Origin of the sequence: Arthrobacter russicus (assembly GCF_031454135.1) — a bacterium.
GTDB lineage: Bacteria > Actinomycetota > Actinomycetes > Actinomycetales > Micrococcaceae > Renibacterium > Renibacterium russicum.
Genome location: NZ_JAVDQF010000001.1, coordinates 173,015 through 230,685 on the forward strand (window position 1 = coordinate 173,015; position 57,671 = coordinate 230,685).

The following is a 57,671-nucleotide window of genomic DNA, read 5'->3' on the forward strand; positions in this document are numbered from 1 at the left end:
CGAATACCGGTTCATGAAACGGATCGCGGATCGGAACCGACCCGTTGTGCGCGGTCGAGTCCGGAGATCCGGTCCAGGACCTGGCTGCTGAGCGCCTGCTGCGGCAGTTCGAGGTTGCTCCGGATCCGTTCCGCCGAGGAAGCTTTCGGGATTGCGCTGATCCCGCTGTCCCGCAACCAGCGCAGGATCAATTCGGCTGGATCGGCGCCGAGTTCAGCGGCCAGTGCGAGTAGCGCCGGATCCTGCAGGGCTTTGCCCCGGGCCAGCGGACTCCAGGCCTGGGTCGCGATGCCGTGCCTTTCGTGGAAGGCCCGGGCTTCGCGTTGTTGCAGCAGGGGGTGCAGTTCGATCTGGTTGACCGCCGGGACTATGTCGGCGGCTCCGAGCAGCCGGTCCAGATGTTCCGGGAGGAAATTGCTGACCCCGATCGAACGCACCCGGCCCTGGGCCAGGAGCGCTTCGAAGCCGCGCCAGGTGTCGAGGTATTTGTCTTGGGCCGGGCTTGGCCAGTGGATCAGGTAGAGATCCAGATAGTCCAGGCCCAATCGCGCCAACGAAGCCGTGAAGCCTTTTTGCGAAGCTTCGAAGCCGTGTTCGTCGTTCCACAGCTTCGACGTGATGAAGAGTTCTTCGCGGGTCACCAGGCCATCGGCGATGGCGCGGCGGATTGCGCTGCCGAGCGCGGCTTCGTTGCCGTAAAACCTGGCGGTGTCGAACAACCGGTAGCCCGCGGCGATGGCGGTCCGCACGAGCGCTTCGGTGTCGGTCGCCGGAACTTTGTACAATCCGAAGCCCTGCAACGGAAGCTCGGCGCCGGAATTGAGCCGGACTGCGGCGGGCGGCCGGGGAGTGGACTGATCGGCGCGGTGGTCTGCGGAATGGTCGGGCACGGATTTGGAGGACACAGTCAAACCCTACCGTTTCAGAGCGGGCCGGCCGGTGGTTTGCGCCCCGCGTCGGCTTCGACGAGTCGTCGCGCGGTCGCTTCGTCGAGAATCAGTTCGGTGGCCAGCCCGGCGGCCAGGGCGCCGAGCAGACCGTTGATCTTCGAAGGTCCGGAGACCACGCACACCCTGCGCCGGATCGAACTGAGCAGCGCCAACGGGGGTCCCGAGGTTCGTTCGTTGAGCGGGATTCCGCGGTCCTTGCCGTCCGCACGGAAGAACACGGTGGCGACGTCGCCGACGACGTTGCCCTGGGCCAAGCTGTCGAGTTCGCTGTCGTCGAGGTAGCCGCCGGAGTAGACATGGCTCGGCACGTCGGAATCGATCGACCCTACGCTGAAGATCGCCATGGTCATTTTTTCCTGCAGCTCCAAAATCCGGCGCACGCTGCGTTCGGCCCACATCGCTTGTTTCGTGGAGGCCCGGTCGAAAAATGCCGGGACCGGAAATTGCACCACGCGTGCGCCGTAAGCCTGACCGAAGCGGCGCAGGATCTCCGAGGCGTAGGCGATGCCGCTGGTGCGGGTGTTCCCGGCGCCATTGAGCTGCACGATGGTGCAGTCATGCGTGGGTTTCGGCACCAGATGCCGGCTCACCGCACTGAGCGTGGATCCCCAGGCAACGCCGATCACCGCATTGGAATCGACCAGCGGCCCGATCGTCCGGGCGGCCTGCATGGCGACGCGTTCCAGGACTTCGCCTTCGTTGAGCGTGTCCGGCACCGGGACCACGTGCGCATCAACGCGGTACCGGGCGCGGATTTGGCGTTCCAATTCCGGGGTGCGTTCTTGCGGCGAGCGGATCTGGATCTGCACCAGTCCACTCTGCCGGGCGGAAGCGAGCAGCCGGGAGACCGTTGATCGCGAGGTGTGCAACTCCCGCGCGATCGCATCCATGGTGAGGTCTTGCAAGTAATACATCTGTGCAGCACGGAGGCTCTCCGAGTTGCTGAAAGATTGCGGTCTGGCCAATCCCGGCCTCGATTCTGCACGTTTGTGCATTGAGCTTGACTATATTTTCAGGTCTTTCAAAGAATAGAGGAAAAGGCGCCGAGCTCCGGCATGGAGCCGGCCCGAAAATCGATTCCCGCACCGAAAGGTCACCCAGAATGCCCGGCACCGGCCAGCAGCCCAGTTTCTTCCCAGCAGACCAGGAGCGGGACGCTGTCCGTGCGCTCCGGGAACGCCCGCGGGCCAAGGTACTGGTGATCGGCGGCGGAATCAACGGCGTCGGGACTTTCCGGGACCTGGCGTTGCAGGGCGTGGATGTGGTTCTGGTGGAGCGCGGCGACTATTGCCAGGGGGCATCGGGGGCTTCCTCGCATATGATCCACGGCGGCATCCGCTACCTGGAGAACGGCGAGTTCCGTTTGGTCAAGGAATCCGTCGAAGAGCGCAACGGCCTGCTGAAGATCGCGCCGCACTATGTCAAACCGCTGCAGACCACGATTCCGATCTTCTCCACGGTTTCCGGGGTGCTCAGTGCGCCGCTGCGCTTCCTGACCCACAAGCAACAGGGTAAGCCCAAAGAACGCGGCGCCTTTTTGATCAAACTCGGATTGAGCCTGTACGACTCCTTTTCCCGGGATGGCGGAACCGTGCCGAAGCACCAGTTCGCCGGCCGGAAGCGGGCGCTGCAAACTCTGCCCGCGCTCAACCCGGGGATCAAATATGCCGCGACCTATTTCGATGCTTCAGTGCACAACCCGGAGCGGCTGACCCTGGATGTGCTCCGCGACGGCGAGATCGCCGGACTTTCCGCTGCTGCGGATTCGGCTCGGGCCAGCAACTACCTGGCGGTGACCGCGCTCACCGAGCAGGGCGTCGAACTCACCGACCAGCTCACCGGCGAGAGTTTCAGCTTCACCGCCGACGTCGTGGTCAACACCACCGGCGCCTGGGTGGACCAGACGAACCAGGCGATCGGCTCCGGAACCTCCTTCATGGGCGGCACGAAAGGTTCGCACATCGTGCTGGACCACCCAGAGCTGCTCGCCGCCTGTGCTGGCCGAGAGATCTTCTTCGAACACACCGACGGCCGGATCGTCTTGATCTACCCGATGGGCGACCGAGTGCTGGTGGGCACCACGGACCTGGAAGCCGACATGCGCGAAGACGCGGTCTGCACCGAAGCGGAGATCGACTATTTCTTCGATCTGGTGAAACACGTCTTCCCCAAGATCGTGGTAAGCCGGGATCAGATCGTCTACAGCTTTTCCGGGGTACGGCCGTTGCCCAAGCACGATGAGACCCAACCCGGATTCGTTTCCAGGGACTATCGGATCGAACGGGCGGACCGGCAGATCGCCGGCGTCGCCACTCCGGTGCTCAGCCTGGTCGGCGGGAAGTGGACCACCTTCCGCGCGCTCAGCGAGCACCTGTCCAATGAAGTGCTGCAGATCCTGGGCCTGGGACGCAAGGTCTCCACCGCGAAGCTGCCGATCGGCGGCGGCGTGGACTTCCCGCGCACCGGTTCCGAAATCGAAGCCTGGATCAGTGCGCATACCAGCGCGACGGTCAGCGCCGAGCGCGCCTCGATCCTGCTGACCCGCTACGGCACCCGGGCTGCGGAGGTCATCCGGTTCCTTGATGCGGGGCAGGATTCGGTACTACATTCGACCCATGAGCTGAGCACCAGGGAAGTCGCTTACATCGCGGAAAACGAACAGGTCGGCCACTTGGTCGACGTGCTCATCCGCCGGACGTCACTGGCCTTCCGGGGCCTGGTCAGCGCAGAACTTCTGGCCGAACTGGCCGCCGCACTGAGCGGACCATTGGCATGGGATGAAGCCCGGGTCGAGTTCGAAATCGGGCATGCCGCAAAGATTCTGGACCGGTTCCACCGGGTCCAGGTGCAGAACTTGATCGCCTAAGGGTTGCGGGGGCCCTGGCAGCAAGAGCTGGCCATCACTCGAGGCCGGTAATAACTACACATTGAGGAGTCAATGACGATGAATCTTCTGGAGATCTTTTTCTCTGAATTGTTCGGCACCGCCATCCTGATCCTGCTGGGCACCGGCGTGGTCGCCAATGTGGTGCTCAAAGGCACCAAGGGCAATGCCGGCGGCACCCTGATGGTCAATTTCGGCTGGGGCATCGGCGTCTTCGCCGGCGTCTATGTGGCGTTCAAATCCGGCGCCCACCTGAACCCGGCGGTCACCATTGGCGTGGCGATCAACAATTCGCTCAACGGCAACGGTGAATTCGTGGCCGGCGTAGGCATCAATGCCGGCAGCATCGCCTTGTACATCGTGGCGCAATTACTCGGCGCGATCATCGGCGCAGTGCTCTGCTGGGTCGCCTACAAGCAGCACTTCGATGCCGAACCGATCGCCGCGAACAAGCTCGGAGTCTTCTCCACCGGCCCGGCGATCCGCAACTACGCCTGGAACGTCGTCACCGAGGTCATCGCGACTTTCGTGTTGGTCTTCGTGATCATCCTGTTCGCCAACACCCCATCGCAACTGGGCCCGTTGGCGGTGGCCTTGCTCGTGGTCGGGATCGGCGCTTCGCTCGGCGGCCCGACCGGATATGCGATCAACCCGGCGCGTGACCTGGGTCCGCGCATCGCGCACGCCTTCCTGCCAATCAAAGGCAAAGGCTCCAGCGACTGGGCCTATTCCTGGGTGCCGGTCGTGGGTCCGATCCTCGGCGGTGTTCTGGCTGCCCTGATCGCCCCGATCGTGGCAGTCTGGGTCAAGTAGCAGTCGGCCCATCAGCTCGAGCAATCAGCACAGCAGTAGCAATCACTGGCATCGACGAAGGAGTTTTCCATGCCGCAGTACGTCATCGCAATAGACCAGGGGACCACCAGCAGCCGGGCGATCATTTTCGACCACGACGGCAACATCGTCTCCACCGGCCAGCTCGAACACGAACAGATCTTCCCCAAAGCCGGCTGGGTGGAGCACAATGCCGCCGAGATCTGGAACAACACCCGAGAGGTCATCGGGACCGCGTTGTCCAAAGCCAATCTGACCCGGCACGACATTGCCGCGGTCGGCATCACGAACCAGCGCGAAACCGCGGTGGTGTGGGACAAGACCACGGGCGAACCGGTGTACAACGCGATCGTCTGGCAGGACACCCGCACCCAGGACATCGTGGACCAGCTCGCAGCCGACGGCGGGGTGGAGCGGTTCAAGGACAAAGTCGGTTTGCCGCTGGCCACCTACTTCTCCGGCACCAAGATCAAGTGGATTCTGGACCATGTCGAAGGTGCCCGCGAGCGGGCAGAAGCCGGCGACTTGCTTTTCGGCAACACCGATTCCTGGGTTACCTGGAACCTGACCGGCGGCGTGGACGGCGGGGTGCACATCACCGACGTGACCAATGCATCGCGGACCATGTTCATGGATTTGGCCACCTTGACCTGGGACCAGGAGATCTTGGACGCTTTCGGGGTCCCGGCTTCAATGCTCCCGGAGATCAAATCATCCTCCGAGGTGTACGGCACCGTGCACACCTCGCAATTGCTGCGCGAGGTGCCGGTGGCCGGCATCCTGGGCGATCAGCAGGCGGCAACCTTCGGCCAGGCCGCATTCAACTCCGGCGAGGCCAAGAACACCTACGGTACGGGTTGCTTCTTGATCTTCAACACCGGAGAGGAGATCGTGCATTCGAAGAACGGCCTGCTGACCACCGTGGGCTACAAACTGGGCGATGCGCCCACACACTACGCGCTGGAAGGTTCCATCGCCGTCGCCGGTTCCTTGATCCAGTGGCTGCGGGACAACCTCGGAATGATTGCCTCCGCCCCCGAGGTCGAGACGCTCGCCGCCTCGGTTGACGACAATGGCGGCGTCTACATCGTTCCGGCGTTTTCCGGCCTGTTCGCCCCCTATTGGCGTTCGGACGCCCGTGGCGCGATCGTCGGCATGACCCGTTACGTCAACCGCAACCACATTGCACGTGCGGCGCTGGAGGCCACCGCCTTCCAGACCCGGGAAGTGCTCGACGCGGTCAATGCGGATTCCGGTGTGCCGCTGACCGAGTTGAAGGTCGACGGCGGCATGGTCGCCAACGATGCCCTGATGCAGTTCCAGGCCGACGTCTTGGGCGTCCCGGTGATCCGGCCGAAGGTCACCGAGACGACGGCTTTGGGCGCGGCCTATGCCGCCGGGCTCGCGGTCGGCTTCTGGAACGACCTCGGAGAGCTGTCGGCCAACTGGGCCGAAGACAAGCGTTGGGAGCCGGCCATGCCCGAAGACGAGCGGGACCGGCAACTGAGGCTGTGGAAGAAGGCCGTGACCAAGTCGATGGACTGGGTCGATGAGGACGTGCGCTGAGCGCTGATTTCCGCCGGCTCCACCTCTGCACCGCTTCTCCTGCCCGATGTCCGGGCCGGGGGGAGCGGTGCAGTCGTTTGCGCCGGAATCCGGCACGCTTTGCATTCGCGGTGCAAATTCAGGTAGGTTGACTACATATTCCGATATGCAGATAAATCGACCTAGTGCATAGATATTCATTGCGGAAACACATTGTCTCCTTTTGTTCGCCGGATCTCCAGCGCATTTGTGGTAAACCGCAGTCGGCCAGGTTGATCCGGTCGCCTCGAGTCGGCCGAGGCTACTGTTCAGTAACATATTGTTGTGATTTGCGTCACCTTTGTGCATGCCGTTAGGTACGCTTTATTCGCCTTCCGACGCGAGCGCGGGTTAGCTGGCAGCCCGATTGCGCGGTCAGCTCGAAAGCCGATCCCTCTTGTCCCAGTTGGTCGGATGCCGTACCGTGCGGTCGGCCGCCGGCGGGACTTTCGGTGCGCTGCACTTCTGGTCCGATTTCCGGGACAGCGCCAAATATGAAAGCCGCCTGTGAATCTGGTCATGAGTTGTGGTTTTTTCATCTGGAAGAATTGTTAGTGGGCCAAATGCGGTCTTGAAAGTTGTCAAAGTCAAAGTTTTTCAATTGGGGGGAAACTATGAACAGAATGTCCAAAGGTGCCGTCGCCGTCGGTGCGGGTGTAGTACTGCTCCTCGGCGGTGGCGGAACCTTCGCATATTGGAATGCCAACGTGGCCAGCACCGGTGGCAGCATCGTTGCCGGAGATCTGGATTTGAAGGCGAACGGAACCGGTACCTGGACCGATCGAAATGGCGCTGCCGTGGACATCACCAGCTACAAGGTGGTCCCGGGCGATTTGCTCACCTACACGCAAAAGCTCGATGTCACCTTGGTCGGCAACAAAATCGCCGCCAACTTGACCGTCGACGCACCGGCTTCCAGTGGCACGTTCACCGCAACGAACATCAAGACCGGCGTGATCACGCTCAAGGACGGCAGCGGCAATGCCGTGACCAACCCGCTGCGCGCTTCGGCGAGCGGGTTGACCGCGAGGACGACTTTCGAGTTCCTGTCCTCCACGGTCAATCGGGACGATGTGAACGCCACCTACGATTTCAGCAAGGTCGCGTTCAAGCTGCAGCAAATTCAGCAGACCGGGCTCCAGTAGCCCGATGCGGGAGCGTAGACGGAACCCACGTCACGCTTCCCGGAAAATCAGCAATCCCAGCCCGCGCCGGCGGAAGCTGCTCAAAGCATGGGGCTGGATCGGCGCCGGCTTGGTGCTGGGCCTGCTCGGCAGCCAAGGCACGTATGCCTTCTGGAACACGTCGGTGACCAGTTCGGGCCAGCAGGTGCAAGCCGCTGATTTCCGGGTCTCCGTGGCCAACAGTGCGGGCAGCAATGTCCAGATGCCGGCCGGCGTGAACCTGAGCCAAGGTGTGCCGGCAACCGGGTTGTTCCCCGGTCAGTCGCAGTTCAACGAAGTGCGATTCGGCAACCAGGGCACGGCCCGTGCGGATGCCGCGGCTGTGCGGTTGAGCATTCCGAGCCGGCCCTTCGCGCGAGACAGCGCGAGCTCGGCGAACCGATCGTTCGCGGGCAGTCTGTCGCTCAGGGTCGCTACCGGGGTGCCAGCGGCGACGTCGTGTTCCGCGGCCGCGGGCTACCAGGATGTCCCGATGAGCGCTGCCGGAAACGACGGCGAAGCTCTCACCGGAGGTCCGGCGGCAGTATTGCCGAAAGACGGCAGCACCAAATGGTGCTTTCAAACCATGTTGTCGGCCAATGCGCCCGACGGCGCACAAGGCCGCGCGGCTGTGATCAGTGTGACGATCGGCGCAGACCAGGTACCGGCGTCGTGAGCGCGGCGCTGAAAGCCCTGTCCCTGGGCGGGCGGCTGGTGTCCTACGCGGCGCTGCTGCTGGCTGTGTTCGCAGCGCTGCTGCTGGTCGCGGTCCCGATGCTGACCGGCTCGCAGACCTACACCGTGCTCACCGGATCGATGCAGCCGAATTATCCTCCGGGCACGCTGGTGGTGATCAAGCCGATTGCCGCTGACCAGCTCGCAGTAGGCGATGTGATCACCTATCAGATAGCACCCGGACAGCCCGAGGTGGTGACGCACCGGATCACCGGCTTGGGCGTCGCGCAGAACGGCGAACGCAGTTTCGCAACCCAAGGGGATGCGAACAACGCGCCCGACGATCGCGCGGTGATGCCGGTGCAGATTCGCGGCAAACTGTTTTATTCGGTGCCGCTTTTGGGCTATCCGGCCAATTGGCTGAACCAGGGCTTCGACCAGGTGGGCGGAAAGGGCCCGGTTATCTTGATCGTGGTCGGCCTGCTGTTCGGCTACGGCTTCTGGATGTTCTTCCGGGCCTGGCGGGAGCGCGGTGAAGCAGCTGCGGCGCGCAAAGCGGATTCGGCGGACAGCCCGGCGAACCTGGAAACGACCACTGAGGCAGAGAGGGCGAGAGATGCGGCAATCAGCTAATCGGGCGGCCCGGCTGCTCGGGGCGCTGCTGCCCGCGGTGCTGCTTGCCTTGTTCTTCGTTCAGGGCGGTGCCGGCAAGGCCGCTGCCGACCGAGTTCCGGAACTGTCCTTGAGCACCGATGGACGGAACTTCGGATCCGGGCTGGGTGGGCCGATCCTGATCGGCATTGAGCGATATGTCCCCGGCGATCGAAACCAACGTACCGTCTGGGTCCGTAACCACAGCGGCGATCCGGCATGGCTGTGGTCCGGCTATTGGACCACCTCCGGCGATCCCGTGCTGCTGCCATTCCTAACCGTCTCGGCGAGCTACGGCAGCGGAACGGCCCCGGCGGAGATCGGCCTGCTGCCTGGTGTCGGCCAATGCCGCACCTTGCTCCCCGCGCAGAAAATCGCCGCCGGGGAAACCGTGCCGATGGTGATCGGCGCAGCGTTCGATCCCGCCGCGCCGAATGAGACCCGGCTGAGCTCGGCCGAGTTCGCGGTGAACATCGGGCTGACCCAGGACATCGGACAGCCAGCAGGGCCCGATGGCTGCACCGGGTCCGGCAACCCGGGCACTGGCGCTGAAAGCGCCCGGGACGCGACCGGCCAACTCCCGGAGACCGGAGCCGGCGGAATGTTCCCCTGGCTGTCCCTGGCCGCGGCGACGATGGTGGCGGGATTCGGTTTCGTCGCGGCGACCCGGAAACGACGGATCCGGGAAACTTTCGATGGCGGGACTGAGGAGCGACGATGACGGCTTTCCGGAACAAACTGACCCGGCGAGGCATCGCGGTGCTCGCCCTGAGCCTGGCCGCGCTGCTGGGATCCTCTGCCTTGGCCGGGTATGCGTATTGGGGACTGCGCAGCAGCTCCACGATTTCGGTCAGTGCCGGTTCGGTGGAGACGCCCGCGGTGAGTTGCACGCAGGTCGGCCGGAACGAAGTGCGGATCAGCTGGTCCGGCAATCCGGGCAATGGCGTGACCGGCTACAGCTTGGTGACTTCGTCGTCGAGCGGTGGTTCGAACACCCGGAACTTCGGGCCGGGGACGACCTCGATCAATGATTCCTTCAGCGGGAGCGGCGGCATCATCATCAGCGGCAGCGCGACCTGGACCTATACAGTCACGGCGGCGTACGGGTCCTGGACCTCCCCGGAAAATTCGACCTCCGCCCGGGGCACCGGGGCCACTTTCCTCCGCTCGGCCACGCTTACCTGCAACTGAAAACCGCCCCGGCCGGCGCGCGTGAAGCGGCTGGCCGAGGCGGTTCCGAGTCCGTCGCGGATCAGAAGACCGTGTGCGAAATATTGTCCGGGTTGCCGAAGCGGTGCGCCGTGATCGACACTGCCTGCTCGTGCAGGAACGGCAGCATTTCGATCCGACCGGCTTCGGTCACCGGTCCGGCATAGACCGCGACGTCGGGGCTGCCTCCGGTGGCTTCCAGCAACGCGGCTTCGGCACTTCGGGTGCGGTCGCCGACCAACCGCACGCGGAGGGTGCCGGCACTGCGCAGCCGCCCGGCCCAGTCGGACTCGGTTTCGATTGTCACCGTGCTGCCCAACTGGATGAGCGCATTGCGTACACCGGGCGTCGGGGCTTCGCCGAGCGAAACCGTCACCGGGGCGCCGGCCCGGTTGCCGGCCGATGCCACCCGGATCAAGTCGCTGGGCCGGTCGCCGTCGAAACGCACTTCGACCGGAACTGGCAGATAGCGGAAGACGTTGCGCTCCACGCCGAGGCCGGAGACGTCTTTTGCCACGCCGAACTCGGCGTCCCAATGCCGCTGGTCATCCGCCACGGCCCGGGTGAGCGAAGCCAAATCGGCATCCGCGAGTTCTGCGGCGACCGCCTTCACCGCCTGCTCGACCGCGGGCCGCGCCTGGGCCGCCGGCAGCTGCTCGGGGAGGGCGGCTGGTTCCCAGCCGCCCAAGTGCAGGAGGTAGTTCGGGCCACCCGCTTTGGCACCGGCGCCGACCGAAGAACGCTTCCAACCGCCGAAGGGCTGGCGCTGCACGATCGCCCCGGTGATCCCGCGGTTGACGTACAAATTGCCGGCCTGGACTTTCGACAGCCAGAGCGAAAGCTCTGCGGCGTCCATGGTGTGCAGGCCAGCGGTCAGTCCATAGGCCGAAGCGTTCTGCAGCTCGATGGCCTCATCCAAAGTCTTGGCGGTCATGATGCCGAGCACCGGCCCGAAGAATTCGGTCAGGTGGTAGTAGCTGTTCGGGCGGACTCCGCTGCGCACTCCGGGGGAGAAGAGCCTGCCTTCCTGATCGAGCTGACGCGGTTCGACGAGCCAGGACTCGCCGTCGCCCAAGGTGGTCAGCGCGCTCTTGAGTTTGCCCGAAGCGGGTTCGATGATCGGGCCCATTTCGGTTTCCGGATCATCCGGGAAGCCGACCTTGAGCGAAGCGGCGGCGTCAATCAGCTGGTTGCGGAAACGTGCCGAATCCGCCACCGAACCGACCAGGATCACCAACGAGGCGGCAGAACACTTCTGCCCGGCGTGACCGAAGGCCGACCGCACCACGTCCTTGGCGGCAATGTCCGGGTCTGCGCTCGGGGTGACGATGATGGCGTTCTTGCCGCTCGTCTCGGCCAGCAGCGGCAGATCCTTGCGCCAGGACCGGAACAGCTTCGCGGTCTCATATGCTCCGGTCAAGATCACCCGGTCCACGGCGGCGTGCGCAATCAGGCTCTGCCCGATCGGGCCTTCTTCGAGGTCCGCGAAGATCAGCACCTCTTTCGGGATTCCGGCGTCCCACAGCGATTGCACCACCTGGGCGGCGCAGCGCTTGGCCTGCGGTGCGGGTTTGACGATGACCGAGCTGCCGGCTGCCAGCGGAGCCAGAATCGAGCCGGCGGTGATCGCGATCGGGAAGTTCCACGGGGGAGTCACCACGGTGAGCTTGGACGGCACGAACCGGGCGCCCTGCACCGCGTCGAGGTTTTCCGCGCCCAGTGCGTAGTAGTTGGCGAAGTCGATCGCCTCGCTGATTTCGACGTCGCCTTCGGCCAGGGTTTTGCCGGTCTCGCTGGCCGCGACTTCGATCAGGGCGCCGCGGTTGGCGGCCAGCTCGACGGCGGCTTTGCGCAGCAGCTGCGCCCGTCCGCTGCCGCCCAGTCCGGCCCAGTCCGGCTGGGCGGCCAAAGCGGTGGAAACCAGAGCTTCGACGGCTTCCGGGCTGGTGTGCGCGGAGCCGGCGACCAGTTCCGAGCCGAGTTCCGAGCCGGGCACCCGCTCCAGGATTTCCCGGCCCCAGGCTCGGATGTTCGGCAGTGCGGAATCCGAGTCATCGGCGTTGCGGAAGAGCCCCGGTGCGGATTGCGGCGCCCGGTCGGTGCGCTGCTGCCGGTTGGGCTGCGGAACCACGGCGTCCAGTGCGGCGAGCGAATCCAGGAAGCGTTGCTTTTCGCGCTCGAACAGCGCCGGATTCGAGGTCAATTCGAAGACCGCGGACATGAAGTTCTCCGGGCTGGCGTTCTCTTCGAGCCGGCGGATCAGGTAGCTGATCGCGACGTCGAACTGCTGCGGCTTGACCACCGGGGTGTAGAGCAGCAGCGAACCGACATCGGCCCGGACCGCCTCGGCTTGGTCCTCGGCCATGCCGAGCAGCATTTCGAATTCGATCCGGTCCGAGACGCCGCGGGCTTCGGCGAGCAGATGCGCGAAGGCGATGTCGAAGAGGTTGTGCCCGGCAACACCGAGCCGGACCGCAGCCGCGTTCTCCGGTTGCAGCGCCCAATCCAGGCAGCGCTTATAATTGGTGTCGGCGGCTTGCTTGGACTCCACGGTGGCCAAGGCCCAGTGGTGCAGCGCCGCGTCGACGCGTTCCATGGCGAGGTTCGCGCCCTTGACCAGGCGCACCTTGATGCTCGCACCGCCGTCGGCCTGGCGTTGTTGCGTCCAAGCGGTCAGATCCTGCAGCGCGCCCAAGGCGTCCGGCAAATAGGCCTGCAGCACGATGCCGGCTTCGAAGTTCTTCAGCTCGGGCCGGTCCAGAATCCGCTTGAACACTGCGACCGTGAGGTCCAGGTCGTGGTATTCCTCCATGTCCAAGTTGATGAACTTCGGGCCGCCCGCTGCGGCTGCGGCGCTCGCGTAGAGCGGAACCAATCGGTCGGTGATCTTCTGCACCGACTCTTCGAAAGCCCACATGTTCAACTGCGAAACCACCGAGGAGACCTTGATCGAAACATAATCCACATCGGGGCGTTCCAGCAGTTCCTTGGTGCCGGCCAACCGGGCATCGGCTTCCTTGTCGCCCAGCACGGCTTCGCCGAGCAAGTTGATGTTGAGCCGAGTATGGTCGTGTTTCAGCTTGGCGATCGAAGCGCCGAGCTGTTGCGGGCGGGCGTCCACGATCAGGTGGGCGACCATCTGACGCAGAATCGCGCGGGCGACCGGTACCACGACGGCGGGCAGGGCCGGGGCGAGAACCCCGCCGATCCGGACGCCTGCCTTCATGTACCAAGGCAGGAAGGTCGGTGCCTCTTTGGCCAGCAACGCCAGATTGCGGGCCGCGACGCCCAAGTCTTCGGGACGCACCACGCGGTCGACGAAGCCGATGGTGAAGTCCAGACCGCGTTGGTCTTTGAGCACTTCAGCCAGCAGCGCTGCTGATTGGGAACCCTTTTTGGCCCCTTCGGACGGCGGCGTGGCCAACCATTTCCGAACCAAGGCAACCGATTCATCGGCCAATTGGGTAGGGCGGGGATTTGCGGGGGCAAACGTTTGAGTCATGTCTACGTTGACCTATCGATGACGGGCCACAACCGGGATTTGAGGTAGACGGGTGGCCGATCAGCCGCGGGAGCACTCCTCCTCGGCATGGGCGCGCAGGCACCCAGGTAAAGAATAGCCCCGGCTGTGCGCCTGCGCGAAAGCAATGCGCTAAAGTTGCTTCATGCATACGTTCCTGTTGCTTAGCTAGCCGTCCGGCCAGCGCCGCGATCTCGGCGCCGTCGAACGGCATTCCCCTTGCTCTGGCCTCATCTCAGGCGTAGTCGAGGGGTTTTTCTTTGTCACCAGCAGGAATTGGACGGAAGGCAACACTCATGAGTCAGAACACCAGCCAAACCGAGGCTGATGTCCAGGACGGCAACAGCTACGACATCGCCTCGATCGAAGCGAAATGGCTGCCCCGCTGGGATGAAGCCGAGATCTTCGCGCCGAGCGATGACGGCAGCAAGGAACGGCGTTACGTCTGCGACATGTTCCCTTACCCATCGGGCGATCTGCACATGGGACACGCCGAAGCCTTCGCGCTGGGCGATGTGGTGGCACGCTATTTGAAGCTGAAAGGCTTCGATGTGCTGCACCCGGTCGGCTGGGATTCGTTCGGCCTGCCGGCGGAGAATGCCGCGATCAAACGCAATGCGCATCCTGCCGAGTGGACCTATGCCAACATCGACACCCAAGCGGCGTCCTTCAGACGCTATGCGACCAGCGTGGATTGGTCCCGCCGGCTGCAGACCTCCGATCCGGAGTACTACCGGTGGACCCAGTGGCTGTTCCTGCGCTTCTACGAACGCGGATTGGCCTACCGGAAGAACTCGCCGGTCAATTGGTGCCCCAAAGACCAGACCGTGCTGGCGAACGAACAGGTGATCAACGGCGCTTGCGAACGCTGTGGCACACCGGTCACCAAGAAGAACCTCAACCAGTGGTATTTCAAGATCACCGACTATGCGGACCGGCTGCTCGACGACATGGCCGAGCTGGAAGGCCACTGGCCCGAGCGGGTCCTGGCGATGCAGCGCAACTGGATTGGCCGTTCGCAGGGCGCGCATGTCGACTTCGCGATCGACGGGATGACCGATCCGGAAACCGGAGAGGCCAAGAAGGTCACGGTTTTCACGACCCGGCCGGACACGTTGTTCGGAGCCACGTTCTTCGTGGTCGCGGCCGATGCCGCACTGTCCAGCGAACTGGTCGATCCGGAGCACCGGGCCGCATTGGCGGCGTACCAGGAGCAGGTCAAGAAGCTCTCCGACATCGAGCGGCAAGCCACCGATCGGGAAAAGACCGGGGTCTTTTTGGGCCGCTACGCGGTAAATCCGATCAATGGCCAGTTGCTGCCGGTTTGGGCCGCCGACTACGTCCTGGCCGACTACGGCACCGGCGCGATCATGGCAGTTCCGGCGCACGACCAACGGGACTTGGACTTCGCCCGCGCCTTCGGCCTGCCGGTGACGGTCGTGGTGCAGACCGGTGCCGAGGATCCCGCCGAAACCGGGATCGCCGCCGTCGGCGATGGCTTGCTGGTGAACTCCGGGCCGCTTGACGGATTGCCGAAAGCCGAGGCGATTCCCGCTGCGATCGAGCTGGTGGCGGCAGCCGGTACCGGCGAAGCGACGACGAACTTCCGGTTGCGGGATTGGCTGTTGAGCCGCCAGCGGTTCTGGGGTGCGCCGATTCCGATCATCCATTGCGCCGAATGCGGCGAGGTGCCGGTTCCGGACGATCAACTGCCGGTGAAACTGCCGGAGGATCTGCGTGGCGAGCAATTGGCGCCGAAGGGGACGTCTCCCTTGGCATCGGTCGCGGACTGGGTCAACGTGGCCTGCCCGGCGTGCGGCGGCACCGCCACCCGGGACACCGATACGATGGACACTTTTGTCGATTCGTCCTGGTATTACCTGCGTTATACCTCGCCGGGATACACCGAGGGTCCCTTCGACCCGGCTGCGGCCGACCGCTGGATGGGGGTCGACCAATACGTCGGCGGGGTGGAGCACGCGATTCTGCATCTGCTCTACAGCCGGTTCTTCGTCAAGGTGCTCAACGACATGGGGCTGCTGAAGGCCAACGAGCCGTTCAAAGCCTTGTTGAACCAAGGCCAGGTGCTCAATGGCGGCAAAGCCATGAGCAAGTCGCTGGGCAACGGCGTGGATCTGTCCGAACAGCTCTCGCAGTTCGGCGTGGACGCGGTCCGACTGACCATGATCTTCGCTTCGCCGCCGGAAGACGACGTGGATTGGGCCGATGTTTCGCCGGCCGGTTCGGCGAAGTTCCTGGCCCGGGCCTGGCGGCTGGCGCAGGACGTCGATTCGGCTCCCGGCACCGATCCGGCGGCTGGCGACCCGGCATTGCGCGCGATCACGCACCGAACGGTCGCCGAGGCCGGTGCCCTGATGGACGCGCACAAATTCAACGTGGTCGTGGCGAAACTCATGGAACTGGTCAATGCCTCGCGCAAGGCGATCGACTCGGGTCCCGGGGCGCAGGACCCGGCAGTGCGCGAGGCCGCTGCGGCGGTTGCGGTGCTGCTGAGCTTGTTCGCACCGTACACCGCGGAAGACATGTGGGAGCGGCTGGGCGGAACCGGCTTCGTGGCACAGGCGAGTTGGCCGGCGGTCGAGGAAAGCCTGCTGGTTCAATCCACGGTGACCGCCGTGGTGCAGATCCAGGGCAAAGTGCGGGATCGGCTCGAAGTGCCGGCAGAGGTGACCGAAGACGAACTGCGCCAGCTGGCCCTGGCCTCGGCCAACGTGCAACGGGCGCTCGACGGCCGGGACATCCGCACGGTCATCGTGCGCGCGCCGAAACTGGTGAATATTGTCCCGGCTTAGCCGGAAGCCGGTGAGCCGGGGATCGCGGTGAGCGACGCTTCCTCCGCCTTCGGCTGGCTGCGCAAGCGGCTCGCCGAACTGCGCGGTGCCGGCGCCCGGGACGAGCCACTGCTTCCCCGGGTCGCCGTGGTCACCGATTCGGCGGCCGCGCTGCCGGAGGAGGTGCAACAGGCTTTCGCCGCGGGAGCCCTGACCGTGGTCCCGATGCCGGTGATGGTCGACGGCGAAATCTTCAGCGAAGGCGATGCCGAGCTCGGCGAACGGCTGAGCCTGGCCCTGGCTGCCGGGAAACCGGTGAAGACCTCCAGGCCTTCACCGGGGCAATTCGAGCAGGTGTACCAGTCGTTGGCCGACCAGGGGTTCGACGCCGTGGTCTCCGTGCACATTTCGGCTGAGCTTTCCGGCACCGTCGACGCCGCTCGACTGGCGGCCCGGCGGGTCGCGATCCCGGTCGAAGTCCTGGACTCCCGCACCGTGGCCATGGCCATGGGTTTCGGCGTCCGGGCCGCTTTGGTGGCTGCTGCGGCCGGCGGCGGCAGCGCTGCGGTGGCGGAGACTGCGCGGCAGGCACTGGCCGGCAGCAAGGTGTTTTTCTACGTCCCGTCCTTGGAACAGCTGCGCCGGGGCGGCCGGATCGGGAATGCGGCGTCATGGCTCGGCACGGTGTTGGCGATCAAGCCGTTGCTCAGCGTTGCCGACGGCCGGGTGGTGCCGCTGGAACGAGTCCGCTCCGCCAGCCGGGCGATCGCCCGGGTGGAAGAACTGGCGCGGGAAGAACTCGGCTTGCGGACCAGGCCGACCAGCGTGGCGGTCCATGATTTCGGCAATCGGGAGCAGGCACTTGAACTGCTCGCCAAGATCGAGGACTCGGCGGCGCCGACGGAAATCTTCATCAGTGATCTGCCGTCGGTACTGGCGGCCCACGTGGGACTCGGCGTTTTGGCAGTGGTGATCAGCGACCTGAATGGGCCACTGGATCCGGACATCGGTCCTCCACAGCCAAGCGAATAACTCAGTTTCCACACATGCCCGGCTCCTAGCGTGCGGGACGCAGGGTAGGCCGACTAGGGTCGTCGCATGGCTCGGCGGATCAAGAACCTCGCAACGGCTGCCCGGATGGCAGAGCTTTTCCCGGTGCCCGGAGACCCGTCGGCGCCGAGCCCGGAGCCGGCGGTGGCCGCGCAAACCGACACCGAAGCGGCGGTGGGCTACCGGGAGCGGTACGAATTCCCGGAACCGGCAGGCCCCGAGCTGAAACGGCAGGCGTTGCGGCTGCGGGTGACCTGGGCGGCGACCGCCTCGGTCATCGTGCTGGCCCTGGTGATCGGCGCCGGCGTCCTCTGGCTGGGAGCCGGGACCGGATTCGGGTCGGCGGCCCCGAGCGTGGTCGAGCAGCCGGTTCCGGCGGTGGCGATTCCTGCCCAGGGCCGTAACCGAACCACTCCGGGCTCCGAGACCGGCCAGGTCGGCTCCGGCCAGGACGCCGGGAATCTCCTGATCGTGCACATCGCGGGTTCGGTGGCCAAACCGGGCATCGTCCGGATGGCACCCGGGAGCAGGTTGTTCGAAGCCCTGGAAGCCGCGGGCGGGGCGCTTCCGGACGCGGCTTTGGTGACCGTCAATCTGGCCGCTGAACTGCAAGACGGTATGCAGGTCCTGGTGCCGAGTGCCGCCGAGGCGGCGGCGAACCCGCAGGCCGCCGTCCCCTCATCACCAGGTGGTGCGGCGCTGGGCCGCCCCGGCCCGGTCAACCTCAACCGGGCGAGCATCGAGGAACTCCTGGCGTTGCCCCGGATCGGACCGGTGACCGCGCAACGGATCCTCGAATGGCGTGCCGCCAACGGGCGGTTCCGGTCGGTCGACGATTTGGCTGCCGTCGACGGCATCGGGATGAAGACCTTGGAATTATTGCGGTCCCTGCTGGTGGTCTGAATGCCGGTGGCCGCGGTCCGTCGGTTGCCGAGGCAGCTTCGCGCGCGGGGTGAACGGCTGTTGGCTGATCGGCGCCGCTCCGCAAGCGTGGCCGTTCAGCATTCGCCGCGTTGGACGGATCTGCGATTGCTGCCGGTCACTGCAATGGTCTGGCTGACGAGTTGGTTCGGGATCCGGTTGAACGCCACGTTGGCGGTCGTTTCGGGTTTGCTCATGCTGGGATTGGCCTCCGGCGTGGTGCTCTGGCATTTCGGTTTCGCCGTCCGTGCTGCTGGAATCCGGATCGCTGCCGGAATCCGGATCGCTGAGCGACGTCGGCCGAAGGTGACCGCGGCCGTCGTACTCAGCCTGAGCCTGGGCGGCATCGCGATGCTGTCCGGGTACGGGCAGGCTGCGCAACGGGAGGCGGACCCGTTGCACCGGATTGCCGAGCAACGGATGTTGCTTCCGGTCATTGTGGAATTCCTGGAAAGCCCGCGCAACTCCGGTGTGCCCGGCAAGGTCTCGGTCCTGGGCCGGGTGTCGCAGGCCGGATTGATGGGCCAGGAAGTCGCCGGCGGCCTCAGGGTCGAGATCAGTGCCGGCTCCGAGTGGTCCGGTTTCCGGCGCGGTGACGTAGTGCGCACCGTGGGCGCGTTCAGGCTGAGCGAGTCCGGCGAGGCCGTGACGGCCAGAATGTCCGTACGGGGTCCGGCGCAGCGGATCGCCGAGCCTCCGCTGGCCACTGCCTGGCAGTCCGAGCTGCGGGAGCGGTTTTCCGACGCCTCCCAGTCGGTCTGGGGCGAGTGGCTGCCGGATGCGGCGGCACTGCTGCCGGGGATCGTGTTCGGCGACCGGAGCCGGCAAAGCGCCGATCTGCTCGACGCCATGAAGACCACCGGGCTCACTCATCTGACTGCGGTCAGCGGTACGAATTGCAGTATCGTGCTGGTCGGATTGCTGCTATTCGCCCGGAGCTGCCGGTTGCCGAGATTCTGGAGCGCGGGTCTGGCCGCCGTGGGGCTGTTCGGCTTCGTGAGCTTGGTCGGCCCGGATCCGAGCGTGCTGCGCGCGGCGAGCATGGGATCCCTGGGTGTGCTGGCCCTGCTCTGCGGACGCGCCGGTCAGGCGGGCCCGCTGTTGTGCGCGGCGGGCACAGCGCTGCTCCTGATCGACCCCTGGCTCTCCGGAAGCTTCGGATTCGTCCTGTCGGTGCTGGCTACCGCCGGATTGATCGCGCTCGGGCCGCCCTTGCGGCTCTGGCTGGGTCGATGGCTGCCGGACTGGTTCGCGGTTCTGCTTTCGATCCCGTTGGCAGCCCAATTGGCGGTGGCCCCGGTGATCGTGCTGCTGCAACCGGCGCTGGCCAGCTATGCGGTGCCCGCGAACCTGTTCGCCGGGCCGGTGGTGGCCTGGAGCACAGTGCTCGGAATGCTGGGCTTGCTGCTGCTCGCCTTGGCGCCGTGGGCGGCCGCTGGACTGATCGGGCTTGCCGGACTGGGCGCCGCGTGGATTGCGCTGGTTGCCCGCTTCTTCCAGGGGATTCCGGGGGCAGCCCTGCCGTGGTGGGAAGGCTGGCCCGGTGTCTTGGCGATGGCGGCGCTGTCCGGCAGCATCCTGGTGCTGCTTGCGGTCTTCGGCGGCACTCCGGCGTTCCGGCAACGGCTTTCGGCCGGTGCCGCCCGGCTGTCCGACGCCGGACTGCTGCCTGACGTCGTCCTGCTACGCAAGGGGATCGTCTGGTTTCGCAGGTCGCTGGGTTGGACGCTGGCGGCTGCGGGGGCGATGTTCCTGGGCGGATCGGCGGCCGCCTTGGTGCTCGGCTCGCTGATTCCGCTGCCGCCATGAGACCACCGGAAGCTGCCGGATTTTCAATGTCGGTGCAGCATGGCAAGCTTGAGCTGTGCCAGCATCGAAAAGCAGCAGTGCCAAGCCAGCCGCCAACACGGTGAGTTGGCGGGCCATCCCAGCAGCTCCGATCATTTTGATCCAGGGGCCGGAAGAGTACATCGCGTACCGGGCACTGGATGCGGTGCGCGCTGCGGCCCGAGCGCAGCACCCGGATCTGGAACTGACCCGGATCGATGCTTCGAGTTACGCCGTCGGAGCCCTGGCCATGGCCACCAGCCCCTCACTGTTCGGCGAGCCGAAGCTTTTGGAAATCAGCTCCTTGGCGAGCATGAGCGACGCCTTCTTGACGGACATGCTGGAATATCTCGCGGCACCGGAAGCCGATTGCACGTTGGCCTTGCACCACGGCGGAGGGGTTCGCGGCAAAAAGCTGCTGGACGCGCTCAAGGCGGCTGGTTTTCCGGTGGTGGAATGCCAACCGCTGAAGAAAGACGCTGAAAAGGCAGATTTCGTGGTCGCCGAGTTCCGGGCTGCCGGGAAACGGATCGATCAAGAAGCAGTGCGTGCCCTGGTAGCTGCTCTGGGCTCGCAGCTTTCCGAGCTCGCCGCGGCCTGCAGCCAGTTGATCGCCGATGTGGAAGGCCCGGTCAGTGCCGATCTGGTCGACAAATATTACGGTGGCCGGGTCGAGGCGACGGCATTCAAAGTCGCAGACGCCGCGGTAGCCGGAAACGGCGCCGTCGCGTTGTCCAGTCTGCGTCACGCATTGGCTACCGGCGTCGATCCGGTTCCACTGGTAGCTGCCTTGGCGATGAAGGTCCGCGGGGTGGCCAAAGTGCACGGCGTGCGCGGCAGCTCGGCGGGACTGGCCAAAGAATTGGGGATGGCACCCTGGCAAGTCGACCAGGCGCGCCGGGAGGCGGAGCGGTGGAGCGGCGAGGGCTTGGCCGAAGCGGTGCGGGCTTTGGCGCTTGCCGACGCCCAGGTCAAAGGGGCCGGCCGGGATCCGGTGTACGCGGTGGAACGCGCCGTCACGATCATCGCAACTGCGGCGCGCGGTCGCTGAGCGGTCGCTGATCAGTTCAGCTGGCTCCGGCCCGGCGTTCGGTACGGGAGTGGCCGGAAGGCTGCCCCGCCGGTCGGCGGTCTGCGAATTCCGGGTTAAACAAATTCCGGAGTTAAACACTAGTGGCCGGCCCTGAAGGACCGGCCACTAGGGAAAACGCAATTAGCCGTTCAGGCCGCTGACCTTCTTGGCGATGGCCGACTTGCGGTTGGCAGCCTGGTTGCTGTGGATAACACCCTTGCTGACCGCTTTGTCCAGCTTGCGGCTGGCGTGTGCCAGTGCGGTGCCAGCGGTTTCCTTATCACCGGCGTCGATGGCCTGGTTGACGGCGCGAACGGCCGTCTTCAGCTCCGACTTGACCGCGTTGTTGCGCTGACGCGCCTTCTCGTTGGTGAGAATGCGCTTCTTCTGGGACTTGATATTAGCCACGTAGTTAACTCTCTGTGTAAAGCGGAATTGGTCTAGAGGGCGTTGGCCCAGCCATTGACAGAGTGGGGAAACTCGATTTCGGTGAACGTCCGGCTGGCCCGTCGTGCCCGCCGACCTGCGCGGACACACAGCAATAAACTTTAGCAGAAATTCAGGCAAAGGGCTGAATGGTCGGCCAGCGCCGAGGAGAAATCCCGGCGACGGGTGTCCGGACGGTAAGCCATCGGGCACCCGCGCGAGCCGGATGCGCGCACAATGCCCGGAACATGGGAGAATTGAATTTGCCTCGAAATGCGCGCACCCGCGCGAGGTATGTCCGTCAACAGTGAGGAACCATCCAGTGTCACCCATGGCCCGCACCGCGCCGGTGCCCGCCGCGACCGATCCGGCGATCATCAGGAACTTCTGCATCATCGCCCACATCGACCACGGGAAGTCCACCTTGGCGGACCGGATGCTGCAGTTGACCGGCGTCGTCGAGCAGCGCGACATGAAGGCGCAGTATCTGGACCGGATGGATATCGAACGGGAACGCGGCATCACGATCAAGTCGCAGGCGGTCCGGATTCCCTGGGAGGTCGACGGCGAGGCCTTCTGCCTCAACATGATCGACACTCCCGGCCACGTGGATTTCACCTATGAGGTCTCCCGCTCGCTGGCCGCCTGCGAAGGCGCGATCCTGCTCGTGGACGCGGCACAGGGCATCGAAGCGCAGACTTTGGCGAACCTCTACCTCGCGATGGAAAACAATCTGACCATCATCCCGGTACTGAACAAAATCGATCTGCCCGCAGCGCAGCCGGAGAAATACGCGGCAGAACTCGCCGGCTTGATCGGCGGCGACCCGGAGGACGTGCTGTTGGTGTCCGGCAAGACCGGAGTCGGTGTGGAGGCGCTGCTGGACAAGATCGTCCGCGATTTGCCTGCTCCGGTCGGCGACCCCGATGCGCCAGCGCGCGCGATGATCTTCGACTCGGTCTACGACACCTACCGCGGCGTGGTGACCTACGTCCGCGTCGTGGACGGCAACCTGAGTCCGCGGGAGCGGATCCAGATGATGTCCACCCGGGCCAGCCACGAACTGCTGGAAATCGGCGTCAGTTCACCGGAACCTACGCCGTCGAAAGGCCTGGGCGTCGGCGAGGTGGGCTATTTGATCACCGGCGTGAAGGACGTGCGGCAGTCGAAAGTCGGCGATACCGTCACCAATCTGGCCAAGCCGGCAGCCGAATCGCTGGGCGGGTACCAAGATCCCAAACCGATGGTGTTTTCCGGCCTCTATCCGATGGACGGCACCGATTATCCGATCCTGCGGGACGCTTTGGACAAGCTCAAGCTCAACGACGCCGCCTTGATCTACGAACCGGAGACGTCGGCGGCACTGGGCTTCGGCTTCCGGGTCGGCTTCCTGGGTCTGCTGCACCTGGAGATCGTCCGGGAACGCTTGGAACGCGAATTCAACCTGGACCTGATTTCCACCGCGCCCAACGTGGTTTACGAAGTCACGCTCGAAGACAAAAAAGTGGTCACCGTGACAAATCCGAGCGAGTTCCCGGTCGGCAAGATCGCCGAAGTCCGGGAACCGATGGTGTCCGCGACGATTTTGGCGCCGAACGAATTCGTCGGTGCGATCATGGAACTGTGCCAGAGCCGGCGGGGCATCATGGGCGGCATGGATTACCTGTCCGAGGATCGGGTGGAGATCCGCTACCGGCTGCCGCTCGCGGAGATCGTTTTCGACTTCTTCGACATCCTCAAATCGAAGACCCGCGGTTACGGGTCTCTGGATTGGAAGGCCGACGGCGAACAGGTCGCCGACCTGGTCAAAGTGGACATCCTGCTGCAAGGCGAGCAAGTTGATGCGTTCAGTGCGATCACGCATCGGGACAAGGCCTACCCGTACGGCGTGATGATGACCGGCAAGCTGCGCGAACTGATTCCGCGGCAACAGTTCGAGGTGCCGATCCAGGCCGCGATCGGTGCCCGGATCATCGCCCGGGAAAGCATCAGAGCGATCCGCAAAGACGTGCTGGCGAAATGCTACGGCGGTGACATCACGCGTAAACGCAAGCTGCTGGAAAAGCAGAAAGAAGGCAAGAAGCGGATGAAGATGGTGGGCCGCGTCGAAGTCCCGCAGGAAGCGTTCATCGCCGCGCTGTCCTCGGATGAGCACGTCAAGGACAAAGCGAAGAAATAGCCATGCCCAGTACTCTGCCGGAAGGCGAAAAGGCCCCGGCCGACGGCGTGCTCCCGGCCCAGGCGGCCGCGGGTGCCGCCGAGCGCGGATTCGGCCTGTATGCGCACATTCCGTTTTGTGCGGTGCGCTGCGGGTATTGCGACTTCAACACCTATACCGCGAAGGAACTCGGCGGCGGGGCTTCGCAGGCAGCTTACGCCGGCACCGCGGTCGCGGAGGTCGAATTCGCTGCTGCGGCGTTGCGCGCTTCCGGCGTTCCGGAGCGGAAACTGCAGACCGTGTTCTTCGGCGGTGGAACCCCGACATTGCTGCCGGCCGCAGACTTGGCGGCGATGCTCAAAGCCGCGGTCGCGCACTGGGGAATCGCCGAGGGCGCCGAGGTCACCACCGAGGCGAACCCGGATTCGGTGACGCCCGAATCGCTGCAGGAATTGGCCGCTGCCGGATTCACCAGGGTTTCCTTCGGCATGCAATCCGCGGTTCCGCACGTGCTCCGGGTGCTCGACCGCACGCATCAACCGGAGCGGGTGCCGCAGGCCGTCGCCTGGGCCCGGGCAGCGGGCCTGCAGGTGAGTTTGGACTTGATCTACGGAACACCGGGGGAGTCGGCAGCGGACTGGCAGGTCTCGCTGGAAACCGCCTTGGCCTGTGAACCCGATCATGTCTCCGCCTACGCCTTGATCATCGAATCCGGGACCAAGCTGGCTGCCCAGATCCGCCGCGGCGAGGTCCCCGGAATCGATGATGACGACCATGCCGAGAAGTACGCAACAGCCGATCGGCTTCTGGGCGAAGCCGGCTTCACATGGTACGAAGTGAGCAACTGGGCGCGGACTCCGGCCGACGAATGCCGGCACAATCTCGCCTATTGGCGCGGCGACGACTGGTGGGGGATCGGGCCTGGTGCGCATTCCCACGTAGGCGGGGTGCGCTGGTGGAACGTCAAACACCCGATCGCCTATGCGCAGCGGCTCCGCGATGGCTTGTCGCCGGCCGCCGGGCGGGAAATCCTCGACGCCTCGACCCGGGAGTTGGAACGGGTGATGCTCGCGGCGCGACTGGCCGTGGGGATCCCGATCGCTTCCTTGGCAGACGGCGGCAAACGCGCGGTAGCCGGATTGATCGCCCGGGAATTGATACAACCGGCGGCCGCCTTCGCAGGGCAACTCGCATTGACGCTCAAAGGCCGGCTGCTTGCCGACGCGGTGGTCCGCGAATTGCTTCCCTGAACCGGATCGGCTGGTTGGCTCAGTGGATGAGCCGGAGATTCACCGGATAGCGGTATGGGTTTCCGCGATTCACATGGATTGCTGCAATCACCGAGAATACCGTCAGGAAAACCCAGATGAGCACGGCGAGAATCGCGAAGACCGAGCCGGCAACCGGAATTAGCAAGGCCAGGATATTCGCCAATGCGGCGAGAATCGTCGGCGGCAAGGTGAAATTGAGTGCTTCTTTGGATTCCTGCGCGGTGAATGGTCCGCGGTCCCGGAAAATGAGATAGATCACCAATGACGGAATGAACCCGAGAATGCCTCCGCAATGCGCCAGAAACGCGAATTGCCGGTCTTCGCTCGCCGTCAGCGGCAGGGCATCGGGGGAAACTGCCTGAAACTGCTGGGTCCGGCGCTCCTGGTGCCTCGGCACACCTTGGTCATCTCTGCCCGGAAAAGTCACGATCCCCGTCCTCGTTCATGCGCTGCCGAAACCTGCCGATCAACGTCCTGTTGTCCATCTCAGGATACGTCAGTGGTGAGGAAATCTATGACTTCCTCGACTCGGGCGAGCAAAGAAGGTTCCAAATCCGCGTAATTGTCGACCTGCCGAAGAATTCGTTGCCAGCCCAGGGCGATATCTTTGGGGCTTGAGCTGGGCCAGCCGAATGCCTGGAGAATGCCGACTTTCCATTCCACCGAGCGCGGGATGCTGGGCCAGGCCGGGATGCCCAGCGACTGCGGTTTGATCGCCTGCCAGACGTCGACGTAGGGGTGGCCGACAATCAGCACATTGCCTGCGGCTCCGGGCAGCTTGAGCGCCTGATCCGCGATCCGGGATTCCTTCGAGCCGCTGACCAGGTGGTCGACCAGAATGCCCAACCGGCGCTGGGGCCCGGGATTGAATTCCCGGATTGCTCCGGCCAAGTCGTCGATGCCGCCCAAGGGTTCGACGACGATCCCTTCCACCCGCAAATCGTCGCCCCAGACTTTCTCGACCAATTCGGCGTCGTGCTTCCCCTCCACCCAGATCCGGCTGGCCCGGGCGATCCGGGCCCGCTGCCCGGCTACCTTCACCGAGCCGGAGGCGGTGCGTTGGGTGGTCGGGACGGCGGCCGTGACGGCCGGCACCACTTCGACCGGTGCGCCGTCGAGCAGGAAGCCGAAGCCCAATTGAAAGGATTTGGTTTTGCCCCGCCGATCTTCCAAAACCATGATGTGCATGCCGCCGGACTTCTCGGTCCGGACGATGGCGCCGACCCATCCGGAACCGACGTCCTCGAGGACCAACCCTGGGGCGGCCGGCACCTTGGGCAGCGTTCGGCGGGCCTGCTTGGTCATCTCCTGGGGACCCCAGTTGCCGTAATCATAGGAAGAATTCACCAGATCAGTCTGCCGCACTGCGGCACGCCGGCGCTGCGGACACGCTTGGACTCAGCCTGGCCGCGAAAGTATTAGACTTAGCAGTTGGACAGGGTGAGTGCTAATCGCCGGCCCGGTCCGCTGTGGAACCATGCAGCCGCCGGATGAGCAGAGTCGAGGAGGTGCCCGGATGAGCGATCTGCGAAAGCTCGAGGTCTTGCGGGCGATCGTCGAGGATTACGTCCATTCCAGGGAGCCTGTCGGCTCGAAAGCCTTGGTGGACCGGCACCACTTGGGTGTCTCCAGCGCCACGATCCGGAACGACATGGCGGCGCTGGAAGAAGACGGCTTGATCACCGCGCCGCACACGTCGGCGGGGCGTATCCCGACGGACAAGGGCTACCGGATCTTCGTGGACCTGATCACCGAGGTGAAACCGCTTTCCAGTGCCGAAAAGCGCGCGATCCAGACCGTGCTTTCCGGTTCGACCGACCTCGACGATGTCCTGGAGCGGACGGTGCGCACCCTGGCCCAGCTGACCAACCAGGTGGCCGTGGTGCAGTACCCGACCTCGTCGAGCGCCACGGTGCGGCACGTCGAGTTCGTCTCGCTGTCTCCGCACCAAGTGCTGATCGTGCTGATCCTGGACAACGGCAAGGTCGAACAGAGCGTGTTCGACGTCGGGCAGCAGCTCAGCAGCGAGGAACTTGCTTCCTTGCGCAACCGCTTCCTGCCCTTGCTCAGCGGAGTTCCGGCCCAGCAGATTTCGCTGGTCCTGGAAGCTGCGGTCGCCCTGGTCCCGCTCGGCCTGCGCAAAGCGGCCCAGGTTCTCTCGAACAGCCTGGTGGCACTGTCCCAAGCCGCCCGAGAGGAGCGCTTCATGGTCGCCGGGACGGCGAACCTGGCGCGCTCGAACGTCGACTTCCCGCTGAGCATCGGTCCGGTCCTGGACGCTTTGGAAGAGCAAGTGGTGATGCTCCGGCTGCTTTCCGAGATGGCCCAGGACGCCCGTGGTGTGGCGGTCAGCATCGGCCGGGAGAATCCGCATGATTCGCTGGCCGAGGCCTCAGTCGTGGCGACCAGCTACGGCCCGGACTCAAGCGCGAAAATCGGCGTACTGGGACCGATCCGCATGGACTATCCGAACACCATGTCCTCGGTGCGAGCCGTGGCCCGATATCTGTCCCGCATCCTTGCCGGCTGACGTGGACCTGAACCGCAGAAACAGAAAGAGAACGAGCAACTTTGAGTAATCACTATGAGGTATTGGGTGTCTCCCGTGACGCGACCGGTGAGGAAATCAAGAAGGCCTACCGCAAGCTCGCGAGGCAGTACCACCCCGATGTCTACAGCGGTGACGACGCGGAAGCCAGATTCAAAGAAGTCACGCACGCCTATGAAGTGCTCTCCGACCCGCAGAAACGACGGGTCTACGACACCACCGGAAACGAAAACGGCACGCAGAACGGAAGCGCTGGCTTCTCCGGCGCCGGATTCGCGTTCCAAGACATCTTCGAGACCTTCTTCGGCGGCCAAGGCGGCGGCCAAGGGCCGATTCCGCGTACCCGTCGCGGCCAGGATGCGCTCATCGCGGTCCGGATCGAACTGCGCGATGCCGTTTTCGGAGTGAACAAGAAAATCGAGGTCGAAACCGCGGTGGTGTGCCCTACCTGCAATGGCTCCTGCTGCCGCGAAGGCACGAGTATGGAAACCTGTGAGATCTGCCGCGGATCCGGACAGGTGCAGCGGCCGGTCCGGTCGATTCTGGGCCAGGTCATGACGGTGGCTGCCTGCACTACCTGCCAAGGGCACGGCACCGTGATTCCGGACCCGTGCAATGAATGCATGGGCGAAGGACGCGTCCGCTCGCGCCGTTCGCTGACCATCAAAGTCCCGGCCGGGGTGGATACCGGAAACCGGATCCAACTTGGTGGCCAAGGCGAGGCCGGCCCGGCCGGCGGCCCGGCAGGGGACCTGTTCGTGGAGATCCGGGTCAACCGCGATGCGAAGTTCGACCGCGAAGGCGATGACCTGCAGGCCGTGGTCTCGGTGCCGATGACCGCCGCCGCGTTGGGCACGGATTTGAACATCGACACTTTCGACGGGGTCCAACCGTTGAGCGTCAAACCCGGCACGCAGTCCGGCGAGGTGGTGACCTTGCGCGGCTTGGGCGTCACGCATCTGCGGGGCCAGGGCCGTGGCGATCTGAAGATTCAATTGACCGTGGAAACGCCGACCAAGGTCGATGCGGCCCAGGAAGACCTGCTCCGGCAATTGGCTGCATTGCGGGGCGAGCAGTTCACCGAAGGGAAATTGGTTTCCTCAGGCGGCATGTTCGCGAAACTGCGCGACAAACTGGGCAACCTCTGACCGGCGATGACCAATCCAGTCTTCTTCGCTGATTCGCAGGACCTTTCCGGCCTGGATGCCGGCGACGTCTTTGAACTCGGCGGAGCCGAAGGGCACCACGCCGCGACCGTGAAGCGGATCGCGGCCGGAGAACCGGTCGACCTGGTCGACGGTTCGGGACTGCGTCTGGTCTGCTCGGTCGTGCAGAGCGGGGCGGGCATGCTGTTGCTGCAGATCGATCGGCGGATCGAGGAACCCCAGCCTGCGCCCCGGCTGGTTTTGGTGCAAGCGTTGGCCAAGGACGGGCGGGACGAGTTGGCCATTGAGACGGCCACCGAACTGGGCGTGGACGCGGTGATCCCCTGGCAAGCGGACCGGTCGATCGTGCGTTGGCGGCCAGAGCGCCTGGAGAAATCGATGGCGAAATGGCAAAAGACGATCCAAGCGGCAGCAAAGCAGGCCCGGCGTGCCAGGATCCCCGAGCTGCACGGCTTGCTGGACAGTGCCGGTCTGGTCCGCCATACGGCATCGGCGGAGGCCACCCGCTTGGTGGTGCTGCATGAGGATGCGGCCGCGGGCCTGGCAGCTCAGCTGGCAGATTGGCGCGAAGCCCGGCAGCTGCTGTTGGTGGTCGGACCCGAAGGCGGCATGAGCGATCGGGAGTTGGCGCTTTTCGATGCGGCAGGAGCCGATCGCTGGCGTTTGGGGCAGCATGTGCTCCGGTCTTCGACCGCGGGGCCGGCCGCGTTGGCGGTGCTCGGCGAAGCCTTGGCGCGTTGGTGAGCGCCGGACGGTCAACGGCTCGCTATTTGACCGTGAAGGTCTTGTCTTCCAGATACAGCTGAGCGCTCGGATTGTTCGAGTCGGTGCCGAAAACCTTCAGTTGGTACTTCCCCGAAGGTAGGTCGAGGCTGAAAGCGAAATTGCCGGCTTGGGCAGCGGCCGCAGACGATGCGCTGCCTTTTTGGGCCAGGCCCGGCACGCCCTGGGCGTCCACGAGGTACAACTCCCATTGCAATGACCCGGAACTCAGCGACGCGCGCCCGCCGATATTGACGGTATTGCTTTCGAAAACCGCGCCCTGTTGCGGGTCGATGATCCAAATCGGGGCTTGCACGCCGGCATCCCTGGTCAGTGGCCGATCCAGTTTGACTTGGTCGAAGGCGTTGAAGTCGGTGTGCCCGTCGACCAACACGGTCACTTGCACGTTCTGGCCCGAATCCACCAGCCCGGCGTTGGAGGCTGCCGCGGTGGCGGTATAGACCAGTTGCTGGACCGCCAGCTGCGCGGTTTCATTGCTGACTTTTCCGGCGAAGGCGTCCGCGGACAGGTCCACCGTGATCGAGGTGCGGCCGGAAACCGAAGCGGCGATTTTCGAGGCCTTCGACCAAGGCGTCATATACCTCGGATCCAAGGGCTTGGTGCTGGTCATCAGCTGCAAAGCAGCCCGGATCGGATCATCGCCGGAGTTGAGCCGGAGGAATTCGCGATAGAGGAAGCCCCGGTTCGCCGCGCCGAGCCAATACACCGGAACCTTGTTGTTCGCCTGCGCGGTTTCGATCGGCAACGGGATCGCGGAGCCGTTCGAGGAATTCGAATTCAGCGGCAGGTTGCTCGCCGGTGTCGTTTGGCTGATTCCGGAGCAGGCGCCGAGAAAGAAGCAGAGAAAGACCGCGACGACGGCCTGCAGACCGCGACGCTTGCCCTGCCCGGAGCTTTTCCCGAAAAACCTGCTAATGATGCTTCCTTACGCCAACCGACAAGATCGGTGCCCGTCGACGCATTACGGCTGCCGGTGGATGCCGGGCCCAGCCGAGGGCACCATGACAGCTTGACACAGCAAGGTAGGCGTCGGCTTTGAGATTCGGCGCCTGCGGCCAACTGCAACCGGATCGAAATAGATCTGATATCAGACTGAGATCTGGACCGGTTTCGCCAAAGCCATGGATGATCCGGAGCCGCTACCGCATAAGATGGGAGTGACCGGTTGGATGATGGCTGCGCGGCAGCACTGTCCGGCCGACCAGCCAAGACATCGTGAATCGGAAGCGAGAATGAAGGCCGAGCGGCCGGGACCATGACCGAACCTAATACTTTCCCACGCACCATCGACGGAATCCGGACCGAAACCATAACCTTCGATTCCACAGAGCAGATGGTCGCGTCCTTGGGTAGCCAAGACCAAGCCTTGCGCGCCGTGGAGATGCACTTCCCAGGCATCGACTTCCACGCCAGAGGCAACGAGCTCGCAGTCTCCGGTCCGGAAGCCGATGTGCCCAGGATCGTCAGGCTGTTCGCCGAAATCCGTGCCCTGGTGCTGCGGCAGACCGTGATTACGCCGCAAGTCATCGAACAACTTGCCAGCATGCTGCGGGCTCAGACGCCGGACCGCCCGGCAGATGTCTTGACCCACAACATCCTGACCAGCCGCGGCCGCACGATCCGGCCGAAGACCCTGAACCAGAAGAGCTATGTCGACTCCATCGACCGGAACACGATTGTCTTCGGCATCGGACCGGCCGGAACCGGCAAGACCTATTTGGCGATGGCCAAAGCAGTTCAGGCCTTGCAGCAGAAAGAAGTCAGCCGGATCATCCTGACCCGGCCGGCAGTGGAGGCAGGCGAGCGCCTGGGCTTCCTGCCGGGCACTTTGAACGACAAGATCGATCCTTACCTGCGCCCGCTCTACGATGCGCTGCACGACATGATCGATCCGGAGACGATTCCCCGGCTGATGGCCGCAGGCACCATCGAGGTCGCTCCGCTGGCCTATATGCGCGGGCGGACCCTCAACGATGCGTTCATCATCCTGGACGAAGCGCAGAACACCACTGCGGAACAAATGAAAATGTTCCTGACCCGGCTCGGTTTCGGATCCAAAATGGTGGTCACCGGCGACGTCACCCAGGTCGATCTGCCCGGCGGGGTCCGTTCCGGGCTCCGCGTCGTGGAGGGAATCCTGACCGGGATCGACGGCGTCGACTTCGCGCAATTGGAAGCCGCCGATGTGGTTCGGCACCGACTGGTCGGCGACATCGTCAAGGCCTATGCGCTGTGGAGCGAAACCGCCGGCACACCGAAAGCGAGCGAACACCATGAGCATTGAAATCAACAACGAATCGGGCGTCGAATCGCCGGACGAAGAATTGGTGCGGCTGGCGCGTTTCGTCTTCGAACAACTCCATTTGCACCCGCAAACCGAATTGTCGATCATCCTGGCTGACCGCGAGGCGATGGAGAAATTGCATCTGGAGTGGATGGACGAGCCCGGGGCCACCGATGTGCTGTCGTTCCCGATGGACGAGTTGCGTCCGGGCACCATCGCCAGGCCGGCCCCGGCCGGTCTGCTCGGCGATATCGTGATCTGCCCGCAGGTGGCGCAGGAACAGGCGGATGCCGGTGGGCACAGCCTGGAGGACGAATTGCTGCTCCTGGCCACACACGGTTTGCTGCATCTGCTCGGGTTCGACCACGAGGAACCGGAAGAAAAGGCAGAGATGTTCGGCTTGCAGCGTCAGCTGCTCAGCAGTTTCCTGGGCCGGCCGGCGCCGGCGGAGACCACCACGTGATCACAGCCCTGCTTTTGGCCATGGCTTTGGTCTTCGTGGCCATTGCGGGAGTGCTGACTGCGGCGGAGGCGGCGTTGAACTTCTTGCCGAGAAACGTGGCGGAGGCGATCCGGGAGGAGCGTGATCCTGGGTTGCGGCAACGGCAAACTGCGTTGCGGGCAGTATTGGCGGCACCCGGGGACCATCAGAACGCGCTGCGGTTTTGGCGCATCTGGTTCGAAACCGCAGCCGCGGTCGCTGTGGCGATGCTGTTTTTGAACCTGATCGACCATCTTTGGCTGGCCGGCCTGCTGGCCACCGTGGTGATGGCCGGCGTCGGCTTCGTGCTGGTCGGAGTTTCACCGCGCCAGATCGGCAGGCTGCACGCCCTCGGCGTGTTGCGCGGCACTGCTTGGCTGGTCAGGTTCCTGCGTTTGGTACTCGGGCCGGTGCCGGGATGGTTGATGCGCCTGGGCGGAGCGGTGGCTCCTGGCGCGCCCCGCGTGGAGCAGGACTTCGTGAGCGAAGAAGAATTCCGCGAGTTCGTGGACCGGGCCAGCGAATCGGACATGATCGAAGATGACGAGGTGGAACTGATCCAGAGCGTCTTCGATTTGGACGAGACCTTGGTCCGCGCCGTGATGGTGCCCCGGACCGACATCGTCGGGATCGAACGGGGCTCCACGCTGAAGCAGGCTTTGGCGCTGTTCATCCGCTCGGGCTATTCCCGGGTTCCGGTGTTCGGTGAGGATACGGACGAGGTTTTGGGCGTGCTGTACCTCAAGGACGTGGTGGCCACCCAGCAGCGGCTTTCCGAAGGCGGTCGGGAGCCGACGGTGGAGAACTTGGGCCGCCAGGTGCGCTACGTCCCCGAATCGAAGCCGGTGGGGGAGTTGCTCCGCGAATTGCAATTGGAATCGACCCACGTGGCGATCGTGATCGATGAGTACGGCGGCACCGCGGGATTGGTGACCTTGGAAGACCTGATCGAAGAAATCGTGGGCGAGATCGTGGACGAGTACGACGCCGAAGGTCCTGAGGTCGAAGAACTCGGCCCGAACCGCTACCGGGTGAGTGCGCAGTTGGGCATCGACGACCTCGGCGAACTCTTCGGGCTGGATCTGGAAGACGATGAGGTCGATACCGTCGGCGGATTGCTCGCGAAGCAGCTGGGCCGGGTACCGATCGTGGGTAGCCGGGTGACCTTCGACGGGCTGGATTTGCTCGCCGAGCGGCTGGAAGGCCGGCGGAATCGGGTCAGCCACTTGATTGTCAGCCGCGGTCCGGCGGTCCACACTGAAATTGAACCAAGCGACAACGAGGCAGGCAGGGAGCACAACCATGAACGCGACTGAGGGGTACCGGGCCGGATTCGCGGTACTGGTGGGCCGGCCGAATGCCGGCAAATCGACTTTGACCAATGCTCTGGTGGGCCACAAAGTTGCCATCACCTCGGCGAAGCCGCAGACCACCCGACACACGATCCGCGGCATTGTGCACCGCGAGGATTTCCAGTTGATCCTGGTGGACACGCCCGGTCTGCACCGGCCCAGGACTCTGCTGGGCCAACGGCTGAACGACCTGGTCGCCGGAACGCTGTCCGAGGTCGATGCGATCGGATTCTGCCTCCCAGCGAATGAGAAGATCGGTCCGGGCGATCGCTTCATCGCGGCCCAGTTGGCCCAGGTCGGCCGCAAGCCCGTGATCGCCTTGGTCACCAAAACCGACACGGTCTCCAAGGAACAGCTGGCGCAACAGCTGCTCGCGGTCAGCGAGCTGGGCCGGGAAGCGCTCGGCGGTGAAGGCTTCGCCGACGTGGTGCCGGTCTCGGCGGTGAAGGACCACCAGGTCGGCATCGTCGCCGAAGTGCTGGCATCGCATTTGCCGGTGTCACCGGCGTTGTACCCGGATGGCGAGTTGACTGATGAGCCAGAGGCCGTGATGGTCGCCGAGCTGGTCCGGGAAGCGGCGCTCGAAGGCGTCCGGGACGAGATGCCGCATTCTTTGGCCGTGGTGGTGGAGGAGATTCTGCCCCGGGAAGGCCGCAGCGAGGACAAACCTCTGCTGGACGTCCGGGTGAACCTGTACGTGGAACGGCCGTCGCAAAAGGCGATCATCATCGGCAAAGGCGGCGCGCGGCTGCGCGACGTCGGCACCAAGGCCCGGCAGGGCATCGAGGCGCTGCTCGGCACGAGGGTGTACCTGGACTTGCACGTCAAGGTCGCCAAAGACTGGCAGCGGGATCCCAAACAGCTGGTCAAGCTGGGTTTCTGAGCTTCCGGGGAGGGCAGCCCGAGCAGCGGGCTGTTGCCGGGCTGTTGCAATCCGCACAGCGAGTTCCTAGTGCCCAGATCAGGTTTGCAGAGGCAATCAGTCTGCTCGGGGCGTAGAATAAACGGGTTCTGTACCCGATGAAAGGTTGCTGCATGAGCGGTCGCCGAGTTGACGGAGGCAATGGCGCCTCGAGAAAGCGCCTCCCCGAATCTTTCGGCGAAAGCGATGCCATCCGGCCGCGGCATTTGCGTGCCCGACGGCGGTCCCCGCTCTGGTTGAAGATCTCCGCCGGATTGGTCAGCCTGGCTCTGGTTGCCGGAATCGGTTTGGCCGGCGTGCTGTTCCTGCGCTTCCAGGGCAACATCAAGGGGGAACAGCTCAATGCCGGTTTGGGCGGCAATTCCGCCCCGGTGGCGGACGACAACCGCGATGCGATCCAGATCCTGATCATGGGCACGGATACCCGTTCCGGCAAAGATGCCAGCTACGGCAGCGAGGATGATTCTTCCGGTTACGGAAACTCGGATGTGATGATCCTGATGAATCTCTCGGCGGACCGGAAACGGGTCTCCATGGTGAGCTTCCCGCGCGATCTGATGGTCCCGTTTCCCGGCTGCAAAGATGCCAAGACCGGGCAGATCTTCCCGGCCCAGAGAGCCATCCAACTGAACTCGGCGTTGAGCATGGCCGGGCCAGGATGCACGGTGGAGACGATCAACAAATTCACCGGCCTGACCATCGACCACTTCATGATGGCCGATTTCACCGCGGTCAAGGACCTCACCACTGCCTTGGGCGGAGTCGACGTCTGCGTGGACCTTCCGGTCGTCGATCAGGCCTCCGGGCTGAATCTTCCGGCCGGCACTTCGAGCATTTCCGGTGACCAGGCACTGGCTTTCCTCCGCACCCGGCATGCCTTCGGCGACGGCAGCGACTTGGACCGGATCCAGTCGCAGCAGGCTTTCCTGGCCTCGATGACCCGCAAGATCAAGTCCGAAGGCACCTTGGCGAATGTGCCGAAGCTGCTGCAGATCGCGGACATCGTCACCAGCAATCTGACCGTGGACCAGGGTCTTTCCAACGCACCTGCGCTGATCGCCATGGCGAACCGCCTCAAAGACGTGGACCTGGCCAAAGTGGCGTTCGTGACGGTTCCGAACGAGGCCTACGCGCTGGACCCCAACCGGGTGCAGCTCAAACCCGAAGCCAACCAGCTTTTCGCGGCGCTGCAGGCGGATGCAGATCTGACCCAGCCCGCGCCGCCGAGCAGTACGGCACCGCCGGCTACTGCGAACAGCCAGCCGCCGGTCCAGCCGGCCTTCGACCGGTCGCTGCAACCGGTGATCGTCAGCAACGCTTCCGGGCTGGCCGCCCGCGGAGCCGAACTGCGGCAGAACCTGGTGTCCGCCGGCTACACCGATGCGGTGCGCAACGATTCGGTGGCGGTCCAGCCGACGACGCAATTGCTGTACGGCCGCGATTTCGCGGACGTGGCCCAGGACATCGCCGCGAAATACGGCATTCCGAGCAGCGCACTGGTTTCCGCACCGGCGCTGGCCGGGGTGCAGTTGGTAATCGGGCAGGACTTCGTCTCCGGCACCGCCTATGGGCAGGTTTCAGTGCCGAGCGACCTTCAGGTCAATACTGCGCAGCAGCCGACGCAATGCCGGCAAGTGACCAACTCCGGCGGCTGACCGGCGAAGCGGAGTTTCACCGCAAACTGCTTGCCGCGGCCGCGGCTCGGCCCGGGCGATCGCGCCGAGCCGCGGCCTGATCGGGCTTCGATTACCAGATGCTGACCCGTTCCGCCGGATCCAGCCAAAGCCCATCACCGGGAGCGGTGCCGAATTCCTGGTGGAACTCCGGCAGGTTCTTCACCACCTGGTTGCAACGCCAGCTGGCCGGCGAGTGCGGGTCGATTGCAATCCTTTTGACCGCGTCTTCCGGCCGATTTTTGCTCTGCCAGCAGGATGCCCAGGCGAAGTAGAACCGCCGGGCTCCGGAAAGCCCGTCGATTTCCGGAGCGGCCTGGCCAGCCAAAGCCAATTGCCAAGCCTTGTAGCCGATGCTCAATCCGCCCAGATCCCCGATGTTTTCGCCAAGCGTGAGCTTGCCGTTGACCCGTTCCTCCGGAGCCGCGATCGGGCTCAGCGCATCGTACTGCGCCACGAGTTTCGCGGTGCGCTCCTCGAAGGCCGCCCGGTCCTGATCGGTCCACCAGTTGCTGAGCGCCCCGTCGCCGTCGTACTGCGATCCCTGGTCGTCGAAGCCATGGCCGATTTCGTGCCCGATCACCGCGCCGATACCGCCGAAATTCGCCGCGTCGTCGGCCGCTGCGTCGAAGAACGGCGGCTGCAGAATCGCCGCCGGGAAGACGATTTCGTTCATCGTGGGGTTGTAGTAGGCGTTGACGGTCTGCGGCGTCATGAGCCATTCCGTGCGGTCGATCGGTTGGCCGATCCGGGCGAGTTGCCGGGCCAGCTCGAACGCTTCGGCGCGGGCCAGATTGCCCAGCACGTCGTCAGCGGAGATCTCCAGACCGGAGTAATCCCGCCAGACGTCCGGATAGCCGATTTTCGGCACGAACTTGGCGAGCTTTTCCAGTGCTTTCGCCTTGGTGGCTTCGCTCATCCAGTCCAGGGCCCGGATCGATTGCCGGTATGCCTCGATCAATCCGGCGACGAGCTTCTCCATCTTGGCTTTGTGCTCCGGGGGAAAATGCTTGGCCACATAGAGTTGGCCGACGGCTTCGCCCAAGGCGCCTTCGACCAGCGCGGTACCGCGCTTCCAGCGTTCTTTGTTCTCCGTGGTGCCGCTGAGCACGGTTCCGTAGAAGGCGAAGTCTTCGGCGACGAATTCTTCGGCCAGGTAGGGGGCAGCTGAGGACGCCACGCGCATGGCCAGCCAGTCCTGCCACTCTCGCAATGGACGTTCGGCGAGTAGTTGTGCCGCGGTGCGGAAGAAATCCGGTGTCGCCACGATGATTTCGGCAGTCTGCGCCTCGCTGGCGCCCAACTCGTCGAGCCACGGCGCCAGCGGCGGGAACAGTTCGAGCGCTGCCTGCCGGGTCAGCAGGTTGTAGCGTTTTTGCGGGTCCCGCAAGGTGACTTTGTCCCAATGGCCGGCAGCCAACGCAGTTTCCAGGTCGAATACCCGGCTCGCGGCCTGCTCGGCGTCGGGCCGTCCGGCCAATTCCAGCATCCGGGCGATATGGTTCCGGTACCCGCTGCGGATGTCCGCGGATTTGTCCTCGCGGTAATAGGCCTCGTCCGGCAGGCCGAGGCCGCTTTGCTGGATCTGGAACAGATAGCGGCTCGGGTCGCCCGGATCGTTGTAGACGTAGAAGCCGATCAGGCCGGCGGTGCCGCGGCCCTGCAGCTTTGCCAGCAGTCTGATGAACTGGTCCGCGTCCGCAGTGGCGTAGACCGCTTCCAAGGTCGCCCGGATCGGTTCGATGCCGGCCGCATTGATCTGATCCTCGGCCATGAAACTGGCGTAGAGATCGCCGATCTTCTTCGCCAGCGGATCGTGCTGCGCCTCGGCTGCGGTCTCGATGATGTCGCGGACCGCGGCTTCGGAGCTGTCCCGCAAGCTGATGAAGGAACCGATCGAGGCACGGTCGGCCGGAATTTCGTTCTGTTCGAACCAGCGGCCGTTCACGTGCATGAACAGATCGTCCTGGGGTCGGAACTCTGTCGCAAAACTGCTCTGGTCGATTCCTGATGCTGTGCCTGACGGCGCCATAGATGCTTCCCTTGATCGCGGTTGACGGACGGAAGAACCGCTTGCTGACACGGTTCACCCTCATCCTATTCGCCATGCTAGGCTACTTCCGTGCGCGCTGGAATCCTTCTTCTTAGCTGCCGCGGCGAGGCCAAAGCCCGTTGATCCACAGGGTCTGTTCATCTGCAGACCAGCTCAACGGGAGGCCGATTCCTCGCCGCGGTGTTCGTCGTACCCGGCCAGGAATTCATCCAAGAGAAAAGGCCTGCTGACTTGCGAAACGCTCAAAAACCTTCTGGAATGCCAGTACACCGGTACCTGCCCTTTCACGAACAAATCACCGTGGAACTAGCCGACCGGACCTGGCCGGACCGGCGGATCAGCAAAGCACCGCGCTGGTGCGCGGTGGATCTCCGGGACGGGAACCAAGCGCTGATCGATCCGATGAGCCCGGCCCGGAAACTCAAAATGTTCCAGTTGCTGGTCAAAATGGGCTACAAGGAAATCGAAGTCGGGTTCCCCTCCGCCTCGCAGACGGACTTCGATTTCGTCCGGCAGCTGATCGAGGGCGGCCACATCCCGGAGGACGTCACCATCCAGGTGCTGACGCAGGCCCGGGAACATTTGATCGAGCGGACCTATGAGTCGCTGGTCGGCGCCAAACAGGCGATCGTGCACCTCTACAATTCGACGTCGGTGCTGCAACGCCGGGTGGTCTTCAATGAGGACGAAGCCGGGGTGATGGCGATTGCGACGCAAGGCGCGCTGCTCTGCAAGAAGTACCAGGAGACGTTGACCGACACCAAGATCACCTACGAATACTCGCCGGAATCCTTCACCGGCACCGAACTGGAGTATGCGGTCCGGGTCTGCAATGCCGTGGCGGACATCTTCGAAGCCTCGGCGGACAACCAAGTGATCGTCAACTTGCCGGCCACTGTGGAAATGATCACGCCGAACGTGTATGCGGATTCGATCGAATGGATGAGCCGCAATCTGCATCCCCGGGAAGGCATCATCTTGTCCTTGCACCCGCACAATGACCGGGGGACCGGCGTGGCCGCGGCGGAACTGGGCTATCTGGCCGGCGCGGACCGGATCGAAGGCTGTCTGTTCGGCAATGGCGAACGGACCGGCAACGTCGACCTGGTCACCCTCGGCTTGAACATGTTCAGCCAGGGTGTGGACCCGATGATCGATTTCTCCGACATCGACGAAATCCGCCGGACCGTGGAGTACTGCAATCAGTTGCCGGTCCCGGAGCGGATGCCCTATGGTGGCGATCTGGTGTTCACCGCCTTTTCCGGCTCGCACCAGGACGCGATCAAGAAGGGACTGGAAGCACTCGAACGGGATGCCGCAGCAGCGGGGCAGGCGGTCTCCGACGCGGTCTGGGCAGTGCCCTACCTGCCGGTCGATCCGAAAGACCTGGGCCGCAGCTACGAGGCAGTGATCCGGGTCAATTCGCAGTCCGGCAAGGGCGGCGTGGCCTACTTGCTCAAGAGTGAGCACAGCCTCGATCTGCCTCGGCGCGCGCAGATCGAGTTCTCCGGCGTGATTCAGCGCCGGACCGATTCGGTGGGCGGCGAAGTCAGCGCGGAACAGCTCTGGGATGCCTTCACCGATGAGTATTTGCCGAGCCCGGCGGACAGCCCGAACGGACAATGGGGACGCTACGCGCTCGGTTCGATGAATGCGGACACCGCAGAAGACGGTACGACGACGCTGAGCACCGTGATGCGGATCGACGGCGTCGAGCAGCGCAGGACCGGGGTGGGCAATGGGCCGATCGCGGCACTGCTGCAGATCTTGCACGACGACGGCGTCGACCTGCGCGTGCTCGACTACACCGAACATGCGCTTTCCGAGGGTGGAAGCGCCAGCGCGGCATCGTACGTCGAATGCGCGGTCGGGGATCGGGTGCTGTGGGGCGTCGGGATTGACCCGAACACCACGGTGTCATCGCTCAAAGCCGTGGTTTCCGCGGTGAACCGGGCGATCCGGGATCATCGGCTGAGCTGATTCCAAGCCGTGGGACTCCGCCTGTCGGCTCGGTATTGCGGCTGCCGGGGTGAGAGAATGGACGGGTGTCCGGATCTTCCAGCTTCGCAGCGCGCACGTACCGCGATGACGCGGTGGTGCTCCGTACCCACAAACTGGGTGAAGCAGACCGGATCATCACGCTCTTGACCAGGGAGCACGGGCAAGTCCGTGCCGTGGCCAAAGGCGTCCGCCGTACCAGCAGCAAGTTCGGCGGCCGCCTGGAGCCGTTCATGGTCGCAGACCTGCAGCTGATTTCCGGGCGCACTTTGGACATCATCTCGCAAGCGGTGAGCAAGGGATCCTACGGGCAGCAAATCGCGGCGCACTACGACCGTTACACGGTCGCCACGGCGATGGCGGAGACCGCGGAGCGGCTGACGGATTCCGACCAGGAATCCGCGGGCGCCCAGTACCGGCTGTTGATCGGCGCCTTTTCCGCGTTGGCACGCGGCGAGCACGCAGCCGAATTGATTCTGGATTCGTATCTGCTCCGGGCGCTGTCCACTGCTGGTTGGGCGCCGAGCTTCACCGACTGCGCCAGGTGCGGCAACCCCGGGCCGCACAGCGCATTTTCGGCTGCGCTCGGCGGCGCGGTCTGCCATGATTGCCGGCCACCCGGATCGCCTTCGCCGGCAGCGCAGACCATGGTGCTGCTGGCCGCATTGCTGACCGGTGATTGGCCGGTGGCAGACGCGTCTGACCCGGCGAACCGCCGAGAGGCAGCGGGCTTGGTTGCGAGCTATGTGCAATGGCATCTGGAGCGCGTGGTGCGTTCCTTCCGACTGGTAGAAAGACTTTGATGGTTCGCCGTTCAAGCCGAGATCCGAACAAACCTCCAGTGGTGGCACCGTGGCAGCACCCTTCCGGGGACCCGATGCCGCAAATCCCGGCGGAACTGGTGCCGGAACACGTGGCGATCGTGATGGACGGGAATGGACGTTGGGCCAACCAACGCGGTTTGACCCGGATCGAAGGGCACCGTGCCGGCGAGCCGGCGTTGCTGGATGTGATGGCCGGTGCGATCGAAATCGGCGTCAAACATGTCTCGGTGTTCGCCTTCTCGACGGAGAATTGGCGCCGCTCGCCGGATGAAGTGCGGTTTTTGATGGGCTTCAATCGGGATGTGCTGCGCCGGCAACGCGACCAACTGGATGCCTGGGGAGTACGGGTGCGTTGGTCCGGCCGGAAACCCCGGTTGTGGGGATCGGTGATCAAGGAACTTGAGATCGCCCAGGAGCGTACCCGGGACAATGACGTGATCACCTTGAACATGTGCGTCAACTATGGCGGCCAGGCAGAAATCGCGGATGCGGTCAAAGCCATCGCGGCCGAGGTCGCGGCCGGCAAACTGAAGCCCGGTGCGATTTCGGAAAAGACCATTCAGAAGCATCTGTACCAACCGGATCTCCCACCGGTGGACTTGTTCCTGCGCTCCAGCGGGGAACAGCGGATCTCGAATTTCGTGCTTTGGCAGAGCGCTTATGCGGAATTCGTCTTCCTGGATACCCTCTGGCCGGATGTGGACCGACGCACCTTGTGGCAGGCGATCGACACCTACGCCAAACGGGACCGGCGCTACGGGGGAGCAGTCGATGCGGCCGCTCCGGACGGGCATCAGCCGTAGGCGCGCAACCACTCCTGCACGTCGGCATAAACCCGGGTGCGCACCGGTTTCGATGACAGGAAGGCGTCGTGCAGCGCTCCGGCGTAGCGGTTGACCATTACCCGGCGACCGATCTGCAAACCCAACCGCGCCATCTCCTGGACATCGATGACCGCGTCGACCGACATCATCTCCTGGCTCCAGTCGGCCTGGATCAGGGTGCGTTCCGAAAGCAGCATCAGGATCGGGACGTCGATCCGCAACCCCTTGGAAACCTGGGCGTGCCCGTTCAGCACGGCTTTGATCCAGCCGGCGCGGAACGGGAAGGAGTTCGCCGGCCGCCACACCGGGTCGAGGTCCCATTCGCCGTGTGCGGTTTTGCTCACCGACTGCCAGTAGGCCGTCATGTCCGGAAAGTGGAACACCCGGCGCGGGTCCGATCGGACGAACGGGTCGACCAGATGCGTGGCGATTTGCCGGACGAACCGGCTGCCCTGCAATTCGAGCCAGGGACCGTTGAGGATCAAGGAGCTGAGTATTCCGGGGTTGCGGTCCGCCCAAAGACAGGCGATCAGGCCGCCCAGGGAATGCGCCAGCAGATGGATCCGGTGGCCGGGACCCAGATCGGCTTCGATCGCGGCCAAAGCCGCGGCCAAGTCTGCGTCATAGACAGCCAAATCATCGGTGAAGCCTTCGGACTGCCCTGGCCGCAGGCTGCGCCCGTACTTGCGCAAGTCCAAGGCGTAGAACGCGACTCCGTGCGCGGTGAAGAACTCCGCAAGCTCGGTTTGGAAGAAATAGTCGGCCCAGCCGTGCAGATAGAGGACCACGTCCACGGCCGGATCCGGCTCACCGCCGTCTTTGCGCAAAAGCCGTTGCAGCCAGGACGGCGGTCCCTGCCGACGCTCCGCCCGGTGGCGCACCAAGGTGGCGACCACCGGGCCTTCGTCGTCCTGCCCCAGCTCCAAGGTCAGTTTTTGGAACTTCGGGCCCAAGTGGTCGGATTCCCAGTCAAGACGCTGTCCGGTCGCTGTTGTGGTCATGCATCGTCCCTTCCGGGCGCCCCGGTGCCCTGTTCCAACATGTAACCGCGCAACCAGCGCAACAATCTCGAGTAGGCCAATTCGCGGACCGGCTTTTGGGACAGCAGCACATCATGCAGACCGCCGTCGATCTTTTCAATCGTGACGCTTTCGCCCAGCGTAATCGCCCGGGCCGCCATGGTCTGGATATCCAGCACCGCGTCGGCGCTGCGCATGCCCTCGCGCCAGCGCGGACCATTGAGGCTGCGGGCGCTCATCAGCACCAGGATCGGGACTCCGATGTTCAGGCCTTTGGCAACTTGTGACTGTCCAGCCAGGATCGCGCTCATCCAGCCGAATCGGATCGGAAAAGCCAGCGGGGGCCGGAGCGCGTCGTCGAGTTGCCATTCGCCCTCGGCGCTGGCCGAGATCGAGCGCCAGTAGAAATTGCGCTCCGGCAATTTGATCCGGCTCTGCGGCCACCAACGTGCGAATGGCTCCACCATGGAGTAGGTGGCATGCCGGACGAATGAGCTGCCGTGCATCTCCAGCCAAGGACTGTTCAGGATCAGGTGGCTCACCGTGTCCGGGTGCCGGCTGGCCCACAATGCGGCCACCAGACCACCGGTGGAATGCCCCATGAAGGCGACTTTCGGAGCGGTCCCGCGGTAACGGGCCTGCAGGTCTTCGGTCACCGCGCTGAGCGATGCATCCAGCTCGGCGTCGTATTCGGCCAGATCGGCCACGAAGCCGCCCAGATCGCCGGTTCGGAGGCTGCGTCCGTGGTTGTGCAAGTCCAGGGCGTAAAACGCGATGCCGAGTCCGGTGAAGAATTCCGCCAACTCGGTGTTGAAGAAATAGTCGCTCCAGCCATGGATGAACAGCACCGCCTGGCCGGGCATCGAGGCTTGGTCTTCCGGCAAATGGCGCACCAGAGTGGCCACCCGGCCTGGTTCGTCCTTCCGGCCGATGCTCAATTCGGTGGACTCGTAGCCGGTGCCGAGAACATCCGGTTGCCACCTTCGCGCCTGCATCGAGCTGCTCCTGCCTTAGTCCTGCCTGTTGACCCGGTCACCGACCGCAGTGGTTCCATGCTATCTCCGCGACGGCCGCGGTGCTGCGCGCATTTTGAATCGCGGCGTCCAGACGGAAAACTAGACCCATGCGTCTTTACCCGCTCTTCTTCCGCGTCTGCTTCTCCTGGATGGACGCCGAAAATGCGCATCGGATCGGCTTCGGTTTGATTCGGTTGGCACACCGATGCGGGGCCGGTCCGGCGCTGCGCGCGATCACCCGTCCCGCGGCCTCGCTGCAGGTCACGGCTCTGGGCCGGACCTTTCCCTCGCCGTTCGGCCTGGCGGCAGGTTTCGACAAGGAGGGCCACGGGGTGCAGGCTTTGGCCGATCTCGGCTTCGGCCACGTCGAAGTGGGTACCATCACCGGGCAGGCGCAGCCGGGGAATCCGAAGCCGCGGCTGTTCCGTCTGGTGAAAGACCGGGCGCTGATCAACCGGATGGGGTTCAACAACGACGGAGCGGCAGCGGTGGCTCCTCGGCTGGCCGAGGCGCGGGCCGGACTCGAACGCAGTTCCCGTGCGGCGCGGCCGGTGGTCGGGGTGAACATCGGGAAGACCAAAAAGGTCGACCTGGCAGAAGCCGTCGGTGATTACCTGATCAGCACCCGGGCGCTGGCCGCAGTCGCCGATTATCTGGTCGTGAACGTCTCCTCGCCGAACACGCCAGGCTTGCGGCTGCTGCAAGACGTCGAGACCTTGCGCCCTCTGCTCACCGAGGTCCGTGAGGTTTCAAGCGAGGCGGCGGGGCGGCGGGTACCGTTGTTGGTCAAGATCGCACCGGACCTGTCGGACCAGGACATCGACGAGGTCACCGCGTTGGCTCTGGACCTTGGCCTGGACGGCATCATCTGCACCAACACCACAATCACCCGCGAAGGATTGCAGACCGCCTCCGAGCAGGTGATGAAATACGGTGTCGGTGGACTGTCCGGCGCACCGTTGCAGCAGCGTTCGCTGGAAGTGTTGCGTCGGATCCGGGAACTCGCCGGCGAGCGGCTCACCTTGATCTCCGTGGGCGGGGTGGAAACTGGCGCCCAGGTGCAGGAGCGGCTGGATGCGGGAGCCACCTTGGTCCAGGGTTACACCGCGTTCCTGTACGAAGGGCCGTTCTGGGTTTCCCGGATCAACAAATATTTGGCGAAGCGGGTCTGAGTTCCGGTCAGCCGGGCGCTGCTTCCCGCGCGGCGACGATCAGTCTTCGACGACCCCGCCGCGCTTGACCTGCGGCTTGGGCAACCGCAGCCGACGGAATTGCAGCGAACGGATCACGCCGTACCAAACCACGCCTTGGTCGACCGAGCCGAACTTGGCGATCACCCGCTTCTTCAGCCGACGGGCGAAGAAGAACGCGTCGACTGCCACCAAAACCACGATGGCCCAGAAACCGATGAAGATATACGACTGGAATTCGATGCTGCCGGGAACGAACAAAGTCAGCACCACGATCGCCAGTGCGATGAACATGACGAATTCGCCCAGGCTGGTCCGGACATCGACCACGTTGCGGGCGAACCGCCGCTGCGGACCCTTGTCCCGGATCGGCAGGTAGCGCTCATCGCCGGTGTCCAATGCGGCCCGGGTTTTCAATTGGGCCTCCCGCCGGGCTTCCCGGTCCGCAGCTTTGGCTGCGCCGCGGTCATTCGGAACCAGCGGACGCTTCCGCGCGGCTTCCTGCTCCTTGCGGCTCGGAGTGGGGACGCCTTTTCCTGCACGGGGGTCATTTTTCGCACGGTCGGCTGCAAGCTCGTCGACGACGTCTTGGGCGGGCGTGGCTTCCTTGTTTCTTCCAAACACCCTTCAAGGATACCCGGCTGGGCAGTGCCCTTGGAGCGGGCCGGGCCGCGCGGTAAGGTTCGGTTCATGACCACGAGTTCAACCATCCCCGAATCCAACGTGCCCACGCCCAGCCAGCCGTCACCCGAGGTCGTTGACGCCCTCCGGGCCGCTGTGCACCAAGACTTCGACCGTACGGTTTCCGCCCTGATCGAATTGGTGAAGATCCCCGGCATCGCCTGGGCCGCCTTCGACCAGGCCCAGCTGGACCGCAGTGCCGAAGCGGTCGCCGCTTTGATCCGCGAAGTCGGCGTGGACGAGGTGCAGATCCTGCGCGAGAACAAGGACGACGGGACGCCGGGCGGGCCGGCCGTGGTGGCGCGAAAACTAGCGGCACCCGGCAAGCCCACAATCCTGCTCTATGCGCACCACGACGTGCAACCGCCCGGCGACTCCGCACTGTGGGACTCGGAGCCGTTCGCACCGGTGGCCAGGGCGGGCCGGCTGTGGGGGCGCGGCGTCGCGGACGACAAAGCCGGGGTGCTCGCGCACGTCGCGGCACTCCGCGCGGTGTCCGAGGTTCTGGGCGACGATTTCGGCGTCGGGGTGACATTGTTCATCGAAGGCGAAGAAGAAGCCGGCTCACCGACGTTCCGCCGCTTCCTGGAAGCGCACCAGGAACTGCTCCGCGCCGAGGTGATCGTGGTTGCCGATTCGGGCAACTGGAAGGTCGGCGTGCCGGCTCTGACCACGAGCCTGCGCGGCCTGGTCGACGGCGTGGTCGAGGTCGAGGTGCTCGACCACTCGGTGCATTCCGGGATGTTCGGTGGACCGGTCCTGGATGCGCCGACGCAATTGATCCGGTTGCTGGCAACCTTCCACGATCAGAAAGGTTCGGTGGCGATCGAGGGCCTGCACCGGGCAGCCGATCCGGAGATCGACTACCAGGAGGCAGATTTCCGCGCCGACGCTTCGGTCTTGGACGGCCAGGAGCTTTCCGGGGAGGGCAGCATCGCGGCGCGGCTGTGGTCCCGTCCGGCGCTGTCGGTGATCGGTTTCGACGCGCCCGCGGTCGCCGTGAGTTCGAATACCATCCAGGCTCGTGCCGCAGCGAAGATCAGCCTCCGGCTGGCCCCGGGGCAGGTTCCGCAGGACGCCATGGACGCGATCGCCGCGCACGTCGAAAAGCACGCACCGAAGACGGCGCAGGTCCGCTTCGTGCCGGGGGAGCAGGGCAATGCCTTCGCCACCGACACCGCGGCCCCGGCGGCGCAGAACATGTTGTGGGCATTGCAGACGGCCTGGGGAGTCGATCCGGTCGAGGCCGGGATGGGCGGTTCGATCCCCTTCATCGCAGACCTGACGGAGCTGTACCCGACTGCGCAGATCCTGATCACCGGCGTCGAGGATCCCGATTCCCGGGCGCACAGCGCGAATGAATCGCTGCATCTGGCGGAATTCGAAAAGGCCGTGTTGGCCGAGGCGCTGCTGTTGGCCCGGCTCAATGCCGGATGAGCCTGCTCGCGGCGCAGCGGCGGGAACAACCGGGGCGATTCCGCGGTTGAGCAGACTGAGGGGTAATCTCCGGCCCGGCAGCTGGGAAGTTCCGGCCGTCGGACGTACCATTGTTGTACACCAGAGTTAGGATTCTGATATGACGACCACGACTGATACTGCTGCCGACCCGGCGACCGAGCTGGAAAGCCACGGCGTCGGCTTGAGCGATGTCGCCGCGCAGAAAGTGCGCAGCCTGCTGGAGCAGGAAGGCCGGACCGATCTGCGTTTGCGGGTCGCGGTGCAGCCCGGCGGCTGTTCTGGTTTGATCTACCAGCTGTATTTCGACGAGCGGATGCTCGACGGCGATGCGGTTCGCGATTTCGACGGTGTAGAGGTCGTCGTCGACAAAATGAGCGTTCCGTATTTGGACGGCGCGAGCATCGATTTCGAGGACACCATCGCCAAACAGGGCTTTACCATCGACAACCCTAATGCTGGCGGCTCGTGCGCCTGCGGCGACTCGTTCCACTAAATCAAATCGGCAATCGAAAGGCCCGGGGCTCCGGGCCTTTCGTATGTCCGGAGGGGATCCGGGCAGCCCGAAACGGCAGTGAAACTGACGCGCCAGACAGAGTGTGCGCAAAAAGTTCCCGAGCGCGGTAAGCTCTAAGGGAATACTCTCTACACGCAGTAGTAGAACACAAAAAGAACACAGTTTTGAATGCAGAACGCGGCCGCGAAAACAGCTTCCGGACGCACGCAACAAAAGGAAGGGCCGTCTGTGAGTTCGCAGCACCGAACCGGCAGCCGACGCGCCAAGGTACTCGCTGTTACAGCAGTGGGGATCACCAGCGCATTGGTCTTGTCGGCATGTACCCCCGAGATGAAGAACGGCTGGTTGCCGACTGAGCGGGATACCACGAACCACACTTCCAGGGTCATTGATCTCTGGGTCAATTCCTGGATCGCGGCGCTTGCCGTGGGCATCATCACCTGGGGCCTGATCATCTGGTGCATCATCGCCTACCGTCGCCGCAAGGGAACCGTAGGTTACCCGCGGCAGATGTCTGCGAACCTCCCTTTGGAAGTGTTCTACCTGACCATTCCGCTGTTCATGGTCTTGGTGTTCTTCTATTTCACCGATCGGGACCAGCAGGCGATCGACGCCCGTGACCCCAACCCGCAGATCAAGATCGATGTGCGGGGCAAGCAGTGGGCGTGGGACTTCAACTACCTTTCCGGAAACGACATTTCGGAGAGCGTCTACGAGTCGACCCAGCAGGTGCCGCTCAACGGCCAGCCGATCGACAAGGAAAAACTGCCGACGCTCTATTTGCCGGTCAACCGCAGCGTTGAGCTGGAGCTCAATTCGCGCGATGTGATCCACTCCTTCTGGGTTCCGGCCTTCCTGCAGAAGCGGGACATGATCCCGGGCAAGACCAACTACCTCAACTTCACGCCGACTGCCTTGGGCACGTACGACGGAAAATGCGCCGAGCTCTGCGGTGAGTACCACTCCGAGATGCTGTTCCGGGTCAAAGTGGTGACCGAGCAGGAGTTCCAGGACCACCTGGCGAAGCTCAAGGCCGCCGGCAACACCGGCTCGCTCGGCAGCGAATACGACCGCAATCCCAACCTGAACGAAAAGAAATAGGGGTCCGGACAGGTGTCGACACTTACCGAAACTGCTCCCGAGCAAAACCAGGTCGAAGAACGGAAGGTTCCGGTCTCGAAAGGCCGTTTGGTGGTCAACTGGATCACCTCCACCGACCATAAGACGATCGGCTACATGTACCTGATCGCCTCGTTCATCTTCTTCTGCCTCGGCGGCGTCATGGCGTTGCTGATCCGCGCCGAACTCTTCGAACCGGGCATGCAGATCCTGCAGACCAAAGAGCAGTACAACCAGCTCTTCACGATGCACGGGACGATCATGTTGCTGATGTTCGCAACTCCGCTCTTCGCCGGCTTCACCAACGTGATCATGCCGCTGCAGATCGGAGCTCCGGATGTGGCCTTCCCGCGGTTGAACGCACTGGCCTTCTGGTTCTTCCTGTTCGGCAGCACGATCGCGGTTTCCGGCTTCGTGACCCCTCAAGGTGCTGCTTCGTTCGGCTGGTTCGCCTATGCGCCATTGTCGAATACCACCTTCACCCCGGGCATCGGCGGTGACTTGTGGGTGTTCGGCCTCGCCTTGTCCGGCTTCGGCACGATCCTCGGTGCGGTGAACTTCATCACCACGATCATCTGCATGCGCGCCCCCGGTATGACCATGTGGCGGATGCCGATCTTCACCTGGAATGCCCTGGTGACCTCGATCCTGGTCCTGATGGCCTTCCCGCCGCTGGCCGCGGCGTTGTTCGCGCTCGGTGCCGACCGAAGGTTCGGCGCGCATGTTTTCGATCCGGAAAACGGCGGCGCCATTCTCTGGCAGCACTTGTTCTGGTTCTTCGGCCATCCCGAGGTGTACATCATCGCCTTGCCGTTCTTCGGCATCGTTTCGGAGATCTTCCCGGTGTTCAGCCGCAAGCCGATCTTCGGCTACAAAGGCCTGGTCTACGCCACAATTGCGATCGCGGCGCTCTCCGTGACCGTCTGGGCGCACCACATGTACGTCACCGGCCAGGTGCTGCTTCCGTTCTTCTCGTTCATGACGATGCTGATCGCGGTGCCAACCGGGGTGAAGTTCTTCAACTGGATAGGCACCATGTGGCGAGGGTCATTGACATTCGAGACACCGATGCTCTGGAGCCTCGGCTTCCTGATCACCTTCCTGTTCGGAGGTCTCACCGGGATTATCCTGTCGTCACCGCCGCTTGATTTCCCGGTTTCCGACACGTACTTCGTGGTTGCGCACTTCCACTACGTGGTCTTCGGCACCGTCGTGTTCGCGATGTTCGCCGGATTCTACTTCTGGTGGCCCAAGTGGACCGGCAAGATGCTCAACGAGCGGCTCGGCAAGATCCATTTCTGGATGTTGTTCCTGGGCTTCCACGGCACCTTCCTGATCCAGCACTGGCTCGGGGTGCTCGGTATGCCGCGACGCTATGCCGATTACCTCCAGGAAGACGGGTTCACCTGGATGAACCAGTTCTCCACGATTTCCTCGTTCGTGCTCGGCGCCTCGCTGATTCCCTTCTTCTGGAATGTGTACATCACCTGGCGTTCCAAGAAGCGGGTAGAAGTCGACGACCCGTGGGGCTTCGGCGCCTCGCTGGAGTGGGCAACCTCCTGCCCGCCGCCGCGGCACAATTTCACTTCGCTGCCCAGAATCCGTTCCGAGCGGCCTGCTTTGGACCTGCACCACCCGGAGCTGGCCCAGTGGAACACCGCGACTGATCCACAACCGGCTGCCGCAGTCTTGGGCAATGCCGACCAACGCGACCAAGCCGCCAAGGAGAAATAATCATGTTGATCGAATCGCGGCTGTTTTTCCTCGGCGTGCCCTTCTTCCTGGTGGTCGATGTGGTCTACGGTTTCATGACCAACTGGAGCGAATGGGTCGGCATTCTCGGCATCCTCCTGGTCGGCGGCCTGGCCGGAATGATCGGCTTCTACCTCGCGTTCACCGCCAAGCGGGTGGGCTTGCGTCCGGAAGACCGCAACAACGGCGAGATCCACGAAGGCGCCGGCGAGCAGGGGCACTTCAGCCCGTGGTCGTGGTGGCCTCTGGTGCTCGGCCTGGCCTGCGCCACGGCGTTCGCGGGTTTGGCGCTGGGCTGGTGGATCGTCTTCATCTCGGCCGGTATCGCCGCCATCGGCCTGGTCGGTTGGGTCTTCGAATACAGCCGCGGAGACCACGCGCACTAGGCGTTGCTTCATTTCGGATGCATTTCCGGCTTGCGGAGGGAAATTTCCCGTCCCGGGCCGGAAATGCATCCGAAGCTTTTTAACTACCACCGAGGGGTTGGCTCATGAGCGATGCTGCAGAGTTGATCGGCGGTGAGATCGACCGTTCCTCCGGCACGGCGATCTATCTGCAGCTCGCTGAGCTTTTGCGGCAGTACGTGCGGACCAAGAGTTCACCCGCGACGGCGATACCCTCGGAACGCGATATCGCGGCCCGGTTCGGAGTCGCCCGGATGACCGTCCGGCAAGCGATCGACACGCTGGTCTCGGCCGAGGTGCTGGACCGGGTGGTGGGTCTGGGTACTTTCGTGCATCGGCCCAAGCTAGACCTGCAGGTCAAACTGACCTCGTACTCGGAAGAAATGCAGCGCCGCGGCATGGTGCCGGACGCCAAAGTCTTGGACTTCGAGTTGATCCAGGCCAGTGCGAGCGTGGCCCGGGAACTGCAACTGCACGAAGGCCAAATGGTGGTCCGGTTCCGGCGGCTGCTGCTGGCCGACGAAGAGCCGATGAGCGTGGACGAGAATTTCATCCCCGGGTACCGGGTGCCGGGACTCACCGACGGACCGGCCCCGACCTCGTTGTACAACACCCTGGGCGAGCGTTACGGCCTCGTCATGGAGTGGGGCGAGGACATGATCGAAGCTGCAGCCGCAGCGCCCACCGTGGCCCGGCAACTCAAGGTGGAGACCGGAGCGCCGCTGCTGAAGATCCAGCGGCATGCCTTCGTCTCCGGAATCGTCGTGGACTACTCGGTGTCCTACTATCGTGCGGACCGCTACAAGCTCTGGGTGCCGCTGCAACGGCCCGGGGTGCGGAGCACCCGGCAAGTCCCTTCCCGGCGCAGCTAGGCCCGCACCGAGGCGTCCAGGCTGCGGTCCGCGACGCTTTCCCAGCAGAGCCGGCGGCCACGCCGTAATATGACCTGATGGCAGGCATCGTATGGTGGGAAGTGGAGACCGACAACCCGGAGCTGTTCCAGCACTTCCACGGTTCGCTCTTCGGCTGGCGCTTCGAAGCAGCTTTTGCGGATACCGAGCTGGGCGCAGACTATTGGGTCATCAAGGACGCGGCTCGGGATATCGGCGGATTGCAGCGCGCCCCCTCGCCGAGATTGCCGACGGCGGGGAACCGCGTCTATCTCCTGGCGGAGGATCTGGAGGCCACTTTGGCACGCGCGGCCGCCTTGGGCGGCGTCATCGAAAGGTCGCGTACCGCATTGGGCGGAGCAGACCGGTGGTTCGGCACCTTTCTCGATCCAACCGGGATTTCCTTCGGATTGTGGACACCGAACGCGAGGGCATAGTGGAAAGGGCCCCTGCCGCCATTCAGCTGAATGGCGGCAGGGGCCCTCGGGTCCGCGGGGGAGCAGCGACTACTTCGACAATGCCTTGTCGTTCGCTTCCAATGCCTCGTGGTCGGCGTGCTCTTCGTGCGCAGCATGCTCCAAAGCTGCCTGGTGCTCAGCCGGAGTGACCGGGGCGACCCGGTCTTCGAAGAACCACTTGGAGAGCCAAGCGCGACGCTTTTCCTTGGCTACCACGATGCCCTTTTCGTTGGGCTCCGCGGGAAGCACCTTCGGCGATTCGAAGCTGACCAAACGGTACCGCTTGTATTCGTCCAGCTGTGCGTGCTTTTCCTTGTACTCGCCATGCGGCAAGCGGATGATCCGGCCGGTTTCCCGTCCGTGCAGCACGATCTCGCGGTCCTTGCGCTGCAGCGCCAAGGCGATGCGCTTGGTGATCTGGTAAGCCAAGATCGGGCCGATGAAGAACAGCGTGCGCAACCAATAGGTCACGTCGTTGAGTGAAACGTGGAAGTGCGTTGCGATCAAGTCCGAACTCGCAGCCGCCCACATGACGCAGTAGAACACGACGCCGGCGGCGCCGATCGCAGTACGGGTCGGCACGTTGCGCGGACGGTCCAAGACGTGGTGCTCGCGGTCGTCCTTGGTGATCCAGCGCTCGATCCAGGGGTAGGTGAACAGCAAGCCGAAGATGATGCCGGCCGGGATCATGGCGGCGCCGATCACGTTGAAGCTCAGCGTGTTGGTTCCCCAGGGGAACGGGATCTCCCATTCGAAGGGGAAGTTCCACAGCCAGCCCGGCATGAGCCGGAGCGCGCCGTCGAACACGCCGATGTACCAGTCGGGCTGGGTGCCGGCGGATACCGGTGACGGGTCGTAAGGCCCGTAGTTCCAGATCGGGTTGATCGTGAAGAACGCCGCCATCGCCGCGATGATGCCGAACACGATGAAGAAGAACCCGCCTGCTTTGGCTGCGTAGACCGGTCCGAGCGGGTAGCCGACGACATTGTTGTCGCTGCGGCCGGGCCCGGGGTACTGGGTGTGCTTGTGCACCACGACCATGAACAGGTGGATCACGATCATCAGCAGGATGATCGCGGGGATCAACAGGATGTGCAGCACATAGAGCCTGCTGATCACCATGGTTCCCGGGAACTCACCGCCGAACAGGAAGAACGAGATGTAGGTGCCGACCACCGGGATCGCCTTCAGGATGCCGTCGATGATCCGCAGGCCGTTGCCGGAGAGCAGATCGTCAGGCAGCGAGTAGCCGGTGAACCCGGCGCCCAGGGACAGCAGCACCAAAGTGGCGCCGACGACCCAGTTCAATTCACGCGGTTTGCGGAACGCTCCGGTGAAGAACACCCGCAGCATGTGCACGGATACCGCTGCTACGAAGAGCAGCGCCGCCCAGTGGTGCACCTGCCGCATGAACAGGCCGCCGCGGACCTCGAAGGAGATGTTCAACGACGAGTTGTAGGCGACCGACATTTCGACGCCCTTCAACGGCACATAGGAGCCGTTGTAATGCGTTTCCGCCATGGAGGGATCGAAGAAAAAGGTCAGAAAGGTGCCGGAGAGCAACAAGATGACGAAGGAGTACAGGGCCACTTCACCGAACATGAAGGTCCAGTGGTCGGGGAAGACCTTGCGGCCGAACTCCTTGAGGATTCCGGATCCGCCGACGCGCTGGTCGACGAAGTCGGTGATCCGGCCGACTTTGGTGGTCGGAGTGTACGGTGCTTCAGCAGTGTGGCTGGTAAGTGCATTGCTCATGATCAGCCACGCTCCCAGTAGCTCGGACCGACGGGTTCATGGAAGTCGCTCTGCGCCACCAGGTAACCTTCGGCATCCACCTTGATCGGCAGCTGCGGCAACGGGCGCACAGCCGGGCCGAAGATGACCTTGCACTCTTGCGTGAGGTCGAAGGTCGATTGGTGGCAGGGGCACAGCAAGTGGTGCGTCTGCTGCTCGTACAAAGCCACCGGACAACCGACGTGGGTGCAGATCTTCGAGTAGGCCACAATGCCGTTGTAACCCCAATTTTCCCGCCCGGGGGAGGGATTCAGCGAAGCCGGGTCCAGCCGCATCAACAACACGACGGCTTTGGCCTTTTCGTTCAGCTTGCCTTCTTGGAGCTCGTTGAGCCCTTCCGGAATCACGTGGAATGCTGAGCCCAGGGTGACGTCCGACGCTTTGATCGGGGTGCCGGTTGGGTCGCGGACCAGGCGGGTGCCTTCTTTCCACATGGTGTGCCGGAGCAAATTGACGTCCGGGTTCAGGTCCAGGTCGCGGAACAGCACGATCGCCGGCAACGGGGCCAATGCGATCGCTCCGATCAGGGTGTTCCGGATCAAGGGCCGGCGTTTGATGCCGCTCTCTTCCGCGATCGTGTCGACGATCTCCACCGCGGCCTTGCGGTCCTCTTCGCTGCGGATCGGGTGGCGCTCTTCGGAAACTTCATGGTCCGGCATCAGGGCCTTCGCCCAGTGCACGATTCCGGTTCCGATGCCGAGCATCGCGAAGGCGGTGCCCAATCCGAGGAGCATGTTCTGCAACCGCAGCGTCCCCACGCTTTGGTCGAGGCGAACGCCGAAATATGCGACGAAGAAGAGAATGGTACCCAGTACCGAAATGCCGAAAAGCACGGCTACTTGGCGTTCAGCTCGCTTGGCCGCGCGCGGGTCAGTGTCAGCCAGCCGGGGGCGGTGCGGGGGGATTCCAGGATCCTGGAATGTCTCCAACACCGTCTGACCAGCCTTAGCTTCGACCTCCGACCCTGTCGGCTTGTCGTCACTACGGTCGCCCATTGTCCTTCTTCCTTCTGTCGTCCCGTTTCACGGGGAATCTTTCAAAACTTTTCGAAACTGGCCCGTCGCAGCGGGCGGCCGAACTCACGAAGTGCGTGACGTCAACCAAATGGTGAAGGCGATGACCACGCCCAGGCCCGCGATCCAGACGAAGAGGCCCTCGGCCACCGGGCCCAGGGAGCCGAGCTGCGCACCGCCGGGTGAGCCGTTGGCTTCAATGGTCTTCAGGAACGTGATGATGTCCCGCTTGCCTTCGGGGGTGATGTTGGCGTCGCTGAACACCGGCATGTTCTGCGGTCCGGTGATCATCGCTTCGTAAATGTGTGCGGGTTCGACGCCGGCGAGTCCCGGAGCGAATTTGCCCTGGGTCAGTGCGCCGCCGGCGGCCGCTGCATTGTGGCACATGGCGCAGTTGACGCGGAAGAGCTCGCCGCCTTCGGCCGCATTGCCCTTGCCGTCCAAGTACTCTTCGCCGGGGATTGCCGGACCAGCCCCGAGGCTGGCGACATAGGCGGCGAGTTGCTTGGTCTGCTCTGCGTTGAACTGCTGGGGCTTCTGCAACGCCTGCGGTCCCTGCATCTGCATCGGCATCCGGCCGGTGCCGACCTGGAAGTCCACGGCTGCCGCACCGACGCCGACCAGAGTCGGCCCGGACGGGGTACCCGCGCCGCCGGCATTGTGGCAGGTGGCGCAGTTCGCCAAGAAGAGCTTTTCGCCTTCCTGCACGTCACTCGCCGTGAAGGTATTGGATTCCGCCTTGGCCTGATTGACCGATGTCGCGAAAGAATACAAGCCGCCCGTGAGCAGCAAGCCCATCAACAGCAATGCCAGGATCGCTAGCGGGTGCCTACGCTTCTGTGAAAGTGCCTTCACCGGTCAAGTTCCTTTGTTCTCGGTTCGACGGCTGGGGCAGCCGCTGTGTGAAATTCTTCCGCTGGTAAAAATGCAGTCAAGTTCGGCTCGGCTTACTTGAGCACGTAGATGACGAGGAACAGTCCGATCCAGACCACGTCAACGAAGTGCCAGTAGTAGGAGGTCACGATCGCGCTAGTGGCCTCGAAATGCCCGAACTTCTTCGCCGCATAGGCTCGTCCGATGATGAACAGGAACGCGATCAGGCCGCCGATCACGTGCAAACCGTGGAATCCGGTGGTCAGATAGAAGACCGACCCGTAGGCATTAGACGACAAGGTCACATGCTCGGAGACGAGCATCGCGTATTCCGTCGACTGGCCGGCGACGAAGATCGCACCGAGCAGGAAGGTGAGGAAGAACCACTCGACCATGCCCCATTGGGAGAACTTGAACAATCCGCCGACGCGTCGGGGCTGCAATCGCTCCGCAGCGAAGACGCCCATCTGGCAGCTGAATGAGCTGGATACCAGGATGATCGTGTTCACCAGGGCGAACGGGAAGTTCAACTTCGCCGTCTCTTCAGCCCACAGGGAGCCTGAAGTGGAGCGCAGCGTGAAGTACATGGCAAAGAGGCCCGCGAAGAACATCAGCTCGCTGGAGAGCCAAACCACGGTTCCTACGGAAACCATGTTGGGCCGATTCAGCGTGGGGTGTGCCGGGGCGCTGGGGGCTTGGGTCGCAGATGTCACATAGACATTATGTCTGTAAAACTCCCCAGCGCCCAATACGAAATGCCTTTGCCAGCATCTTTTTCTACAAACGTGCGAAAACTCGCGGAAGTTCCGCGGGATGCGGAGCCGGGTCATATTGGCTTCGCGCCGCGCCGCGCCGATAGCATCGTAGAGTGAGCGATCCCCGCAACCCCGATAACGGTGCCCCGACGACGCCCAGCTGGCCCTTGCTCTTGACGGAATTGATCGCCGGCCGCGATCTGAGCCGGGAACAGACTGTGTGGGCCATGGACCAAATCATGTCCGGACTGGCATCCGACGCGCAGATCGCTGGATTCCTGGTCGCCTTGCGGGCCAAGCACGAGACCGTCGAAGAACTCGGCGGGCTGGCCGATTCGATGCTCAAGAATGCGAAACCATTGCCTTTCGACGGCGAGGCCCTGGACATCGTGGGAACCGGCGGTGACCGGCTGAACACGGTGAACATCTCGACCATGGCGGCCTTGGTTTGCGCCGGGGCCGGTGCGCAAGTGGTCAAGCACGGCAACCGGGCTTCGTCTTCGGCCGCCGGCTCCGCAGATGTGCTCGAGGCGCTCGGCGTTCGGTTGGATCTTTCCATCGAATCCGTGGCCCGGGCTGCTTCCGAGGTTGGAATCACCTTCTGCTTCGCCCAGGTTTTCCATCCTTCCTTCCGGTACACCGCGGTGCCCCGGCGGGAAATGGCCATTCCGACGGCCTTCAATTTCTTGGGCCCGTTGACCAATCCGGCCCGCACCTCTGCTTCGGCGGTCGGCGTGGCCGACGCGCGCATGGCGCCGTTGGTGGCCGGAGTGCTGGCCAGCCGGGGGAGCCGGGGCATGGTCTTCCGCGGCGACGACGGATTGGACGAATTGACCACCACCG

General features: G+C 63.9%; 51 protein-coding genes (2 of these 51 running past the window's edge). 35 read left to right on the top strand and 16 right to left on the bottom strand.

The genetic code is table 11. The annotated features are described in order from the left end of the window. The 3 genes in view from JOE69_RS00775 to JOE69_RS00785 are tightly spaced (at most 17 nt apart) and all read right to left on the bottom strand, a layout consistent with a single transcriptional unit that may run on beyond the window. On the bottom strand, positions 1 to 15 hold the 5' portion of the coding sequence (locus tag JOE69_RS00775; RefSeq protein WP_309795240.1) for an alpha/beta fold hydrolase. The gene continues 891 nt to the left of window position 1, outside the view; the window shows 15 of its 906 coding nt (coding positions 1-15); it begins with the start codon at positions 13 to 15; the stop codon falls past the left edge of the window. Continuing rightward, positions 12 to 905, bottom strand: a complete 894-nt coding sequence (locus tag JOE69_RS00780) for an aldo/keto reductase (RefSeq protein WP_309795242.1) — start codon at positions 903 to 905, stop codon at positions 12 to 14. Before JOE69_RS00780 ends, JOE69_RS00775 begins: the two co-directional genes overlap by 4 nt. A 17-nt stretch (positions 906 to 922) precedes the next feature. Then, the gene (locus JOE69_RS00785) at positions 923 to 1,945 is read right to left on the bottom strand and encodes a sugar-binding transcriptional regulator (protein ID WP_309795243.1); all 1,023 of its coding nucleotides are present in this window, start codon (positions 1,943 to 1,945) and stop codon (positions 923 to 925) included. Positions 1,946 to 2,052: 107 nt separating this feature from the next. On the opposite strand from JOE69_RS00785, the gene JOE69_RS00790 reads away from it, so the two are divergent. The 8 genes from JOE69_RS00790 to JOE69_RS00825 all read left to right on the top strand — a co-directional run bounded on the left by JOE69_RS00790 (position 2,053) and on the right by JOE69_RS00825 (position 9,929). Next, positions 2,053 to 3,816 carry a glycerol-3-phosphate dehydrogenase/oxidase gene (locus JOE69_RS00790; RefSeq protein ID WP_309795246.1) on the top strand — a complete coding sequence of 588 codons (1,764 nt, stop codon included), beginning with the start codon at positions 2,053 to 2,055 and terminating at the stop codon, positions 3,814 to 3,816. 72 nt (positions 3,817 to 3,888) lie between these two features. After that, positions 3,889 to 4,647: an MIP/aquaporin family protein gene (locus JOE69_RS00795; protein WP_374709658.1), complete on the top strand. Its 759-nt coding sequence runs from the start codon at positions 3,889 to 3,891 to the stop codon at positions 4,645 to 4,647. A gap of 69 nt (positions 4,648 to 4,716) precedes the next feature. Continuing rightward, entirely contained in the window at positions 4,717 to 6,231 is a 1,515-nt protein-coding gene (gene glpK, locus JOE69_RS00800; RefSeq protein ID WP_309795247.1) for a glycerol kinase GlpK, read from the top strand. Positions 6,232 to 6,863: 632 nt separating this feature from the next. Continuing rightward, positions 6,864 to 7,394: an alternate-type signal peptide domain-containing protein gene (locus tag JOE69_RS00805; protein WP_309795250.1), complete on the top strand. Its 531-nt coding sequence runs from the start codon at positions 6,864 to 6,866 to the stop codon at positions 7,392 to 7,394. A 4-nt stretch (positions 7,395 to 7,398) separates the two neighbouring features. Then, positions 7,399 to 8,088, top strand: a complete 690-nt coding sequence (locus JOE69_RS00810; RefSeq protein ID WP_309795251.1) for a SipW-dependent-type signal peptide-containing protein — start codon at positions 7,399 to 7,401, stop codon at positions 8,086 to 8,088. Next, positions 8,085 to 8,720, top strand: coding sequence for a signal peptidase I (locus JOE69_RS00815; RefSeq protein ID WP_309795253.1), 636 nt, complete (start codon positions 8,085 to 8,087; stop codon positions 8,718 to 8,720). The genes JOE69_RS00810 and JOE69_RS00815 overlap by 4 nt, the downstream gene beginning before the upstream one ends. Continuing rightward, positions 8,704 to 9,459 carry an LPXTG cell wall anchor domain-containing protein gene (locus tag JOE69_RS00820; RefSeq protein WP_309795254.1) on the top strand — a complete coding sequence of 252 codons (756 nt, stop codon included), beginning with the start codon at positions 8,704 to 8,706 and terminating at the stop codon, positions 9,457 to 9,459. The genes JOE69_RS00815 and JOE69_RS00820 overlap by 17 nt, the downstream gene beginning before the upstream one ends. Then, positions 9,456 to 9,929 (top strand): hypothetical protein, encoded by a 474-nt coding sequence (locus JOE69_RS00825; RefSeq protein ID WP_309795256.1) that lies wholly within the window; start codon positions 9,456 to 9,458, stop codon positions 9,927 to 9,929. Before JOE69_RS00820 ends, JOE69_RS00825 begins: the two co-directional genes overlap by 4 nt. A 61-nt stretch (positions 9,930 to 9,990) precedes the next feature. Here the strand turns inward: JOE69_RS00825 and JOE69_RS00830 are convergent, their stop codons facing one another. After that, positions 9,991 to 13,449 (bottom strand): bifunctional proline dehydrogenase/L-glutamate gamma-semialdehyde dehydrogenase, encoded by a 3,459-nt coding sequence (locus tag JOE69_RS00830; RefSeq protein ID WP_309795258.1) that lies wholly within the window; start codon positions 13,447 to 13,449, stop codon positions 9,991 to 9,993. 314 nt (positions 13,450 to 13,763) lie between these two features. On the opposite strand from JOE69_RS00830, the gene leuS reads away from it, so the two are divergent. From leuS to holA, 5 genes are all read left to right on the top strand, one after another. Continuing rightward, a complete protein-coding gene (leuS, locus tag JOE69_RS00835; RefSeq protein WP_309795260.1) occupies positions 13,764 to 16,280 on the top strand; it encodes a leucine--tRNA ligase in 2,517 nt (838 codons plus the stop codon). Positions 16,281 to 16,307: 27 nt separating this feature from the next. After that, positions 16,308 to 17,291, top strand: a complete 984-nt coding sequence (locus tag JOE69_RS00840; protein ID WP_309795262.1) for a DegV family protein — start codon at positions 16,308 to 16,310, stop codon at positions 17,289 to 17,291. Positions 17,292 to 17,357: 66 nt separating this feature from the next. Further along, complete coding sequence (locus JOE69_RS00845; protein ID WP_309795264.1) at positions 17,358 to 18,212, top strand: helix-hairpin-helix domain-containing protein; 855 nt, start codon at positions 17,358 to 17,360, stop codon at positions 18,210 to 18,212. Positions 18,213 to 18,299: 87 nt separating this feature from the next. Next, entirely contained in the window at positions 18,300 to 20,039 is a 1,740-nt protein-coding gene (locus JOE69_RS00850; RefSeq protein WP_309795266.1) for a ComEC/Rec2 family competence protein, read from the top strand. 55 nt (positions 20,040 to 20,094) lie between these two features. Further along, positions 20,095 to 21,108 (top strand): DNA polymerase III subunit delta, encoded by a 1,014-nt coding sequence (gene holA, locus JOE69_RS00855; protein ID WP_309795268.1) that lies wholly within the window; start codon positions 20,095 to 20,097, stop codon positions 21,106 to 21,108. A gap of 162 nt (positions 21,109 to 21,270) precedes the next feature. Here holA and rpsT read toward each other — a convergent pair whose 3' ends face one another. Next, entirely contained in the window at positions 21,271 to 21,537 is a 267-nt protein-coding gene (gene rpsT / locus JOE69_RS00860; protein ID WP_296361927.1) for a 30S ribosomal protein S20, read from the bottom strand. Positions 21,538 to 21,877: 340 nt separating this feature from the next. Between rpsT and lepA the strand changes: the two genes are divergently transcribed. Together lepA and hemW are read left to right on the top strand one after the other, a co-directional pair. Further along, positions 21,878 to 23,734: a translation elongation factor 4 gene (lepA, locus tag JOE69_RS00865; protein ID WP_309795270.1), complete on the top strand. Its 1,857-nt coding sequence runs from the start codon at positions 21,878 to 21,880 to the stop codon at positions 23,732 to 23,734. A 2-nt stretch (positions 23,735 to 23,736) separates the two neighbouring features. Next, positions 23,737 to 24,963 carry a radical SAM family heme chaperone HemW gene (gene hemW, locus JOE69_RS00870; protein ID WP_309795272.1) on the top strand — a complete coding sequence of 409 codons (1,227 nt, stop codon included), beginning with the start codon at positions 23,737 to 23,739 and terminating at the stop codon, positions 24,961 to 24,963. Between the two features lie 19 nt (positions 24,964 to 24,982). Here hemW and JOE69_RS00875 read toward each other — a convergent pair whose 3' ends face one another. Then, complete coding sequence (locus JOE69_RS00875; protein ID WP_296362108.1) at positions 24,983 to 25,381, bottom strand: DUF4870 domain-containing protein; 399 nt, start codon at positions 25,379 to 25,381, stop codon at positions 24,983 to 24,985. A gap of 89 nt (positions 25,382 to 25,470) precedes the next feature. Further along, positions 25,471 to 26,289 (bottom strand): DUF3097 domain-containing protein, encoded by an 819-nt coding sequence (locus JOE69_RS00880; RefSeq protein WP_309801071.1) that lies wholly within the window; start codon positions 26,287 to 26,289, stop codon positions 25,471 to 25,473. A gap of 211 nt (positions 26,290 to 26,500) precedes the next feature. On the opposite strand from JOE69_RS00880, the gene hrcA reads away from it, so the two are divergent. From hrcA to JOE69_RS00895, 3 genes are read left to right on the top strand one after another with little or no spacing between them, the layout of a single operon-like run. Further along, on the top strand, positions 26,501 to 27,514 hold the full coding sequence (hrcA, locus tag JOE69_RS00885) for a heat-inducible transcriptional repressor HrcA (RefSeq protein ID WP_309795274.1): 1,014 nt from the start codon (positions 26,501 to 26,503) through the stop codon (positions 27,512 to 27,514). A 41-nt stretch (positions 27,515 to 27,555) separates the two neighbouring features. Further along, entirely contained in the window at positions 27,556 to 28,680 is a 1,125-nt protein-coding gene (gene dnaJ / locus JOE69_RS00890) for a molecular chaperone DnaJ (RefSeq protein WP_296361932.1), read from the top strand. A gap of 6 nt (positions 28,681 to 28,686) precedes the next feature. After that, positions 28,687 to 29,442, top strand: a complete 756-nt coding sequence (locus JOE69_RS00895) for a 16S rRNA (uracil(1498)-N(3))-methyltransferase (protein ID WP_309795276.1) — start codon at positions 28,687 to 28,689, stop codon at positions 29,440 to 29,442. Between the two features lie 22 nt (positions 29,443 to 29,464). Here JOE69_RS00895 and JOE69_RS00900 read toward each other — a convergent pair whose 3' ends face one another. After that, positions 29,465 to 30,226 (bottom strand): GerMN domain-containing protein, encoded by a 762-nt coding sequence (locus JOE69_RS00900; protein ID WP_309795278.1) that lies wholly within the window; start codon positions 30,224 to 30,226, stop codon positions 29,465 to 29,467. Positions 30,227 to 30,736: 510 nt separating this feature from the next. Between JOE69_RS00900 and JOE69_RS00905 the strand changes: the two genes are divergently transcribed. The 5 genes from JOE69_RS00905 to JOE69_RS00925 all read left to right on the top strand — a co-directional run bounded on the left by JOE69_RS00905 (position 30,737) and on the right by JOE69_RS00925 (position 36,175). Next, positions 30,737 to 31,765: a PhoH family protein gene (locus JOE69_RS00905; RefSeq protein ID WP_309795281.1), complete on the top strand. Its 1,029-nt coding sequence runs from the start codon at positions 30,737 to 30,739 to the stop codon at positions 31,763 to 31,765. Beyond that, on the top strand, positions 31,755 to 32,228 hold the full coding sequence (ybeY, locus tag JOE69_RS00910; protein ID WP_309795282.1) for an rRNA maturation RNase YbeY: 474 nt from the start codon (positions 31,755 to 31,757) through the stop codon (positions 32,226 to 32,228). The genes JOE69_RS00905 and ybeY overlap by 11 nt, the downstream gene beginning before the upstream one ends. Then, complete coding sequence (locus JOE69_RS00915) at positions 32,225 to 33,562, top strand: hemolysin family protein (RefSeq protein ID WP_309795284.1); 1,338 nt, start codon at positions 32,225 to 32,227, stop codon at positions 33,560 to 33,562. Before ybeY ends, JOE69_RS00915 begins: the two co-directional genes overlap by 4 nt. Beyond that, positions 33,549 to 34,481 (top strand): GTPase Era, encoded by a 933-nt coding sequence (gene era, locus JOE69_RS00920; RefSeq protein WP_296361940.1) that lies wholly within the window; start codon positions 33,549 to 33,551, stop codon positions 34,479 to 34,481. The genes JOE69_RS00915 and era overlap by 14 nt, the downstream gene beginning before the upstream one ends. Before the next feature lie 152 nt (positions 34,482 to 34,633). Further along, on the top strand, positions 34,634 to 36,175 hold the full coding sequence (locus tag JOE69_RS00925) for an LCP family protein (protein WP_309795286.1): 1,542 nt from the start codon (positions 34,634 to 34,636) through the stop codon (positions 36,173 to 36,175). Between the two features lie 91 nt (positions 36,176 to 36,266). Here the strand turns inward: JOE69_RS00925 and JOE69_RS00930 are convergent, their stop codons facing one another. Then, entirely contained in the window at positions 36,267 to 38,225 is a 1,959-nt protein-coding gene (locus JOE69_RS00930; RefSeq protein WP_309795288.1) for a M13 family metallopeptidase, read from the bottom strand. 252 nt (positions 38,226 to 38,477) lie between these two features. Here JOE69_RS00930 and leuA point away from each other — a divergent pair, with 252 nt between their 5' ends. The 3 genes from leuA (at position 38,478) to JOE69_RS00945 (ending at position 41,871) form a co-directional block, all read left to right on the top strand. Next, complete coding sequence (leuA, locus tag JOE69_RS00935) at positions 38,478 to 40,226, top strand: 2-isopropylmalate synthase (protein WP_296361945.1); 1,749 nt, start codon at positions 38,478 to 38,480, stop codon at positions 40,224 to 40,226. Between the two features lie 65 nt (positions 40,227 to 40,291). Next, the gene (gene recO, locus JOE69_RS00940) at positions 40,292 to 41,047 is read left to right on the top strand and encodes a DNA repair protein RecO (RefSeq protein ID WP_309795293.1); all 756 of its coding nucleotides are present in this window, start codon (positions 40,292 to 40,294) and stop codon (positions 41,045 to 41,047) included. Next, complete coding sequence (locus JOE69_RS00945) at positions 41,047 to 41,871, top strand: isoprenyl transferase (protein WP_309795295.1); 825 nt, start codon at positions 41,047 to 41,049, stop codon at positions 41,869 to 41,871. Before recO ends, JOE69_RS00945 begins: the two co-directional genes overlap by 1 nt. On the opposite strand, the gene JOE69_RS00950 is transcribed toward JOE69_RS00945, so the two are convergent. Next, positions 41,862 to 42,893 carry an alpha/beta hydrolase gene (locus tag JOE69_RS00950; protein WP_309795297.1) on the bottom strand — a complete coding sequence of 344 codons (1,032 nt, stop codon included), beginning with the start codon at positions 42,891 to 42,893 and terminating at the stop codon, positions 41,862 to 41,864. The genes JOE69_RS00945 and JOE69_RS00950 overlap by 10 nt on opposite strands. Then, on the bottom strand, positions 42,890 to 43,906 hold the full coding sequence (locus tag JOE69_RS00955) for an alpha/beta hydrolase (protein WP_309795299.1): 1,017 nt from the start codon (positions 43,904 to 43,906) through the stop codon (positions 42,890 to 42,892). The genes JOE69_RS00950 and JOE69_RS00955 overlap by 4 nt, the downstream gene beginning before the upstream one ends. A gap of 128 nt (positions 43,907 to 44,034) precedes the next feature. Here JOE69_RS00955 and JOE69_RS00960 point away from each other — a divergent pair, with 128 nt between their 5' ends. Next, positions 44,035 to 45,099 carry a quinone-dependent dihydroorotate dehydrogenase gene (locus tag JOE69_RS00960; RefSeq protein WP_309795301.1) on the top strand — a complete coding sequence of 355 codons (1,065 nt, stop codon included), beginning with the start codon at positions 44,035 to 44,037 and terminating at the stop codon, positions 45,097 to 45,099. A gap of 39 nt (positions 45,100 to 45,138) precedes the next feature. Here the strand turns inward: JOE69_RS00960 and JOE69_RS00965 are convergent, their stop codons facing one another. After that, positions 45,139 to 45,741: a DUF3043 domain-containing protein gene (locus JOE69_RS00965; protein ID WP_296361953.1), complete on the bottom strand. Its 603-nt coding sequence runs from the start codon at positions 45,739 to 45,741 to the stop codon at positions 45,139 to 45,141. Positions 45,742 to 45,807: 66 nt separating this feature from the next. Here JOE69_RS00965 and JOE69_RS00970 point away from each other — a divergent pair, with 66 nt between their 5' ends. The 7 genes from JOE69_RS00970 (at position 45,808) to JOE69_RS01000 (ending at position 52,372) form a co-directional block, all read left to right on the top strand. Beyond that, positions 45,808 to 47,235 (top strand): dipeptidase, encoded by a 1,428-nt coding sequence (locus tag JOE69_RS00970; RefSeq protein ID WP_309795303.1) that lies wholly within the window; start codon positions 45,808 to 45,810, stop codon positions 47,233 to 47,235. A gap of 139 nt (positions 47,236 to 47,374) precedes the next feature. Then, positions 47,375 to 47,749 carry a HesB/IscA family protein gene (locus tag JOE69_RS00975; protein WP_296361956.1) on the top strand — a complete coding sequence of 125 codons (375 nt, stop codon included), beginning with the start codon at positions 47,375 to 47,377 and terminating at the stop codon, positions 47,747 to 47,749. A 249-nt stretch (positions 47,750 to 47,998) separates the two neighbouring features. Next, positions 47,999 to 48,871: an aa3-type cytochrome oxidase subunit II gene (gene ctaC / locus JOE69_RS00980; protein ID WP_296361958.1), complete on the top strand. Its 873-nt coding sequence runs from the start codon at positions 47,999 to 48,001 to the stop codon at positions 48,869 to 48,871. A 12-nt stretch (positions 48,872 to 48,883) separates the two neighbouring features. Then, positions 48,884 to 50,623: an aa3-type cytochrome oxidase subunit I gene (gene ctaD / locus JOE69_RS00985; protein WP_309795304.1), complete on the top strand. Its 1,740-nt coding sequence runs from the start codon at positions 48,884 to 48,886 to the stop codon at positions 50,621 to 50,623. 2 nt (positions 50,624 to 50,625) lie between these two features. Then, entirely contained in the window at positions 50,626 to 51,027 is a 402-nt protein-coding gene (locus tag JOE69_RS00990) for a cytochrome c oxidase subunit 4 (protein WP_296361961.1), read from the top strand. A 104-nt stretch (positions 51,028 to 51,131) separates the two neighbouring features. Further along, entirely contained in the window at positions 51,132 to 51,917 is a 786-nt protein-coding gene (locus tag JOE69_RS00995) for a GntR family transcriptional regulator (protein ID WP_296361963.1), read from the top strand. Between the two features lie 77 nt (positions 51,918 to 51,994). Then, positions 51,995 to 52,372 (top strand): VOC family protein, encoded by a 378-nt coding sequence (locus tag JOE69_RS01000; protein WP_309795307.1) that lies wholly within the window; start codon positions 51,995 to 51,997, stop codon positions 52,370 to 52,372. Positions 52,373 to 52,441: 69 nt separating this feature from the next. Here the strand turns inward: JOE69_RS01000 and qcrB are convergent, their stop codons facing one another. The 4 genes from qcrB to ctaE form a co-directional block, all read right to left on the bottom strand. After that, on the bottom strand, positions 52,442 to 54,148 hold the full coding sequence (gene qcrB / locus JOE69_RS01005; protein ID WP_296361968.1) for a cytochrome bc1 complex cytochrome b subunit: 1,707 nt from the start codon (positions 54,146 to 54,148) through the stop codon (positions 52,442 to 52,444). A 2-nt stretch (positions 54,149 to 54,150) separates the two neighbouring features. Continuing rightward, positions 54,151 to 55,182, bottom strand: coding sequence for a cytochrome bc1 complex Rieske iron-sulfur subunit (gene qcrA / locus JOE69_RS01010; protein ID WP_296361970.1), 1,032 nt, complete (start codon positions 55,180 to 55,182; stop codon positions 54,151 to 54,153). An 84-nt stretch (positions 55,183 to 55,266) separates the two neighbouring features. Further along, complete coding sequence (gene qcrC / locus JOE69_RS01015; protein WP_296361972.1) at positions 55,267 to 56,055, bottom strand: cytochrome bc1 complex diheme cytochrome c subunit; 789 nt, start codon at positions 56,053 to 56,055, stop codon at positions 55,267 to 55,269. A 92-nt stretch (positions 56,056 to 56,147) separates the two neighbouring features. Then, on the bottom strand, positions 56,148 to 56,786 hold the full coding sequence (gene ctaE, locus JOE69_RS01020; protein WP_296361974.1) for an aa3-type cytochrome oxidase subunit III: 639 nt from the start codon (positions 56,784 to 56,786) through the stop codon (positions 56,148 to 56,150). Positions 56,787 to 56,941: 155 nt separating this feature from the next. On the opposite strand from ctaE, the gene trpD reads away from it, so the two are divergent. Next, positions 56,942 to 57,671: the 5' portion of an anthranilate phosphoribosyltransferase gene (trpD, locus tag JOE69_RS01025; RefSeq protein ID WP_309795309.1), read on the top strand. The gene runs 356 nt beyond the window's last position; 730 of the gene's 1,086 nt are visible here — the first part of the coding sequence; it begins with the start codon at positions 56,942 to 56,944; its stop codon lies beyond the right edge, outside the window.

Coding starts and splice junctions, on each gene's coding strand:
- JOE69_RS00880 (WP_309801071.1), bottom strand. CDS start 26,289: ATGACCAAGCAGGCCCGCCGAACGCTGCCCAAGGTGCCGGCCGCCCCA.
- JOE69_RS00895 (WP_309795276.1), top strand. CDS start 28,687: ATGACCAATCCAGTCTTCTTCGCTGATTCGCAGGACCTTTCCGGCCTG.
- JOE69_RS00785 (WP_309795243.1), bottom strand. CDS start 1,945: ATGCACAAACGTGCAGAATCGAGGCCGGGATTGGCCAGACCGCAATCT.
- JOE69_RS00805 (WP_309795250.1), top strand. CDS start 6,864: ATGAACAGAATGTCCAAAGGTGCCGTCGCCGTCGGTGCGGGTGTAGTA.
- JOE69_RS00955 (WP_309795299.1), bottom strand. CDS start 43,906: ATGCAGGCGCGAAGGTGGCAACCGGATGTTCTCGGCACCGGCTACGAG.
- JOE69_RS00930 (WP_309795288.1), bottom strand. CDS start 38,225: ATGGCGCCGTCAGGCACAGCATCAGGAATCGACCAGAGCAGTTTTGCG.
- JOE69_RS00990 (WP_296361961.1), top strand. CDS start 50,626: ATGTTGATCGAATCGCGGCTGTTTTTCCTCGGCGTGCCCTTCTTCCTG.
- JOE69_RS00925 (WP_309795286.1), top strand. CDS start 34,634: ATGAGCGGTCGCCGAGTTGACGGAGGCAATGGCGCCTCGAGAAAGCGC.
- JOE69_RS01000 (WP_309795307.1), top strand. CDS start 51,995: ATGGCAGGCATCGTATGGTGGGAAGTGGAGACCGACAACCCGGAGCTG.
- JOE69_RS00790 (WP_309795246.1), top strand. CDS start 2,053: ATGCCCGGCACCGGCCAGCAGCCCAGTTTCTTCCCAGCAGACCAGGAG.
- JOE69_RS00830 (WP_309795258.1), bottom strand. CDS start 13,449: ATGACTCAAACGTTTGCCCCCGCAAATCCCCGCCCTACCCAATTGGCC.
- qcrB (WP_296361968.1), bottom strand. CDS start 54,148: ATGAGCAATGCACTTACCAGCCACACTGCTGAAGCACCGTACACTCCG.
- JOE69_RS00960 (WP_309795301.1), top strand. CDS start 44,035: ATGCGTCTTTACCCGCTCTTCTTCCGCGTCTGCTTCTCCTGGATGGAC.
- leuS (WP_309795260.1), top strand. CDS start 13,764: ATGAGTCAGAACACCAGCCAAACCGAGGCTGATGTCCAGGACGGCAAC.
- JOE69_RS00975 (WP_296361956.1), top strand. CDS start 47,375: ATGACGACCACGACTGATACTGCTGCCGACCCGGCGACCGAGCTGGAA.
- JOE69_RS00970 (WP_309795303.1), top strand. CDS start 45,808: ATGACCACGAGTTCAACCATCCCCGAATCCAACGTGCCCACGCCCAGC.
- hrcA (WP_309795274.1), top strand. CDS start 26,501: ATGAGCGATCTGCGAAAGCTCGAGGTCTTGCGGGCGATCGTCGAGGAT.
- JOE69_RS00845 (WP_309795264.1), top strand. CDS start 17,358: ATGGCTCGGCGGATCAAGAACCTCGCAACGGCTGCCCGGATGGCAGAG.
- JOE69_RS00810 (WP_309795251.1), top strand. CDS start 7,399: ATGCGGGAGCGTAGACGGAACCCACGTCACGCTTCCCGGAAAATCAGC.
- hemW (WP_309795272.1), top strand. CDS start 23,737: ATGCCCAGTACTCTGCCGGAAGGCGAAAAGGCCCCGGCCGACGGCGTG.
- JOE69_RS00825 (WP_309795256.1), top strand. CDS start 9,456: ATGACGGCTTTCCGGAACAAACTGACCCGGCGAGGCATCGCGGTGCTC.
- era (WP_296361940.1), top strand. CDS start 33,549: ATGAACGCGACTGAGGGGTACCGGGCCGGATTCGCGGTACTGGTGGGC.
- JOE69_RS00995 (WP_296361963.1), top strand. CDS start 51,132: ATGAGCGATGCTGCAGAGTTGATCGGCGGTGAGATCGACCGTTCCTCC.
- JOE69_RS00945 (WP_309795295.1), top strand. CDS start 41,047: ATGGTTCGCCGTTCAAGCCGAGATCCGAACAAACCTCCAGTGGTGGCA.
- JOE69_RS00905 (WP_309795281.1), top strand. CDS start 30,737: ATGACCGAACCTAATACTTTCCCACGCACCATCGACGGAATCCGGACC.
- qcrA (WP_296361970.1), bottom strand. CDS start 55,182: ATGGGCGACCGTAGTGACGACAAGCCGACAGGGTCGGAGGTCGAAGCT.
- glpK (WP_309795247.1), top strand. CDS start 4,717: ATGCCGCAGTACGTCATCGCAATAGACCAGGGGACCACCAGCAGCCGG.
- JOE69_RS00820 (WP_309795254.1), top strand. CDS start 8,704: ATGCGGCAATCAGCTAATCGGGCGGCCCGGCTGCTCGGGGCGCTGCTG.
- JOE69_RS00795 (WP_374709658.1), top strand. CDS start 3,889: ATGACGATGAATCTTCTGGAGATCTTTTTCTCTGAATTGTTCGGCACC.
- JOE69_RS00950 (WP_309795297.1), bottom strand. CDS start 42,893: ATGACCACAACAGCGACCGGACAGCGTCTTGACTGGGAATCCGACCAC.
- ybeY (WP_309795282.1), top strand. CDS start 31,755: ATGAGCATTGAAATCAACAACGAATCGGGCGTCGAATCGCCGGACGAA.